Source organism: Rhizobium leguminosarum (genome assembly GCF_010668065.1).
GTDB lineage: Bacteria > Pseudomonadota > Alphaproteobacteria > Rhizobiales > Rhizobiaceae > Rhizobium > Rhizobium leguminosarum_S.
In genome coordinates, this window is the sequence record NZ_WUEN01000012.1 from 166,011 (window position 1) to 221,407 (window position 55,397).

General features: G+C 61.8%; 54 protein-coding genes and 1 tRNA gene (2 of these 55 cut by a window edge). 18 read left to right on the forward strand and 37 right to left on the reverse strand.

Features of this window, described 5'->3' with window-relative positions; genetic code table 11:
- The 3 genes from GR198_RS27320 to GR198_RS27330 form a co-directional block, all read right to left on the reverse strand.
- Nucleotides 1-157, reverse strand: partial view of an Hsp70 family protein gene (locus GR198_RS27320; RefSeq protein ID WP_164069823.1) — the 5' end (the start) only. 1,136 nt of this gene lie to the left of the window's left edge; the window shows 157 of its 1,293 coding nt (coding positions 1-157); it begins with the start codon at nt 155-157; its stop codon lies off the left edge, out of view.
- Nucleotides 158-376: 219 nt separating this feature from the next.
- Entirely contained in the window at nt 377-3,493 is a 3,117-nt protein-coding gene (locus GR198_RS27325) for an efflux RND transporter permease subunit (protein WP_164069824.1), read from the reverse strand.
- Entirely contained in the window at nt 3,490-4,812 is a 1,323-nt protein-coding gene (locus GR198_RS27330; protein WP_164069825.1) for an efflux RND transporter periplasmic adaptor subunit, read from the reverse strand. Before GR198_RS27330 ends, GR198_RS27325 begins: the two co-directional genes overlap by 4 nt.
- Nucleotides 4,813-5,101: 289 nt before the next feature.
- On the opposite strand from GR198_RS27330, the gene GR198_RS27335 reads away from it, so the two are divergent.
- Complete coding sequence (locus GR198_RS27335; RefSeq protein WP_164069826.1) at nt 5,102-5,980, forward strand: aminoglycoside phosphotransferase family protein; 879 nt, start codon at nt 5,102-5,104, stop codon at nt 5,978-5,980.
- A gap of 9 nt (nt 5,981-5,989) precedes the next feature.
- On the opposite strand, the gene GR198_RS27340 is transcribed toward GR198_RS27335, so the two are convergent.
- Nucleotides 5,990-6,778, reverse strand: a complete 789-nt coding sequence (locus GR198_RS27340) for an SDR family oxidoreductase (protein ID WP_164023085.1) — start codon at nt 6,776-6,778, stop codon at nt 5,990-5,992.
- Between the two features lie 251 nt (nt 6,779-7,029).
- On the opposite strand from GR198_RS27340, the gene GR198_RS27345 reads away from it, so the two are divergent.
- Both GR198_RS27345 and GR198_RS27350 read left to right on the forward strand, forming a co-directional pair.
- Entirely contained in the window at nt 7,030-8,694 is a 1,665-nt protein-coding gene (locus tag GR198_RS27345; RefSeq protein ID WP_164069827.1) for an electron transfer flavoprotein-ubiquinone oxidoreductase, read from the forward strand.
- Nucleotides 8,695-8,829: 135 nt separating this feature from the next.
- Complete coding sequence (locus GR198_RS27350; RefSeq protein ID WP_003546820.1) at nt 8,830-9,444, forward strand: L,D-transpeptidase; 615 nt, start codon at nt 8,830-8,832, stop codon at nt 9,442-9,444.
- A gap of 98 nt (nt 9,445-9,542) precedes the next feature.
- Here GR198_RS27350 and GR198_RS27355 read toward each other — a convergent pair whose 3' ends face one another.
- A complete protein-coding gene (locus tag GR198_RS27355; RefSeq protein ID WP_164054409.1) occupies nt 9,543-10,448 on the reverse strand; it encodes a DMT family transporter in 906 nt (301 codons plus the stop codon).
- A 145-nt stretch (nt 10,449-10,593) separates the two neighbouring features.
- Here GR198_RS27355 and GR198_RS27360 point away from each other — a divergent pair, with 145 nt between their 5' ends.
- A complete protein-coding gene (locus tag GR198_RS27360; protein ID WP_003546825.1) occupies nt 10,594-11,067 on the forward strand; it encodes an Lrp/AsnC family transcriptional regulator in 474 nt (157 codons plus the stop codon).
- 23 nt (nt 11,068-11,090) lie between these two features.
- On the opposite strand, the gene mgtE is transcribed toward GR198_RS27360, so the two are convergent.
- Nucleotides 11,091-12,464, reverse strand: a complete 1,374-nt coding sequence (gene mgtE / locus GR198_RS27365; protein WP_029871512.1) for a magnesium transporter — start codon at nt 12,462-12,464, stop codon at nt 11,091-11,093.
- A gap of 327 nt (nt 12,465-12,791) precedes the next feature.
- The gene (locus GR198_RS27370) at nt 12,792-13,805 is read right to left on the reverse strand and encodes a zinc-binding alcohol dehydrogenase family protein (protein ID WP_029871511.1); all 1,014 of its coding nucleotides are present in this window, start codon (nt 13,803-13,805) and stop codon (nt 12,792-12,794) included.
- A gap of 102 nt (nt 13,806-13,907) precedes the next feature.
- On the opposite strand from GR198_RS27370, the gene GR198_RS27375 reads away from it, so the two are divergent.
- Nucleotides 13,908-14,312, forward strand: a complete 405-nt coding sequence (locus tag GR198_RS27375; protein WP_003546832.1) for a winged helix-turn-helix transcriptional regulator — start codon at nt 13,908-13,910, stop codon at nt 14,310-14,312.
- Here the strand turns inward: GR198_RS27375 and GR198_RS27380 are convergent.
- Nucleotides 14,271-15,515: an MFS transporter gene (locus tag GR198_RS27380; protein ID WP_029871509.1), complete on the reverse strand. Its 1,245-nt coding sequence runs from the start codon at nt 15,513-15,515 to the stop codon at nt 14,271-14,273. The two genes, GR198_RS27375 and GR198_RS27380, sit on opposite strands and share 42 nt — an antisense overlap.
- 300 nt (nt 15,516-15,815) lie before the next feature.
- On the opposite strand from GR198_RS27380, the gene GR198_RS27385 reads away from it, so the two are divergent.
- Complete coding sequence (locus tag GR198_RS27385) at nt 15,816-16,760, forward strand: diacylglycerol/lipid kinase family protein (RefSeq protein WP_011651163.1); 945 nt, start codon at nt 15,816-15,818, stop codon at nt 16,758-16,760.
- Nucleotides 16,761-16,812: 52 nt separating this feature from the next.
- Here GR198_RS27385 and GR198_RS27390 read toward each other — a convergent pair whose 3' ends face one another.
- Complete coding sequence (locus tag GR198_RS27390) at nt 16,813-18,165, reverse strand: glutamine synthetase family protein (RefSeq protein WP_029871508.1); 1,353 nt, start codon at nt 18,163-18,165, stop codon at nt 16,813-16,815.
- Between the two features lie 82 nt (nt 18,166-18,247).
- Between GR198_RS27390 and GR198_RS27395 the strand changes: the two genes are divergently transcribed.
- The gene (locus tag GR198_RS27395) at nt 18,248-19,615 is read left to right on the forward strand and encodes an aspartate aminotransferase family protein (protein ID WP_029871507.1); all 1,368 of its coding nucleotides are present in this window, start codon (nt 18,248-18,250) and stop codon (nt 19,613-19,615) included.
- A gap of 6 nt (nt 19,616-19,621) precedes the next feature.
- Here the strand turns inward: GR198_RS27395 and GR198_RS27400 are convergent, their stop codons facing one another.
- The 4 genes from GR198_RS27400 to GR198_RS27415 form a co-directional block, all read right to left on the reverse strand.
- The gene (locus GR198_RS27400; RefSeq protein WP_029871506.1) at nt 19,622-21,106 is read right to left on the reverse strand and encodes an ArnT family glycosyltransferase; all 1,485 of its coding nucleotides are present in this window, start codon (nt 21,104-21,106) and stop codon (nt 19,622-19,624) included.
- Between the two features lies 1 nt (nt 21,107).
- Nucleotides 21,108-22,607, reverse strand: coding sequence for an ArnT family glycosyltransferase (locus GR198_RS27405; RefSeq protein ID WP_029871505.1), 1,500 nt, complete (start codon nt 22,605-22,607; stop codon nt 21,108-21,110).
- Between the two features lie 12 nt (nt 22,608-22,619).
- The gene (locus GR198_RS27410; protein ID WP_003546851.1) at nt 22,620-23,636 is read right to left on the reverse strand and encodes a glycosyltransferase family 2 protein; all 1,017 of its coding nucleotides are present in this window, start codon (nt 23,634-23,636) and stop codon (nt 22,620-22,622) included.
- Nucleotides 23,637-23,773: 137 nt separating this feature from the next.
- Entirely contained in the window at nt 23,774-25,267 is a 1,494-nt protein-coding gene (locus GR198_RS27415; protein ID WP_029871503.1) for an ArnT family glycosyltransferase, read from the reverse strand.
- A 170-nt stretch (nt 25,268-25,437) separates the two neighbouring features.
- Here GR198_RS27415 and GR198_RS27420 point away from each other — a divergent pair, with 170 nt between their 5' ends.
- Nucleotides 25,438-26,400 (forward strand): lysylphosphatidylglycerol synthase domain-containing protein, encoded by a 963-nt coding sequence (locus tag GR198_RS27420; RefSeq protein ID WP_003546855.1) that lies wholly within the window; start codon nt 25,438-25,440, stop codon nt 26,398-26,400.
- Here the strand turns inward: GR198_RS27420 and GR198_RS27425 are convergent.
- Genes GR198_RS27425 through GR198_RS27440 form a run of 4 tightly spaced genes read right to left on the reverse strand, consistent with a single transcriptional unit; the run spans nt 26,371 to nt 28,707 of the window.
- The gene (locus tag GR198_RS27425) at nt 26,371-27,609 is read right to left on the reverse strand and encodes an RNA polymerase sigma factor (protein WP_164069828.1); all 1,239 of its coding nucleotides are present in this window, start codon (nt 27,607-27,609) and stop codon (nt 26,371-26,373) included. The two genes, GR198_RS27420 and GR198_RS27425, sit on opposite strands and share 30 nt — an antisense overlap.
- A gap of 9 nt (nt 27,610-27,618) precedes the next feature.
- Nucleotides 27,619-27,978, reverse strand: coding sequence for a YciI family protein (locus GR198_RS27430; protein WP_029871501.1), 360 nt, complete (start codon nt 27,976-27,978; stop codon nt 27,619-27,621).
- Between the two features lie 2 nt (nt 27,979-27,980).
- Nucleotides 27,981-28,340 carry a YciI family protein gene (locus GR198_RS27435; protein ID WP_029871500.1) on the reverse strand — a complete coding sequence of 120 codons (360 nt, stop codon included), beginning with the start codon at nt 28,338-28,340 and terminating at the stop codon, nt 27,981-27,983.
- A 10-nt stretch (nt 28,341-28,350) separates the two neighbouring features.
- On the reverse strand, nt 28,351-28,707 hold the full coding sequence (locus GR198_RS27440; RefSeq protein ID WP_029871499.1) for a YciI family protein: 357 nt from the start codon (nt 28,705-28,707) through the stop codon (nt 28,351-28,353).
- 152 nt (nt 28,708-28,859) lie between these two features.
- On the opposite strand from GR198_RS27440, the gene GR198_RS27445 reads away from it, so the two are divergent.
- Nucleotides 28,860-29,078: a hypothetical protein gene (locus GR198_RS27445; RefSeq protein WP_029871498.1), complete on the forward strand. Its 219-nt coding sequence runs from the start codon at nt 28,860-28,862 to the stop codon at nt 29,076-29,078.
- A gap of 9 nt (nt 29,079-29,087) precedes the next feature.
- Here GR198_RS27445 and GR198_RS27450 read toward each other — a convergent pair whose 3' ends face one another.
- The 5 genes from GR198_RS27450 to GR198_RS27470 form a co-directional block, all read right to left on the reverse strand.
- Nucleotides 29,088-30,593, reverse strand: coding sequence for an AMP nucleosidase (locus tag GR198_RS27450; RefSeq protein ID WP_029871497.1), 1,506 nt, complete (start codon nt 30,591-30,593; stop codon nt 29,088-29,090).
- A 171-nt stretch (nt 30,594-30,764) separates the two neighbouring features.
- Entirely contained in the window at nt 30,765-30,944 is a 180-nt protein-coding gene (locus GR198_RS27455; RefSeq protein WP_029871496.1) for a hypothetical protein, read from the reverse strand.
- 212 nt (nt 30,945-31,156) lie between these two features.
- Nucleotides 31,157-31,453, reverse strand: coding sequence for a type II toxin-antitoxin system RelE/ParE family toxin (locus tag GR198_RS27460; RefSeq protein ID WP_029871495.1), 297 nt, complete (start codon nt 31,451-31,453; stop codon nt 31,157-31,159).
- Nucleotides 31,450-31,719, reverse strand: a complete 270-nt coding sequence (locus GR198_RS27465) for a CopG family ribbon-helix-helix protein (protein ID WP_029871494.1) — start codon at nt 31,717-31,719, stop codon at nt 31,450-31,452. Before GR198_RS27465 ends, GR198_RS27460 begins: the two co-directional genes overlap by 4 nt.
- A 75-nt stretch (nt 31,720-31,794) precedes the next feature.
- On the reverse strand, nt 31,795-32,133 hold the full coding sequence (locus GR198_RS27470; protein WP_029871493.1) for a DUF2147 domain-containing protein: 339 nt from the start codon (nt 32,131-32,133) through the stop codon (nt 31,795-31,797).
- A 442-nt stretch (nt 32,134-32,575) separates the two neighbouring features.
- Between GR198_RS27470 and GR198_RS27475 the strand changes: the two genes are divergently transcribed.
- Nucleotides 32,576-32,845 (forward strand): sel1 repeat family protein, encoded by a 270-nt coding sequence (locus GR198_RS27475; RefSeq protein WP_003546876.1) that lies wholly within the window; start codon nt 32,576-32,578, stop codon nt 32,843-32,845.
- 141 nt (nt 32,846-32,986) lie between these two features.
- On the opposite strand, the gene GR198_RS27480 is transcribed toward GR198_RS27475, so the two are convergent.
- From GR198_RS27480 to GR198_RS27490, 3 genes are all read right to left on the reverse strand, one after another.
- A complete protein-coding gene (locus GR198_RS27480) occupies nt 32,987-34,102 on the reverse strand; it encodes a pyridoxal phosphate-dependent aminotransferase (RefSeq protein WP_029871492.1) in 1,116 nt (371 codons plus the stop codon).
- Nucleotides 34,103-34,215: 113 nt separating this feature from the next.
- The gene (locus GR198_RS27485) at nt 34,216-34,617 is read right to left on the reverse strand and encodes a hypothetical protein (protein ID WP_003546879.1); all 402 of its coding nucleotides are present in this window, start codon (nt 34,615-34,617) and stop codon (nt 34,216-34,218) included.
- Between the two features lie 242 nt (nt 34,618-34,859).
- Nucleotides 34,860-35,261: a DUF2177 family protein gene (locus GR198_RS27490; protein WP_029871491.1), complete on the reverse strand. Its 402-nt coding sequence runs from the start codon at nt 35,259-35,261 to the stop codon at nt 34,860-34,862.
- A gap of 161 nt (nt 35,262-35,422) precedes the next feature.
- Here GR198_RS27490 and GR198_RS27495 point away from each other — a divergent pair, with 161 nt between their 5' ends.
- Nucleotides 35,423-35,869: a baeRF12 domain-containing protein gene (locus tag GR198_RS27495; protein WP_029871490.1), complete on the forward strand. Its 447-nt coding sequence runs from the start codon at nt 35,423-35,425 to the stop codon at nt 35,867-35,869.
- A gap of 65 nt (nt 35,870-35,934) precedes the next feature.
- On the opposite strand, the gene GR198_RS27500 is transcribed toward GR198_RS27495, so the two are convergent.
- The gene (locus GR198_RS27500; protein ID WP_029871489.1) at nt 35,935-36,801 is read right to left on the reverse strand and encodes a LysR family transcriptional regulator; all 867 of its coding nucleotides are present in this window, start codon (nt 36,799-36,801) and stop codon (nt 35,935-35,937) included.
- Nucleotides 36,802-36,893: 92 nt separating this feature from the next.
- On the opposite strand from GR198_RS27500, the gene GR198_RS35970 reads away from it, so the two are divergent.
- Nucleotides 36,894-37,145, forward strand: coding sequence for a hypothetical protein (locus GR198_RS35970; protein ID WP_029871488.1), 252 nt, complete (start codon nt 36,894-36,896; stop codon nt 37,143-37,145).
- Here GR198_RS35970 and GR198_RS27505 read toward each other — a convergent pair.
- Entirely contained in the window at nt 37,096-37,428 is a 333-nt protein-coding gene (locus GR198_RS27505) for a hypothetical protein (RefSeq protein ID WP_011651183.1), read from the reverse strand. The genes GR198_RS35970 and GR198_RS27505 overlap by 50 nt on opposite strands.
- Before the next feature lie 354 nt (nt 37,429-37,782).
- Here GR198_RS27505 and GR198_RS27510 point away from each other — a divergent pair, with 354 nt between their 5' ends.
- Both GR198_RS27510 and GR198_RS27515 read left to right on the forward strand, forming a co-directional pair.
- Nucleotides 37,783-38,223 carry a glyoxalase superfamily protein gene (locus tag GR198_RS27510; RefSeq protein ID WP_029871487.1) on the forward strand — a complete coding sequence of 147 codons (441 nt, stop codon included), beginning with the start codon at nt 37,783-37,785 and terminating at the stop codon, nt 38,221-38,223.
- An 85-nt stretch (nt 38,224-38,308) separates the two neighbouring features.
- Nucleotides 38,309-39,676 carry an MATE family efflux transporter gene (locus GR198_RS27515; RefSeq protein ID WP_029871486.1) on the forward strand — a complete coding sequence of 456 codons (1,368 nt, stop codon included), beginning with the start codon at nt 38,309-38,311 and terminating at the stop codon, nt 39,674-39,676.
- 45 nt (nt 39,677-39,721) lie between these two features.
- Here GR198_RS27515 and GR198_RS35560 read toward each other — a convergent pair whose 3' ends face one another.
- The 8 genes from GR198_RS35560 to GR198_RS27550 form a co-directional block, all read right to left on the reverse strand.
- Nucleotides 39,722-39,883 carry a hypothetical protein gene (locus GR198_RS35560; protein ID WP_165503766.1) on the reverse strand — a complete coding sequence of 54 codons (162 nt, stop codon included), beginning with the start codon at nt 39,881-39,883 and terminating at the stop codon, nt 39,722-39,724.
- A 101-nt stretch (nt 39,884-39,984) separates the two neighbouring features.
- Entirely contained in the window at nt 39,985-40,821 is an 837-nt protein-coding gene (locus tag GR198_RS27520) for a helix-turn-helix transcriptional regulator (RefSeq protein WP_029871485.1), read from the reverse strand.
- Between the two features lie 51 nt (nt 40,822-40,872).
- A complete protein-coding gene (locus tag GR198_RS27525; protein ID WP_029871484.1) occupies nt 40,873-41,094 on the reverse strand; it encodes a DUF1127 domain-containing protein in 222 nt (73 codons plus the stop codon).
- 90 nt (nt 41,095-41,184) lie between these two features.
- Entirely contained in the window at nt 41,185-41,982 is a 798-nt protein-coding gene (iolB, locus tag GR198_RS27530; RefSeq protein ID WP_003558056.1) for a 5-deoxy-glucuronate isomerase, read from the reverse strand.
- Between the two features lie 211 nt (nt 41,983-42,193).
- Nucleotides 42,194-43,114 (reverse strand): myo-inosose-2 dehydratase, encoded by a 921-nt coding sequence (iolE, locus tag GR198_RS27535; RefSeq protein WP_029871483.1) that lies wholly within the window; start codon nt 43,112-43,114, stop codon nt 42,194-42,196.
- A 168-nt stretch (nt 43,115-43,282) separates the two neighbouring features.
- A complete protein-coding gene (gene iolD / locus GR198_RS27540) occupies nt 43,283-45,133 on the reverse strand; it encodes a 3D-(3,5/4)-trihydroxycyclohexane-1,2-dione acylhydrolase (decyclizing) (protein ID WP_164069829.1) in 1,851 nt (616 codons plus the stop codon).
- A gap of 196 nt (nt 45,134-45,329) precedes the next feature.
- Complete coding sequence (locus tag GR198_RS27545; protein WP_029871481.1) at nt 45,330-47,264, reverse strand: bifunctional 5-dehydro-2-deoxygluconokinase/5-dehydro-2-deoxyphosphogluconate aldolase; 1,935 nt, start codon at nt 47,262-47,264, stop codon at nt 45,330-45,332.
- Between the two features lie 92 nt (nt 47,265-47,356).
- Nucleotides 47,357-48,232: a MurR/RpiR family transcriptional regulator gene (locus GR198_RS27550; RefSeq protein ID WP_164023052.1), complete on the reverse strand. Its 876-nt coding sequence runs from the start codon at nt 48,230-48,232 to the stop codon at nt 47,357-47,359.
- A gap of 207 nt (nt 48,233-48,439) precedes the next feature.
- On the opposite strand from GR198_RS27550, the gene GR198_RS27555 reads away from it, so the two are divergent.
- The 4 genes from GR198_RS27555 to GR198_RS27570 all read left to right on the forward strand — a co-directional run bounded on the left by GR198_RS27555 (nt 48,440) and on the right by GR198_RS27570 (nt 52,702).
- Entirely contained in the window at nt 48,440-49,555 is a 1,116-nt protein-coding gene (locus GR198_RS27555; RefSeq protein ID WP_029871479.1) for a Gfo/Idh/MocA family protein, read from the forward strand.
- A gap of 87 nt (nt 49,556-49,642) precedes the next feature.
- On the forward strand, nt 49,643-50,860 hold the full coding sequence (locus GR198_RS27560) for an NAD(P)/FAD-dependent oxidoreductase (RefSeq protein ID WP_164069830.1): 1,218 nt from the start codon (nt 49,643-49,645) through the stop codon (nt 50,858-50,860).
- Nucleotides 50,861-51,029: 169 nt separating this feature from the next.
- Nucleotides 51,030-51,120: transfer RNA gene (locus GR198_RS27565), tRNA-Ser, on the forward strand.
- A 559-nt stretch (nt 51,121-51,679) separates the two neighbouring features.
- Nucleotides 51,680-52,702, forward strand: coding sequence for a porin (locus GR198_RS27570; protein WP_164023049.1), 1,023 nt, complete (start codon nt 51,680-51,682; stop codon nt 52,700-52,702).
- A gap of 100 nt (nt 52,703-52,802) precedes the next feature.
- Here the strand turns inward: GR198_RS27570 and GR198_RS27575 are convergent, their stop codons facing one another.
- Both GR198_RS27575 and GR198_RS27580 read right to left on the reverse strand, forming a co-directional pair.
- A complete protein-coding gene (locus tag GR198_RS27575; protein ID WP_164069831.1) occupies nt 52,803-53,699 on the reverse strand; it encodes an alpha/beta fold hydrolase in 897 nt (298 codons plus the stop codon).
- A gap of 65 nt (nt 53,700-53,764) precedes the next feature.
- On the reverse strand, nt 53,765-55,397 hold the 3' portion of the coding sequence (locus tag GR198_RS27580; RefSeq protein WP_029871475.1) for a lytic transglycosylase domain-containing protein. It continues 443 nt past the right edge of the window; the window shows 1,633 of its 2,076 coding nt (coding positions 444-2,076); its start codon lies beyond the right edge, outside the window; its stop codon occupies nt 53,765-53,767.

Here is a 55,397-nt window from a genome sequence, read left to right on the forward strand (position 1 = left end):
CGCCGAGCTGGGCATCCTTCATGAAGGAAAGCGCCGTGCGCATGCTGTCGGCCGTACCCTCCGTGCTCGTGAACGCCATCGAGCGCGTCGCGCCGCCATCCGCCATGGCGAGAACCGTATTCGTCGTGCCGAAGTCGAAACCCAGCGCCTGAGCCATGCCCGCACCTCTTCATGCCGATTGTTATTGGAGACGGAGCATCGCTCCGCAAAGGACGTGAGGACGCCCCGAATTCAGGAGGGCGGGTGATGCCACAGGGGCGTGACACATTCAAGAGGAGCGGAAGTTGATGTGATCGCGGGCGCACTTCTTCTCCCGGTTAGAAGAAGAAGTGCGCCGCAAGGGTCAATCGGCAATGCCGAATTCAGAGGGCCGTCATCACTCGGCGGCCATTGCCCTTGCCTCTTCCAGCTCCGGCTCCACGACCTTCGTGTGGCCGATCAGACGGCCGAGGAGGTTTCCGAAGCGGTCCATCTCGACGAAAATGACCGGGGTGATGAACAGCGTCAGCATCTGCGAGACGATCAGGCCGCCGACGACGGCGATGCCGAGCGGCTGGCGCAGCTCCGAACTTGCGCCGGTGCCGAGCGCGATCGGCAGGGCGCCGAGCAGGGCGCAGAAGGTCGTCATCATGATTGGCCGGAAGCGCCGCACGCAGGCCTCGTGGATCGCCACCGTCGCCTTTTCGCCGGTCGTGCGCATGGTCTCCACCGCCACGTCGATCATCATGATCGCGTTCTTCTTGACGATGCCGATCAGCATCAGCAGGCCGATAAGGGCGATGATCGACAGGTCGAAACCCATGATCTTTAGCGCCAGCAGCGCACCGAATGCCGCCGCAGGCAAACCGGAGAGAATGGTGAGCGGGTGGATGAAGCTCTCGTAGAGCACGCCGAGCACGACATAGATGGTCAGCACCGCCGCCAGGATGAGGTATGGCGTATTGCCCTGAGATTGCTCGAAGATCTGCGCTGTACCGCCATAGGAGGTGAAGACGTCGGCCGGCATGCTCATTTCCGTCTTGATCTGGTCGATTGCTGCCGTCGCGTCGCTGAGCGAGACGCCTTCCGGCAGGTTGAAGGAAACGGTGGTCGAGACGAGCTGGCCCGTCTGGTTGATTGTCACAGGGCCGACCGTGCGCTCGACATGCGCGAAGTTTGAAAGCGGCACCAGGCTGCCATTGGCCGAGGCGACACGGATTTCCGAGAGCTTCTGGTCGTCCCAGGGCTTGCTGGTGTCATATTCGACGATGACGTCGTAGCTGTCGCCGGTCGACTGGATTTCCGCCGCTGCATATCCGCTGAAGGATTCCTGCAGCGTCGTGCGCAGCGTGTCATTGTCGATCCCGTAGGCGGAGGCCCGCTCGGTATCGATGACGATATTGGCCTGCAGGGCGTTGTTCTGCGCGTCCGACGTCACGTCCGTGAAGAGGCGATCCTTGCGCATCGCCGCCTGGATCTTGCCGGCCCAGAGGTTGGTCTGGTCGGCGTTCAGTGCCTGCACCACCAGCTGATATTGGCTGGCCGTCTGGCGACCGCCGAAGCGCAGGCTCTGGTTCGGCGTCACGAAGGCCTGCAATCCGGGGATCTTGTTGATCGCCGTGCGCAGTTCGCGCAGCGTCTGGTCAAGCGGCGGACGTTCCTTCTTGTCCTTGAGTTCGACGAACATCGAGCCGTTGTTCTGCGGTTTGTTGGGGTTGCCGCCGATCGTCGACATCACATGGTTGACCGCTGGGTTCGCCTTGACGACGGCTGCCGCCTGCTGCTGCAGCGCCGCCATGGCGGAATAGGAAATGTCCTGCCGGGCCTGCGTGCTGATCGTCAGGCGGCCGATATCCTCCTGTGGGAAGAAGCTTGTCGGCAGCGTCATGAAGAAATAGATCGTCAGTGCCACCGAGGCGAGGAAAACGCCGAGGATCGTGGGGCGGTGGCGAAGGCACCAGCCGACAGCCCTGTCATAGCCGCGCAGCGTCCGTTCGAAGCCGGCATCGAAGATGCGGATGATGAGCGGCGGGCGGCTCTGGTGGTTGGACAGACGCGAGGCGAGCATCGGCGTCACGGTCAGCGAGACGATCGCCGACGAGATGATGGCGATGGCAACCACCATGCCGAATTCGTTGAACACCCGGCCGACAACGCCGCCCATCAGCAGGATTGGGATGAAGACCGCGATGAGCGAAACCGACATGGAAATGATGGTGTAGCTGACTTCGCCCGCACCCTTGATCGCCGCTTCTCGCACCGGCATGCCTTCCTCGACATGGCGCAGGATGTTCTCGAGCATGACGATGGCATCATCCACCACGAGCCCCACCGCGAGCGTTAGCCCGAGCAGCGAGATGTTGTCGATACTGTAGCCCAGCACATACATCATGCCGAAGGTCGAGATCAGCGACAGCGGAACGGCAAGCCCGGGAATGATCGTTGCGGTCGCATGGCCGGTAAAGAGGTAGATGACGAGAACGACGAGGCCGATCGTGAGCAGCAGCGTGAACTTCACGTCGGAGATGGCATCGCGAATCGGCTTTGCGGCGTCATTCATGACGACCGTGTTGACGGAGGGCGGGATTTCGGCGTGAAGCTGCGGCAGCTTGGCGTTGATCGCATCGACGACATCGACCGTGTTGGCATCCGGCTGGCGCTGGATGGCGAGGATGATGCCGCGTTGGCCGTCGTACCAGCTGCCGGTGTACTGATTCTCGACACTGTCTTGCACATCGGCAATATCGCCGAGGTGGATCGGCGCGCCGTTCGGATTGGCAATGACGAGCGAACGGAATTGTTCGGCGCTGGTGCGCTGCGTGTTCGCCGTGATGGTCATGCTCTGCGAGTTGTTCTGCAGCGTTCCCACGGGCTGCTGGCTGTTGGCGGCAGCAAGCGCCTTGTTGACGGTGTCGATGCCGATGCCGCGGGTCAAAAGCTTGTTGGGATCGACCTCGACGCGCACGGCATAGGTCTGCGCACCGTAGACGCTGACCTGGGCAACGCCGGGAAGCGTCGAAAGCGACGGCGAGATGATGTTCTCGGCGATGTCGTCAAGCTTGCTGCGCGGCATGGTGTTGCTCTGCACCGAGAGCAGCATGACAGGCGCATCGGCCGGGTTCGTCTTGCGATAACTCGGCGGCGTCGTCAGATTGTCGGGCAGTTGCCGGGTGGCATGCGAAATCGCGGCCTGCACGTCGGCTGCGGCCGCATCGATATTACGACTGAGGTCGAACTGCAGCACGATGCTGGTGCTGCCGAGCGAACTGGAGGCGCTGATTTCGGTGATCCCGGGAATGGTCTCGAACTGCTTGATCAGCGGCGTTGAAACCGAGGTCGCCATCGTCTGCGGCGAGGCGCCGCTCAACTGCGCCGAAACGTTGATGGTGGGAAAGTCGACCTGCGGTAGCGCTGCGACGGGTACGAGCTGATAACCGGCAAGACCGGCCAGAATGACGCCGATCGCAAGCAGCGTCGTCGCGACCGGGCGCTGGATACAGAAATTCGGGATCATTGCTGAGCTCCCACCGCGATTGTCTCGGAGGGCTGCTGTTGCCGAGGCTCTTCGGCGGAGGCGACATCAAGCGCCTTTTCGTCGAACTGCTCGTTGATCGCCTGCTGGTCGTTGAGCTGGCCCTGGCCCTCGACGACGACGTGATCGCCTGCCTGAAGACCTGATTCTATGGCGGTGAAGCCGCCATTTGCGCGGGCAACGGTAACGGCCGTCAGATGCGATTTGCCATCCTTGGCGACGAAGGCGAAGAAGCCCTCCGGGCCGGGGCTGACGGCAACCGTCGGCACCACTACCTGCTGTTCGTCATTGTTGAAATGCACGACGATGTTGACCGACTGGCCGGGCCAGAGCGCGCCGGAGGCATTCTCGAATTTCGCCTTGGCAAGGATTGTGCCCGAGGCGGTGTCGACCGTATTGTCGTAGAAGCTGATCTCACCCTTTCGCACTTGCCCCTTGGTGGAATTGGGGGCGGTGCTGACCTCGACCGGACCGCCTGCCAGAGCGCTCTTCAGCTCCCGCAGGTAGCGTTCCTGCAGGTGGAATTTCACATAGATCGGATCGTATTTCGCAATAGTGACGATTGCCGCGCCGGCGCTGAGGAAAGCGCCCTTGCTGACAACAATATCGCCGAGCCGGCCGTCGAAGGGAGCGCGGATGTCGGTGTGCTCGAGCAAGATCTGATCGGAGGCCAGCGAAGCCTTGTCGACGTCAACAGTGGCTGCGGCGGTATCGCGGGCGGCGACCGCCTGGTCGAGGCTCTGCTGAGTACCGGCCTTCTGGTTGAAGAGATCCTGCGCGCGCGTCAATGCGGTCTCGGCTTCCGAAAGGGTTGCCGCGTCGCGCACGATCATCGCATTGTCCTTGTCGACGGTGGCCTTGGCCGTCCGGTCGTCCAGCTTGGCGATCAGGTCGCCGGCTTTCACAGTCGCCCCATCCTGCGCATCGATGCTGACGATCAGGCCCTGTTCCTGTGCGGCAATGGTCGTGTTGTCATCGGCATCGGCCCAGCCGGTCGCCGTCACATCCATCGGCAGCGTCGTTTTCACGGCTGCGACGGTCTTGACGACGGTTGGGCCGCCGCCGCCGCGTCTGCGCCCGCCGCCCTGATGTTGGCCACCATCCTGCCCCTGATTGGCTTGCGCCTGATTGGCCTGCTGATCGGCCTGTGCCTGCTGCCCGCCGCCATTGCCGTCGGCCGGCTGCTTGATGAACTGCGAGATGTAAGGAATTCGGGAGGCATAAGGGATCATATTCCCGAATTGCCAGACGCCGATGGCGGCAATTGCGATAACGCTGACGGTGATCCAAAATTTCTTCATGAGCGAGAACCGGTCTTGAGCAAGGTTGCAAATTTTATGCTCTGATTGAGCTGCTTATATTGCGGCGCAAAAAAGACATAATTCCCGGTGCGCGATCACTAAGTGGTTATAACGGCTTAAAATTTTGTAATGAATATTCCGTAATATTCAAACTATACTAATATAGAGCCAGTGTAATCCGATGCCGTCCGACGGCGGCGGCGAGGGTGGTTCGCCCGGCAACGATGCCGACCCGTATGCCGTCCATCGCGCGGGAAGAACGCGGAAAAACCAGAGAAGGCAGGTCGTCATGACCGAGTTGGACGCCAGCGAGTTTCGCTCTCTCATAACAAGCATATTTCCTGAACTCACGGCCTCCGTCTTCAAGCTGGCGGCGAAGGGCTGGGATTCGCTTGCCGTCGACGTCGATGACACGTTGATCTTCAAGTTTCCCCGCGATTCGAGTGCGGAAAGAGCGCTTGTGAAGGAAGCCGCCTTGCTCGATGTCGTTCGGCCGTCGCTGTCGATGGCGGTTCCCGACATGCGCATTCACGACGGGCCGCCGATCTTCTCCAGCCATGCCAAGCTCTACGGCGAACATCTCATTGCCGAAGATTACGATGCGCTTGGCGAAGGCGATCGTCAGCACCTCGCGGAAGATCTCGCGCGTTTTTACGCCGAGCTGCATGTGCTCGATGCCGATCGCATACGGTCCGCCGGTGCCGGGGCTATCCAGCCATGGCAATCGCCCGAGACGGTACGAACCAAGGCTTTGCCGCTGCTGCCGCCTGACATCAGGAGTTTTGCGCAGGCCATTATTTCGGATTTCGAAGCCTTGCCGCCCGACCCCTACGGCAACATCTACGGCTTCTTCGACGGTCATGGCTGGAACATGGCCTTCGACCATGCGCAAAGGAGGCTGAACGGCATCTATGATTTCGCCGATTCAGGCTTCGGCCCGCTGCACCAGGAATTCATCTACTCGAACTTCATCTCGCCCGATCTGACCGCGCGCATCATATCGGCCTATGAAATGCTGACCGGACGCAGGCTCGACCGGCGCCGCGTTGCGATCCTGACCGGCTTCCATCGTCTGTCCGAGCTCGCCGAACTTGCGGACGATCCGGCTAACGTCGAACAGATGATCCGAAGTGCGGCGACATGGGCGGCGGCAGCCCGCGTCGGCTGAGAGGGAATGTCAGACGGATCGTGCCGCGCCGCCATCGCAGCGGATGAGCGAGCCGGTGATATAGCTTGCCGGTTGGCTGCACAGGAAGGCCGCCGTTGCGGCGAATTCTTCCACCCTGCCGTAGCGGCCGACCGGAATGCGCGCTTCCTTGTCGGTGCGGATCTCCTCGAGGCTCTTGCCGGTCCGCTTTGCCGCAGCCCCGTCGAGATCGTCGAGCCGCGCCGTCAGGATGCTACCGGGCAAGAGCAGGTTGGTGGTGACGCCGAAGCCCGCCACTTCGGAGGCAAGCGTCTTGCTCCAGCCGGCAAGGGCAGGGCGCAGCGTATTCGACAGCGCCAGATTGGCGATTGGTTCAATCACGCCGGACGAGGCAACCGTCAGGATGCGGCCCCAGCCCTGCGCCTTCATGCCGGGCAGCAGCGCATTGGTGAGCGTGATCACGCGAGCGACCATGGAGAGGAAGTAGCTTTCGAGCTTTTCGCCCGTCATGTCCTCTGTCGTGCCGGGCGTCGGTCCGCCGGTATTGTTGACGAGGATATCGAGCCCGCCGAACTTCTCCTTCACCGCCGTCGTCACCATCTCGACGAAGCGTTCGTCCCCGAGATCGGCCCAGATCCAGTCGGCCCGGCCTTTGCCTTCGCCATTGATCGCCTGGCAATTGGCCTCCAGCTGTTCGCCGCTGCGCCCGCAGAGCAGCACGTTTGCGCCCTCACGCGCCAGCGCCACGGCGATGCCGAGACCGAGACCGCGCGAGGAGGCGAGGACGAGTGCCCGTTTGCCCTTGATGCCGAGATCCATGATTATCCTCCGATAGCTTTGAGCGATGTATAAGGCGCAAGCGGCGGAAAAGGAAAGGGCATCTGACCGGTCCGGAACCGTTTGATAATTGACGTTGACGTAAACGTTATGTAATTCTGTCTCACGAGGCGTCATCATTGTGCGAATTGGAAGATTGGCTGTCGTATCCCGGCTCGACAATGCTTTCTCGTTTTGACAAGAAAGTGCCATGACGGGATGACGGCCGCGTGCCGCCAAGCGGAGACGAGTGAATGACCGAGACGACTGAGCTGCCCGAACGCGAAAGCATGGAATTCGACGTTGTGATCGTCGGCGCCGGTCCTGCCGGTCTTGCGGCGGCGATCCGGCTGAAGCAGGTCAATCCGGAACTCTCCGTCGTCGTGCTGGAGAAGGGCGCGGAAGTCGGCGCGCATATCCTCTCTGGCGCCGTGGTCGACCCGATCGGTATCGACAGGCTGTTGCCCGGCTGGCGTGACGAGGTCGATCATCCGTTCAAGACCGAAGTGACCGCCGATCACTTCCTGCTGCTCGGTCCGGCCGGCTCCGTTCGCCTGCCGAATGTGCTGATGCCGCCGCTGATGAACAATCACGGCAACTATATCGTCTCGCTTGGGCTCGTCTGTCGCTGGCTGGCGACCAAGGCCGAAGAACTCGGCGTCGAGATCTATCCGGGTTTTGCCGCAACCGAAGTGCTCTACAATGACGAGGGTGCCGTGATCGGTGTTGCGACGGGCGATATGGGCATCGAGAAGAACGGCGAGCCCGGCCCGAACTATACCCGCGGCATGGAACTGCTCGGCAAATATGTGCTGATCGGCGAGGGTGTGCGCGGCTCGCTCGCCAAGCAGCTGATTGCCAAGTTCGATCTTTCGAAGGACCGCGAACCGCAAAAATTCGGCATCGGCATCAAGGAACTCTGGCAGGTCAAGCCGGAGAACCATCGGCCGGGCCTGGTGCAGCACTCCTTCGGCTGGCCGCTCGGCATGAAGACCGGCGGCGGCTCCTTCCTCTATCACCTGGAAGACAATCTGGTGGCCGTCGGCTTCGTCGTCCACCTCAACTACAAGAACCCCTATCTCTATCCCTTCGAGGAATTCCAGCGCTTCAAGACCCATCCGGCGATCCGCACCACCTTCGAAGGCGGCAAGCGGCTGTCCTATGGCGCGCGTGCCATCACCGAGGGCGGCTACCAGTCGGTGCCGAAGCTTTCCTTCCCCGGCGGGGCGCTGATCGGCTGTTCGGCCGGTCTCGTCAACGTGCCGCGCATCAAGGGCAGCCACAATGCGGTGCTGTCGGGCATGCTGGCCGCGGAGAAGATCGCCGCCGCGATTGTATCCGGCCGCAGCCATGACGACGTGATCGAGATCGAGAACGAATGGCGCAAGGGCGACATCGGCCGCGACCTCAAGCGGGTGCGCAACGTCAAGCCGCTGTGGTCGAAGTTCGGCACCGCGCTCGGCGTGGCGCTCGGCGGCTTCGACATGTGGACGAACCAGCTCCTCGGTTTTTCCTTCTTCGGCACGCTGAAGCACGGCAAGACCGATGCCCAATCGCTGGAGCCGGCCTCGCAGCACAAGCCGATCGCCTATCCGAAGCCCGATGGCGTCTTGACCTTCGATCGCCTGTCCTCGGTGTTCCTGTCGAATACCAATCACGAGGAAGACCAGCCAGTGCATCTGCAGGTCAAGGACATGAACCTGCAGAAGTCGTCCGAGCATGACATCTATGCCGGCCCGTCGACGCGTTACTGTCCGGCCGGCGTCTATGAATGGGTGGAGAAAGACGGCAAGGACGTCTTCGTCATCAACGCCCAGAACTGCGTGCACTGCAAGACCTGCGACATCAAGGACCCCAACCAGAACATCAACTGGGTGCCGCCGCAGGGCGGCGAGGGGCCGGTCTATCCGAATATGTGAGGCGGATTATCCCCACCGCGACAATTCTTGCGTGCTGACGCCTTCGTGATCGCCTTCTGCCGGAGGCTGTTAGCCGTTCGTTAACCATAATTTCCTTAGCTTGCGACATCAAGTTGACGCACTAAGGACACATTCATGACGATCTCCCGCCGGGGCTTTCTGATCGCTCTGCCGCTTTTCGTGGCCGGCTGCTCTTCGACCGGTCTGAACAGCCAGACCAATTATGCCGCACTTCCGGATGAAAAATTCCCGTTGAAGCAGGTGCCGATCGACAAGATCAAGCCGGAGCTCCGCCGCCAGGAAGTTGCCTACGAAACCACGCATGCTGCCGGCACGGTGATCGTCGACACACCCGCGCGGCGCGCCTATTACGTCCTCGGCGGCGGCAGGGCGGTGCGTTATGGCGTCGGTGTCGGCCGCGAGGGGCTGGCCTTTGCCGGTAACGCCTATATCGGCCGCAAGGCCGAGTGGCCGAGCTGGACACCCACCGAAAACATGCAGCGCCGCGAAGAGCGCTATCGCAAGCTCGCCGGCGGCATGCCGGGCGGCCCGAACAACCCGCTCGGTGCGCGGGCCATGTATCTCTTTCGCGGCGGCAACGACACGCATTTTCGCATTCATGGCACCAACCAGCCGCAATCGATTGGTCTCGCCATGTCGAGCGGCTGTGTCCGCATGATGAACCACGACGTGATCGACCTCTATAGCCGCGTCGAAGTCGGCGCCAGGGTCGTCGTCATCCAGGCCTGACGTGTCCGTTCCAAGCTCGATAACGACGCCCTCTCCATTGAAAAAGCCGCCGCAGCGATGGCTGCAGGCGGCTTTCGATCTGCTGTTGGTGTTGGATTTCAGCGGCGTGGCGTGGCGATGCCTGTCGAAAGCGCCACGCCGATGCCGGTGATCACGGCGGCGCTGATTTCCGTCATGCCGATCGCTTCGCCAAGCAGCAAGCCGCCGCCAAGCGTCGCCAGCACCGGCGTCAGCGCCGTGAAGGCGGCAGCCTGTGTTCCGCCGAGTGTTCTGACGGCGGTGCCGTAGGCGACCATGGCGACGAGGCCGGAAAGAACGCCCTGGCTCAACACCTGCAGGCCGATCTCCGGGAGCGTAGCCTGTGGCAGCGAGATGCCGAAGATGAGGGCAAGCGCGCCCATGATCAGGAAGGACCAGACGGCGATCAGGGCGCTTGCCTGCACGGCTGTCAGACCGGAGCGGCGGAAGGCATGCGTATAGCTTGCCCAGAGAATGGCGCCGGCCGGCAGCAGCACGAAGCTCGTCCATGGCAGCGAGGCGTCCGCAAGGCTGCGCGTGAGCAGGATCAGCACGCCGGCTACGATCGCAACGAGCCCAGCGATGCGGGTGCCGTCAGGTCTTTCGCGAAACAGCGCAATGCCGATCAGCGCCGCGGCGAGCGGCATCGAGCCGCCGAGCAGAATCCCCGAAGAGGCGGCCGGCGTCGAATGGATTGCCAGCGTCGTCAGCAGGAAGAAGACGGCGCCGGAACCGGACACCATGATCGCCAGCAGGTGAAGCGGCAGGGCCTTCGGCAGCAGCCCCGTCTTCAGCCAGACGGGCGAAAGCACCAGCGCCGGAATTCCGAAGCGGATCAGCCCGATATCGATCGAGCCGAGCGGCGTTGCGGCGCTGTGGCGGGTGACGAGAAACCATGTCGCCCAGATCAGCACGGTAATGGTGCCGCCGGCATAACCCAGTACCTGCGACGGCGACTTGTCGTTTGTAAATGCAATGGTGGTCATCGTCTTGATCCTTTCTTCCGTCCGGAGCTTGTCCGGTTGAAGAAAAGATTAGCGCCAGAGGCCAAGGCATGTCCTTGCTATCTATGGCTCTAAAATCTTGCTATACGCAATCTTCTGCCAATAGACGCCGACAGGTATCGCGAAAATGCCAAATCTCGATAAATTCGATATCGCCATCCTGAAGTGCCTGCAGGAGGATGCGCGCGCCACCAATGTCGAGATCGCCGAGAAGGTGAACCTTTCGCCGTCGCCCTGCCTGCGCCGCATCCGCAATCTCGAACGGTCCGGCATCATCCGCGGCTACAGGGCGGATATCGATCGCAAGGAGGTTGGTCTCGGCCTCACCGTCTTCGTCGAATTCAAGGTCGTCCATCACAGCCGCGAGAATTCCGAGGCGCAGCAGAAGGCGCTACTCGCCATCCCCGAGATCGTCTCCTGCTTCCTGATTTCGGGTACTGCCGATTTTCTCGCCGAAGTGGTGGTGGAGGATCTCGCCGCCTATGAACGGCTTCTGACCGAAACGCTGTTGACCCTGCCGAATGTCAGCGACATCCGCTCGAACTTCGCCATCCGCAGCATCAAGACGCATGGGCCTTTGAAGCTGCCCGAGGGAAAATAATTCCCCTCGGGCCTGCTTGCGGGTTAGAGAAGCGTCCCGCTGAGGATGAGCAGCGCCACCGAGAAGTAGATGACGAGCCCGGTGACGTCGACCAGCGTGGCTACGAAGGGAGCCGAGGCGCTGGCCGGATCGAGCCGGAGCTTCTGCAGCACGAAAGGCAGCATCGAGCCGCAGATCGAGCCGAAGGTGACGATCCCGATCAGGGCGGCAAACACCGTGACGGCGACCATCTGCCAGTGCGGGCCGTAATCGTAGAGCCCGGCCGACTGCCAGAAGACGATGCGGATGAAGCCGACCAGGCCGAGGATCGCGCCGAGCACGATGCCGGTCGGCAGTTCGCGCAAAAGCACCTTCCACCAGTCCGACAGCTTCAGCTCGCCGAGCGCCAGCGCCCGGATGATCAGTGACGTCGCCTGCGAACCAGAATTGCCGCCCGAGCTCATGATCAGCGGGATGAACAGCGTCAGCACCACGGCCTTTTCCAGCTCGCCTTCGAAATGCTGCATGGCGCTGGCCGTCAGCATCTCGCCGAGGAAGAGCGCAGCGAGCCAGCCGGCGCGCTTGCGGATCATGCCGGCGAAGCTGATCTTCATGTAGGGCTGGCCGAGCGCCTCCATGCCGCCGAACCTCTGGGCCGCTTCCGTCGTGTCTGAGATCATCGTGTCGATTACGTCGTCGACGGTGACGATGCCGAGTATCTGCCCATGTTCGTCGATGACGGGCAGGGCGAGCAGGTCGTGCTTGCGGATCAGCCGCGCGACATCCTCCTGCTTCATCAGCGGATCGGCCGAAACCGGCGCGCCCTTCTGTGCCACCGAGAGGATCGAAGCCTCCGGCTCGCCGGTAATGAGACGACGCAACGTCACCACATGCAGCAGCGCATGGCTGACCTCGTCCAGCACATAGATGGCGTAGACGGTCTCGCGCGAGCGTTCGACCTGGCGCACATGGTCGAGCGTGCGGGCGACGGTCCAGCTATCAGGCACGCTGACGAACTCCGTCGTCATGATGCCGCCGGCCGTGCGCGGCGGATAGCCCATCAGGTGCTGGATCGCGATGCGCACCGGTTCGTCGAGGCTGGAGAACAGCCGGGCGCGAGTCTCGCCGTCGAGTTCCAGCAGCACGTCGGCGACGCGGTCGTTCGACATGCCGTGCAGCAGCCGTGCGGCGTCCTCGGCGCTGATTAGCGCAAGGATCTGTGCGGCGTTGCGAAGCTCCGGCCGGTCGAGAATGTTGACCGCATAGTCCAGCGGCATGCCGGTCAGCACCCGCCCGGCGTCCTGGATGCTCAGCGCGTTCAATGATTCGACGCGTTCGGCAATCGTTGCGCCGCGGCTGTTGTTGATGAAGGCACGGGCGGCATGGCCTGCCCGAAGAGGGAAGCGATTGATATTCATTTGAGGCTCGCCTTTCCGTCGATCCGCCGTAGCGTCCGATCGGGCGAGCCGACAGGAGTCGGTCAGCGCACGAGGGCCGCGTACGGCAAAGGCAATCGACTGCTACTGTCGCTTGGCATCGTTATGATGGCTCCGTTGAAATCCGTGGCTGACGAGTGTCATCCACGTGAATGCTAGGTGGTCCCGGACGCGGAAAAAGTCAAGCGGGATAAATGCTTAACGCCAGAATGCCGCACCCCCGCGATGCGGCATTCCTGGCGGGTATGGCCAGGCGGGTGGCTTGTAGACCTTGCGGGTCCGAAAACACCGGCCCCGCCGGCTGCGATCTCAGAACCCTGCAAGCACCGCCTTGCCCTTCATCCTGCCGCTTTCGACCATGGCATGCGCCGTCTTGAGGTTCGCCGCATTGATCGGCCCGACGATCTCTGAAAGCGTGGTGCGGATCTTTCCGACGTCGACGAGTTCGGAAATCTTGTTCAGCAGCTTGTGCTGCTCGATCATGTCAGGCGTGCCGTAGAGCGGGCGGGTGAACATCAGCTCCCAATGAACGGAGACGGCCTTGCGCTTGAAGGGCACGATGTCGAGCGTCTTCGGATCGTCGATCAAAGCGAAGCGGCCCTGCGGCGCGATCGCTTCGACGATGTCGCCGATATGGCTGTCGGTATTGGTGGTCGAGAATATGAATCCCGGCGCGCCGATGCCGAGCGCTGCAACCTGCGGCGCGATCGGCCTGGAATGGTCGACGACATGATGTGCGCCGAGTTCCTTCACCCAGTCCTGCGTTTCCGGCCGCGAGGCCGTGGCGATCACCGTCAGGTCGGTCAATGCCCGGGCGATCTGAATGGCGATCGAGCCGACGCCGCCGGCTCCGCCGATGATCAGGATGGAGCGTCCCGCTCCCGAAACCGCGTCCTGCACCTTCAGCCGGTCGAACAGCGCTTCGTAGGCCGTAATCGAGGTCAGCGGCAGGGCGGCCGCGGCTGCGAAATCGAGGCTCTTCGGTTTGGCGCCGACGATGCGCTCGTCGACGAGATGGAATTCGGCATTGCTGCCCGGGCGGCTGATGACCCCGGAGTAGAACACCTCGTCGCCGGGCTTGAACAGGGTGACATCGGCCCCGACGGCCTTGACGATGCCGGCGGCATCCCAGCCGAGCACCTTGAGCTCGTTCGCGGGCGGTGCGGAATGGACGCGCACCTTCACGTCGACGGGATTGACCGAAACTGCTTTGATTTCGACGAGCAGATCGTGGCCCCCAGCCTCCGGCATCGGCAGCTCGACATCGATCAGCGAGGTTTCGGCGGAGATCGGTTGGGGCGTTTTATAGGCGACGGCGCGCATGGGAAACTCCTGTGTTCGTTGCACGGAAGCTAGATGCGCATTATGTTCTGACAACGCAAGAATGCACAAATTCTGTACGTAGTACCCAAAAGGATACTGTAAATGTCATTGCCGCGCGCCAAGCTCGTCAAGAATTTCCCCGGCTGCCCGGTCGAAGCGACGCTGACTTACCTGGACGGGAAGTGGAAGGGCGTGATCCTGTTTCATCTGATGCAAGGAACCCTGCGCTTCAACGAATTGCGGCGTAAGCTGCCGGCCGTGACCCAGCGCATGCTGACCAAGCAGCTGCGTGAACTGGAAGAGTCTGGCCTGGTATCACGCACCGTCTATCCGGTTGTGCCGCCGAGGGTCGAATATGCAATGACGCCGCTCGGCATGACGCTGAAGCCCGTCATCCAGGCATTGGCCGCCTGGGGCGACGATTATGTTTTCTGCAGCCCGGAAGGCCGCGAGCTGCGCCTGGCCTCAGACGGCCTGCGCGCTCCGGTCGCGGCGCTCGAGGCGTAGCGAGGCTGCAAAGACGAACAGGCCGAGGAAGGACAGCGCCGCGCCGACATAACCGGTCGCCGCAAAACCGTAACCCCCGGCGATGACGAGGCCGCCGAGCCAGGCACCGATCGCATTGGCGATGTTGAAGGCGGAATGGTTGGACGCGGCCGCAAGCGTCTGCGCGTCGGCGGCGACATCCATCAGCCGCGTCTGCAGCGCCGGGCCGGCGGCAAAGCCGCAGCCGACGAGGAAGACGGAGAGACCGAGCAAATAGGGATTGGCGGCGGTCAGCGAGAAGGTGGTCAGGACGACGATATTATAGATCAGCGACCCGCCGATCGTGCCGAGCAGCGATTTGTCGGCGAGCCAAGAGCCGATGAAATTGCCCGCATTCATGCCGACGCCGAAGAGGACCAGCATGATCGGAACGGCTGTTTCCGGCAGCATCGCCACCTCAGTCGTCGTCGAGGCGATATAGCTGAACATCGCGAACATGCCGCCGTAACCGACGGCGGCGATGCCGAGCGTCAGCCACACCTGCGGCCGGCGGAAGGCGCCGAGTTCGCGCAGGAAGCCCGCTTCCGCGGAAACCCTGTCCTTCGGAACGTAGAACCAGATCAGCACCACGGTCAGCAGGCCGAGCACGCCGACCGAGAAAAACGCCACCTGCCAGTCGAGCGACTGGCCGAAGAAGGTCGTCAACGGCGTGCCGAGAAGTGTCGCAACGGTCAGGCCGAGCATGACGCGGCCAACGGCGCGGGCGCGGCGATGCGCCGGCACCATCGAGGCGGCGACAAGGGCCGCGACGCCGAAATAGGCCCCATGCGGCAGGCCGCTGACGAAGCGCAGCAGCGTGAAACTTTCGAAGGTCGGCGCCATGGCGCTCGATATATTGCCGGCGGCAAAGATCAGCATCAGGGCCAAAAGCAGCGTGCGGCGCGCCATCTTCGCAGCGAGCACGGCAATGACCGGTGCGCCTATGACGACGCCGAGCGCGTAGGCGCTGATGACGTAGCCGGCTTGCGGCGTCGTGACCGAGAAGGTCTCGGCGACATTGGGCAGCAATCCCATGATTGCGAATTCCCCGGTGCCGATGCCGAAGCCGCCGCAGGCGAGCGCCAGCTGGACCAGCGCCACGGTCATTGCCGATGGCAGCGCTTCATCCTGGCGATCAATGGAGTTCCGGCTATCGACTGAAATATTGGCGGCAATCTCACTCACGAGAGCTCCTCGAGGCGGTTTCTGCTTGGCAATGGCCTCTGGCGCAGGCGCGGCCGCAAGCCGATCGGTGGAAATGGCGGGAGGTGGAGACGATGTCTCCGATAGAGCATCTATCCGTGAGGTCCGGGCTGCCGTCGAGTGCATTTTTTGCAGTGCAGCGTCCTGCTATGTGCATACGTCTATTGCAATTTTTGCATTTCTGCCCTTTGTCAGGAAAGAAGGTTGCGCTTGAAATCGGCGATACCGCAACCATCTCAGGGGCAAGGCAGGAGCATTTCCGCGCCAGGGACGGGAGCTCTTATGAAGCTTGTAGGCTTTTTCAATCGCGACGGCGGGACCTTCAAGACCACCGACATGCTGGCCTATGAAAAAAGGGCGGAGACGGCTTTCCGCGAAGCGGGGCACGATTTCGACGCCATCGTCTTCTCAGGAAAGGAAATCGTTCCTGCGATGGAGCGGGCGGCCAAGCGCGACGATATCGACGGTATCGTTGCCGGCGGCGGCGACGGCACGATTTCGGCGGCGGCATCGATCGCCTGGAAGAACGGAATTGCGCTCGGCGTCGTGCCGGCCGGCACGATGAACCTCTTTGCCCGCTCGCTGCGTGTGCCGCTCGATATCTGGCAGGCGCTCGATGTGCTTGCCTCCGGCGAGGTCGACAATGTCGATATCGCCAGCGCCAACGGCCGGCCCTTCATCCACCAGTTTTCCGCCGGCCTGCATGCCCGCATGGTGCGCTACCGCAACGCCTACAGCTATCGGTCCCGGCTGGGCAAGATACGGGCGAGCACGAAGGCGGCTTTGGGCGTCATCTTCAACCCGCCGGAATTCGAGGTCGAGTTCGAGGCGATCGGCATGCGCGAGCGCCGCAGGGTGTCGGCGATCTCAGTCTCCAACAATCCGTTCGGTGAGAACGCACTGCTCTACGCCGACAATTTGCGAAGCGGCGAACTCGGCTTCTACACGGCAAATCCGCTGAAACCCCTCGGTGTCGCCCGTCTCGCCATCGACATGCTGCGCGGCAAGGTCCGCGAGAATGCCGATGTCATGGTGATGCACCCGGCCGAAGTGCACCTGCATTTCCCGAAACTGCGCTCCAAGGCCAATTGCGTCATGGACGGCGAGCTGCTGCCGCTCGAACGCGACGTCTCGATCCGGCTGCATCCAGGCGAATTGAAGGTTCTCGTCAAGCAGGGTCTCGCCGCTCAAGTGAATGCGGACGAACGCCGCGAGCCCGCTGCGTAAGTCGGCCAGCTGCGTAAGTCGGCTCGCTGCGTAAGTCGGCCGCCGCGTAATTTCAGAGCCGCGGCAGATAGGTGCGGTAGTCGAAATCCGAGACGGTGCGCAGATGCGCAAGCGCTTCCTTGCGCTTGGTATCGCCATAGAGCGCCTGATAACGCGCGTCGAAGATATCGGCGATGAAGGGCGAGGTGCGGAAGGTATCGACGGCGCTGAGGAAATCATGCGTCAGTCGCGTCGTATTCGCAGGTATGTGCGAGGGCGTCGTCTCTTCGCCGGGGTCGAGTTCGCCATCGAGACCGGCGAGCATGCCGCCGAGGATCGCTGCCAGCAGCAGATAGGGATTGGCGTCGGCGCCGGCGACGCGGTGTTCGATGCGTGCGGCCGGGCCATCCTTGTCGGGGATGCGGATCGCCGTGCCGCGATGGCCGCTGCCCCAGGTCAGATCCACAGGCGCAAACGAGCCCGGCTGGAAGCGGCGGTAGGAATTGGCGAAGGGAGCGAAGATCAGTTGCGCCGCGCGCATGGAGTCGAGCAGGCCTGATATCACCGATTTGAGCATCTTCGGTTCGCCGCCCTTGGCATCGAGAATGTTGCGGCCTTGCCCGTCGATGATGCTCGCATGCACATGCAGGCCGGAGCCGGCATGTTCGGAATAGGGCTTGGCCATGCAGGTCGATTTCAGCCCGTGCCGGCGCGCTGCCTGTTCGGCGATGCGCTTGAGATAGAGGCAATCATCTGCGGCTGCCAGCGCATCCGCGCGGTGCAGCAGGTTGACCTCGAACTGGCCCGGACCGAATTCCGCCGTCGTCGCATCCGCCGGCAGGTCCTGCGCCTTCGCATAGGCCCTCAGCGTCTGCAAATAGCCATCGAGCGCGTCGACGGCGCTCATGTCGTAGAGTTGGAAACCGTTCGGTTCGCCGCGATAGGTGAGGCTTTCGGGCGGGCAGGGGCGACCGGTCTCACGCCAGTCTCCGGACATCACGTAAAATTCCAGCTCGGTGGCGACGACGGGCGTCAGCCCGCGCGCCGTATAGCGCTCCAACACCGAAGCGAGGATGGCGCGTGGATCCATGAAGCTCGGGCTGCCGTCGAATTCATGCATGGTGGCGAGCACCTGCATCGAGCCCTCGGGCGCCCAGGGCATCGGCGCCAGGCTGCGCCGGTCGGGGATGACCTTGCCGTCGGGATCGCCGATCGTCAGCGACAGGCCGGTGATGTCGTCATTATCGTCGCCCCAGATGTCGAGCGACTGCGTCGAGGTCGGCAGGCGGATGTCGCCGGCCCAGACCTTGTCTTCGGCGCCGGGCGGAAGCTGCTTGCCACGCAGGTCGCCGTTCATGCCGACGATCAGGATCTCGAAACGCGGGTCGTCGCCTTTCGTCTTGCCGTCCATCCTGTCGCTCGCCATGACCTTGAAAATCCTCCGGGACAAGGCCAAGCTCCTATCCCATCGACATCAGCCTTTCAATCCGCGAGGGTCTTTACCAATCATGCCCGATACTTACCCACCCTCGAACCTTGCCGCGATCGACGCCGCGCACCACCTGCATCCCTTCGCCGACATGAAGAAGCTGAATGCCGAGGGCGCGCGTATCATCCAGCGCGGCGAGGGCGTCTACATCTTCGACAATCACGGCAGGAAATATCTCGATGGTTTCGCCGGCCTCTGGTGCGTCAATATCGGCTATGGTCGCCGCGAGATCGCCGATGCCGCCACCAGGCAGATGAACGAGCTGCCCTATTACAACACCTTCTTCGGCACGACCTCGACGCCGGCGACGCTGCTTGCGCAGAAGGTCACCTCCCATGCCGGGGAGCGGTTCAACCATATCTTCTTCACCGGCTCCGGCTCGGAGGCGAACGACACCTGGTTCCGCATGGCCCGAGTCTACTGGAGCGCTGTCGGCAAGCCGTCGAAGAAGATCGTCATATCGAGAAAGAACGGCTATCACGGTTCGACCGTCGCCGGCGCCAGCCTCGGCGGCATGAAATACATGCATGAGCAGGGCGACCTGCCGATCCCTGGAATCGTCCATATCGGCCAGCCCTATTGGTACGGCGAGGGCGGCGATCTCGCGCCCGCCGAATTCGGTCTCAAGGTTGCCCGCGAACTCGAAGCGAAGATCAACGAACTCGGCGAGGAGAATGTCGCCGCCTTCGTCGCCGAGCCGGTGCAGGGCGCCGCCGGCGTCATCATCCCGCCCGAGACCTACTGGCCGGAGATCGACCGCATCTGCAAGGCGCGCAATATCCTGCTGGTGACCGACGAGGTAATCTGCGGTTTCGGCCGTCTGGGCGCCTGGTTCGGCCACCAGTATTTCGGCGTCGAGCCCGATCTGGCGCCGATCGCCAAAGGGCTTTCCTCCGGCTACCTGCCGATCGGCGGCGTGCTCGTCAGCGACCGCATCGCCGATGTGCTGATCAACGAGGTGGGCGACTTCAATCACGGCTTCACCTATTCCGGCCACCCGGTCTGCGCTGCCGCCGCCCTCGAAAACCTGCGCATTATCGAAGAGGAAAGACTGGTCGAACGTGTGCGCGACGATATCGGCCCCTATTTCGGCAGGGCCTGGGCAGAGCTCGCAGACCATGATCTGGTCGGCGAAGCCGTCAGCATCGGCCTGATGGGCGGACTGCAGCTTGCCGCCGAGAAGAGCACGCGCACTCGTTATGCCAAGCCCGATCAGGTCGGTGCGTTGGTGCGCAACCACGCGCTGGCGAACGGTCTGGTGCTGCGCGCCACCGGCGACCGCATGCTCGCCTCGCCGCCTCTCGTCATCAGCCACGCCGAGGTGGACGAGATGGCGAGGATTACCAGGCTGGCGCTAGATTTGGCCTGGAAGGAGCTGAAATCCTGATTGCGCTCAGCCAGGCTGATTGACCCAGGCATAGCCGAAACGGTAGCGGTCGTCGCCGCGCCCATAGAAATAGGGCACGTCGATCACCGACGCCTCAGGTGCGGACGTGCGGAGATTGGCCTGCAGCCATTCAGCCATGGCCGGCGGCAGCGCTTCGCTTCCGCCCTTGGGGAGGAGCCACACCAGGAGAAGCGGTCGTCGGCTGGAGAGATCCGGGTTGAAGCCTGGATAATCCACCGAGAGGATCGGCACACCGGGAATATCCTGCCTGAGGTTTCCGGCGAGCAGGCTGTCGCCGGCAAGGATCGCCGCCGGTTCGGCCTGTTTGCGCAATGTTTCCAGCATGCCGGCATAGGGCCTGTTCAGCCGCTCGTAATGACCGCTAAAGCGCGCAGTCGCAACGCTCCCGTAAAGGGCCGCCGGCACGCCGATCATGATGACGGCGACGACTGGCATGAAACGCCGAAACGCCTTGCCGGTCTCCACGCCTGCGGCCTCGATCTTCAGGCAGAAATAGAGCGGGAGAATGAAGAGCATCGGCACCAGCCAACGATCCTTGATGCCGGCTGCGCCGCCGAAGACGATCAGAAGCAGAATGCCGGCCAAGAAGACGAGCATCATCCGCTCGAGAAGCCGCGTCCATTCCGAGCCGGAGCCGAGCGCCGGACGAAGGCTCTTGCCGAAGACGATCGCGAACACCGCCACGGTCAATGCGGCAAAGCTGATGGTGGCGAGGGCGAGTGAGCTGACGCCCATGGCGACCTGCGTGAGATAGCTCGCGTCGCCGCTCGCGGTCATCTTCTCCAGCGTGCGTGCGGTGGCGAAATCGAGATTGTCCTTCAGCCAGAAGAGATGCGGCAGGGTGATGACGAGCGCCACCGCCGCCGTCAGCACCAGCCGCCAGTCGAAGATCCGCGGCCGCAGGCGCGCATCCGAAAGCGCGGCAATCAGGGCTGCCGCCGGCAGGATCACGAAATTATATTTGGCAAGCAGGCCGAAACCGATGCCGATGCCTGATATCAGATAGGAAGCAAGGCTCGGCTGCTTCAGGCTGCGGATGAAGCCGTAGAAGAAGATGCTGGCCGAGAAGAACACCGCGACCGTGTGCGTCAGGTCGCGCTGCATCTCGAAAGCCATCTGCGGGATCGTCAGCAGCCCGAGCGTGGCGATCGCCACCAGCGCCTTGTCCCGCAGCACGAGCCGCGCCGTCAGGCCGTACAGCAGATAGGAGATGAACAGCAGCAGGTTCTTGATCACAGAAAGGGCGGTCAGCGAGACGCCGGCAAACTGGAAGACGGTGTATTGCAGCCAGTTGTAGAAGGGCGGCTGTGGGCCGTAGCCGGCGGCAAGCCATTGCGAGCGAAAGGCCTGTTCGGCCTCGTCGAGATCGAGCGAATGCGAGGTTGCGAGCCGCACGCCGACCTGAAGCGCGAAATAGGCTGCCAGCAGGGCGAAGATCCAACTGATGTCGCGACGGCTGCTCTCGGTCATTCTATCTGGTCTCCGGCCGAACCCAGGCGTAGCCGAGCGCGAAATTGTCGCCCTGGCGGCCGAAATAATAAGGAAGCGACAGCGAGCCGATCTCCTGCAGCGCGATATCAGCCGCCGTCAGCGCCGAGGAAAAACGCTCCGGCATGACCGCATCGGCAGCCGTCGCCGTCTTCTTGCCGCGCCAGACGATCAGCACCGGCCCCTTGGCCTCGGCATAGGCCGGAATGCCGGGTGTCGGAAAATCCGGGATCACCACCGGCACATCGGGAAATTGCAGCCGCATGTTTCCGCCGATATAGGTGTCGGAAGCGATCACCAGCGCCGGCTGCGCCTCTCGCGTCATCTCGCGCGAAAAACCCGCCATCGGCACATTCGGCCGGCTGTAAGTGCCGATCAGCCCGGCGCCGACGACGCGGAAGCCGAGTGCGATCAGCACGCAAGCCATCAGCACCGGCAACACCGGCCGGAAGCGGCGCAGTCCGACGGAAAGGTCGAGCCCGGCAGCCTGCATCTTCGCAAGCAAATAGATCGGCAGCACCAGCAGGAACGGGTCGAGCCAGCGCTCGCGAACAGTCGTCGAGCCGGTGAACAGCACGATCAGAACGATGCCGGCAAGACTTGCGAGCATCATCCGCTCCATCATCGCAGTCCAGCGGTTGCCGGCCGAAAGCGCCCGGACAAAATCCCGGCGGAAGGTGGCGGCGAAGATCACCACCGGCAGCGCCGCAAAGGCGATGATGGCGACGAGAAAGGCGAGAAGGCCTTTGCCGATCCGCACGGCGCCGGCGGGTTCGCTGCCGGCGGCCATCTTGACCAGAGTGTCGGAGGAGGCGAATGCGAGATTGCCCTGCAGCCAGATCGCGTGCGGCAGGATGATGACGAGCGCAACAGTGATCGCGGCCAGCATGCGCCAGTCGAGCGCCCGGCGCCGCCATTCGGCATCGGGCAGGATGGCGATCAAGGCGACGACAGGCATCAGCGCGAAATTATATTTCGAGATCAGCCCGATGCCGGTCGCAAGCCCGAGCAGCAGGTAGCTCGCCATATCGGGCCGGTCGAGCGTACGGAAGAAGCCGTAGAGAAACAGCGAGCTGGCAAAGAGCAGCGCCGTCGTGTGGGTCAGATCCTGCTGGGCCATGTAGGAGACCTGGGGCAGCGTGATCAGCGCCAGCATGCCGATAGCGGCAAGCGCCTCGTCCTTCAGCGCGCGCCGCCCGGCAAGGCCATAGAAGAGATAGGACAGGAACAGCAGGATGTTCTTCGGAACGATCACCGCGCCGATCGACATGCCCGTCACCGAAACGACGGCATATTGCATCCAGTTGTAGAAGGGCGGCTGCGGACCGTAGCCGGCCAGCAGATATTGCGAGAAGAAGGATTGCTCGGCCTCGTCGAGCTCCAGCGAATGCGGAAGCGCGATGCGCAGCGCGATGTTGAGCACGAAATAGGCTGCAAGCAGCAGGCCCGCGGTTCTGATCGTCCTCGTCGCGCGCTCCAGCATCGTGCTGCCGGCTTAGGCTTGGCTTTGATCGTCGAAGATCTGCCGCACGATATAATTCGGAGAGGCATCGTCGCGGTAATAGGTGCGCGCAATCATTTCCGCCAGGATGCCGGTGGTGATCATCTGTACCGACGACAGCAGCAGCACGACGCCGACCATCAGCATCGGTCGCGTGCCGATGTCGTTGCCCAGGATGAATTTGTCGAAGCCGAGATAGAGCAGGATCAGCATGGCGAGCGCGCCGAGGCCGAGACCCAGCGAACCGAAGAAATGCCCCGGCCGCGCCTTGTAGCGCATGAAGAACATCACCGACAGCAGATCGAGGATGACGCGGAAGGTGCGCGAAATGCCGTATTTCGAAACGCCGTGCTCGCGGGCATGGTGGGTGACGGCCATCTCGCCGATGCGCGAGCTCGGGACGACACCGGCGACCCAGGCGGGGATGAAGCGGTGCATCTCGCCCATCAGCTTCACCTGCTTGATGATCGAGGCACGGTAGATCTTCAGGCTGCAGCCGTAATCATGCAGCTTGACGCCGGTGATGCGGCCGATCAGGTAGTTGGCGCACCAGGAGGGGATCTTGCGCAGGAACAGGCCGTCCTTGCGGTTCTTGCGCCAGCCGACCAAGAGGTCGAGTTCACGCCGTTCCAGCTCGGAGACCATCGAAGGAATGTCCTTCGGGTCGTTCTGCAGGTCGCCGTCCATCGTCGCGATCAGACGGCCACGGGCGGTATCGATGCCGGCCTGCATGGCGGCTGTCTGGCCAAAGTTGCGCTGCAGCTCGACGATCCTGAGCGCCAGCCCCTCGCGTCCGACATACTTGCGGGCGTTGACGAGCGTCGCATCCGTGCTGCCGTCGTCGACAAGGATCAGCTCCCAGCGATGGGGGTAGCTGACCATCGCAGCCGCGACACGCTCGACGAGCGGGCCGACGCTTTGCTCTTCGTTGAAAATGGGCACGACCAGCGACAGTTCGAGCGATTGTACCGGATCATTCGTACCGCGAATGGGCTCTACGGTTGTCTGCAACTTTCATCTCCAAAAGGCCGGACGGCCGAGCAATCTTTAATGCTGCCGCCGCACTTGCGGAAGGCTACTACATGAAGTGTCCGCCGGTTGCCAGCGGGCAATGCCGGTTTCCCGCAATCGGCTGATCTGCCGGGGCGCTATTTCGCGCCGCCGTCCACCCAGGAGTAACCAATGGAGAAGCTGCGTTTGCCGTCACCGAAGAGATAGGGCAGCGTCAGCGTCTTCAACTCTGGCAGATGAATGCCCGATTTGACGAGGTCATTGGCGAAGCCGGGGGAAATTGTTGGATCATCTGCGGTCTCGCCGCGCCAGATAACCAGCACCGGCCCCTTCGCGTCAGCATATTCGGGAACTCCGGGACCGGGGAAGAACGGGATCACGACGGGAACGTCGGGAAACTTTAGCCGCATGTTGCCGGCAACGAACTTGGTTCCCGCCACGATCAGAACCGGCTTGCGGGTCGCGGTCAATTCAGCAACGTAGCCGGAAAAGGGTACGTTCGTTCTCGTATAAGTGCCGATATATTGAATGCCGACGATCCGGAAAAGAAGGATCGACAGGATGACGACCATGAAGACCGGCACCACCGGCCGGAAGCGCGCAAGACCGGCGGAAAGATCGAGGTCTGCGGTTTCCAGTTTCAGGAACAGATAGATCAGCAGGACGAGCAGGCATGGGTCGAGCCAGCGCTCGTGGATATCGCTCGCGCCGGCGAAGAGGACCACGCCGACGAAGGCGATCAGGCTGATGACCATCATCCGCTCGATCACCCGGATCATCGGGCTGGAAGAGGAGAGCGCGCGAAAGAAGTCGCGCCGGAAGGCGGCCGCGATCAGAACGATCGGCAATGCGACGAAGCCGAGGACGGCGATGAGGAGAGACAGCAGTCCTTGCCCGATGCGGGGGAGGCCGGCCGGGGCCAGGTGTTCGGCGGTCATCCGCTCCAGCGTCGGCGCAGAGGCGCTGGCGAGATTGTCAGGCAGCCAGAGCGCATGCGGCAGCACGATCAGAATGGCAAGGACGGCGGCCGGCAGCAAACGCCAGTCGATGAGACGGCTGCGCCATTCCCGCTCCGGCAGCACGGCGACGACGGCAGCAAATGGCAGGATGGCGAAATTATACTTCGAGATGAGCCCGATGCCCGTGGCGATGCCGATGAGGAGATAGCTCCCGATCGTCGGCTGGCGCAGCGTGCGGAAAAAACCGAAGAGGAAGAGCGAGGTCGCAAACAGCAGGGCAACCGTATGGGTCAGTTCGCGCTGCGCCATCAGGCCGACCTGCGGCAGGGTAATCAGGCTCAGCATGGCGACGGCTGCGAGCGAACGGCTCTTCAGCACCTCACGGGCAGCAAGCCCGTAGAAGAGATAGCAGCCGAAGAGAATGATGTTCTTCGGCACCGAGAGCACCCACATCGATATGCCGGTCACCGAAACGATGGCATATTGGATCCAGTTGTAGAAGGGCGGCTGCGGGCCATATCCGGCAAGCAGGTATTGCGAGTAGAAGGACTGCTCCGCCTCGTCGAGATCGAGCGTATGCGGCAAGGCGATGCGAAGCGCGATGTTCAGCAGGAAATAGGCCGCCAGAAAAATGCTTGCGCTCGTAATGCTTCTGGTAATCCGCTCCAACATCGATCTCCACGTCAAACCGGCGAGGCGCCGTCATCTACCAGTCGGTCGCTCGGATCGTCGGCGTAGAGGGGCACCGCCATCAACTCCGCCGTTGTGCGCAACCTTCATTTCTCCTAAAAGGCCTGGCGAACCGCTGCCTATGCCGAAGCCAAGCGAGGAATGCCTACTACATGAAGAGTTCGATCGTTGAAAGCCGGCAATCCTGGTTTATGCGCAATCGCATGACCGTTCTGACGGTCGTCATCGTCGCAGCCTATGGCCTCTTCATCCAATGGTTCTGGGGTTGGCCCGTTATCATCAGGCAGTGGGCCGATGTCGGCGCGGGTCCGGTGATCGGTGCGCTGGTGCTGCTGACGAGCACCTATTTCCTGCGCACCTGGCGCATCTATGATTATTTCCCGAACGAGACAGCCGGCCGGTTCGCGGTCCTCTTCCGCGTCACGCAAATCCACAATCTGCTGAACATCATGCTGCCCTTCCGCGCCGGCGAGACCAGCTTTCCGCTGCTGATGCGCACCGAATTCGGCATTCCGCTGACGCGCGGAACCTCGGCGCTGTTCGTCATGCGGCTGCTCGACCTGCACGCGCTTCTGGCCGCCGCCGGCATCGGCTTTGCGATCGCTTCAGCCGATGCCGCTATTGCCTGGTCGCTCTGGACTGTCTTCCTGCTGCTGCCGGTCGCGGCCTTCGCCGCCCGCAAGCCGCTGCTGCGCCTGGCCGCCAGACTGCTGCCGAACAAGGCGCAGAAATTCGTCGCCGAGATCGAAAACGGCTTGCCGCTCGATGCCATCGCCTTTGCGCGTGCCTGGGCGATGACCATCGTCAACTGGCTGGTGAAGGTGATGGTGCTCGCATGGGCGCTCGGCCTGATGGGCGTGCTGCCGATGGCGGCAAGCTTCGGCGGCGCGCTCGGCGGCGAGCTCTCCTCCGTGCTGCCGATGCATGCGCCAGGCGGCGTCGGCACCTATCCGGCCGGCATCACCGCCGGCGCCATCGCCTTGGGAGCCTCCAGCGAGCGGCTGGCCCTTGCCGCACTGGCACAGGCGAGCGTCAATGCCCACCTGCTCATCATTGTCTCGGCGCTGACGGGAACGGCGATTTCACTACCGCTCGGACGCCGCGGCAAGCTCTGAAATCCGTTTTCTCAAAAACGCCTGCTCCGGCTCCTGCCGGCAGAGCGACAGCGCCGTTTGATAGGCGGCGATCGCCTCTTGCCTCCGGCCGAGACGGCGCAGGAAATCGGCGCGCGCCGAATGGGCGAGGTGATAGGCCTGCAGCTCCCCGCGTCCCAGAATGGCATCGACCAGTTCCAGCCCCTTCGCCGGCCCTTCCGCCATGGCAATCGCCACGGCGCGGTTGAGCACGACGATCGGGGAGGGCTGTGCCGCCAGAAGCAGATCGTAATAAAAGGCGATCCGCCGCCAGTCTGTCTCTTCGGCAGCCGGTGCCCGGGCATGTTCGGCGGCGATCGCCGCCTGCAGCGTATAGGTGCCGATCTCTCCGGCTTCCATCGCCGCGGCGAGCAGCGCCAGGCCTTCCGCAATCTTCGCATGATCCCAGAGCGAGCGATCCTGATCGGCAAGCAGCACCAGCGATCCCTCCTCACTGCTACGGGCAGTGCGGCGGGAATCCTGCAGCAGCATCAAGGCCAGCAGGCCGGAGACGTCGGGATGCGGCAGCAGCGCCAGAAGCAGTCGCGCCAGACGGATCGCTTCTGCGGTCAGGTCGGCGCGGACCACGTCCTCGCCCGAAGAGGCCGAATAGCCCTCGTTGAAGACGAGGTAAATGACGTGCAGCACCCGGTCGAGCCGCGGCGGCAGCGCCTCGCGGCCCGGCACCTCGTAGGGGATCTTCGCCGCCCGGATCCTGCCTTTGGCGCGCACGATCCGCTGGGCCACCGTCGGCGCCGGAATGAGGAAGGCATGGGCGATCTCTTCGGTGGTCAGTCCGCAGATTTCCCTCAGCGCCATCGCCATCTGCGCATCGGCCGGGATGAGCGGATGGCAGCAGGTGAAGATCAGCCGCAGCATGTCGTCCTCGATCGGTTCCATGTCGCCGATCTCCGTTGCATCGGGCGTGTAGAGGCTGTCCTCGATATGATGCTGCGAAGCGCCGAAACGCGTCCGCCGCCTGATCGTGTCGATCGCCTTGAAGCGCCCAGTGGAAACGAGCCAGGCGAAGGGATTGCCGGGAATGCCGTCCGCCGGCCATGTCCGGGCGGCCGCGGTAAAGGCGTCGTGCAGCGCCTCCTCCGCCCGGTCGAAATCGCCGAGCAGGCGGATCAGCGTCGCCAGCACCCGGCGCGACTGCGTTCGGTAGATCTCCTCGATCACACTTTCCAAAGGGGCACCTCAATCCGGCAGGGTCAGTATCCGCACGGGCCTCAGTTCGACCGCGCCGAAACGCGCCGACGGGATCCGTCCGGCAATCTCCCTGGCTTTCATCACATCCGGCGCCTCGATGACGTAGAAGCCGGCCAGATGCTCCTTCGTCTCGACATAGGGGCCGTCCGTGGCGGAGAGCGTGTTGTTGCGAACGCGCAGCACGGTCGCCTTGTCAGGCATCTCCAAGGCATCGGAGTGGATCATGATGCCTTCGCGGCACAGCTCCTCATCAAAAGCGAAATGCGCTTTGATAAGTTCGTTGGTTTCATCAGGCGTCAGCGTTCCGTCGGTGTCGGTGCTGTTATAAATCAGGCAGATGTAGCGCATGACTATTTCCCATCCTGGATAGCGTAAGTTGGGCGCACTTCGATCGAGCAATATTTGAGGATCGGAAAACTCGACACGATCGTCTTCGCCTCGTCGATATTCTCGGCTTCGATCAGCACAAAACCGCCCAGGTGCTCTTTGATTTCGGCAAATGGGCCATCGGTCGCAGAGACGTCGCCATTGCGGAGGCGGACCGTGATCGCTGCTGACGGGTCATGCAAGGCGAGCGCCACCAGCAGATGACCGCTCTCGCGCCAGCGATTGTCGCTGATGATGCACTCCTGTGTCAGCGCATCCCATTCGGTCTGAGGGACCAGCTTGCTTTTTTCCGTGTCGAACCAGATCTGGCATAGAAATTTCATTGGTCTCTCCTCACTTAGCTCCGAATTCGTGGATTGGCCGCACTTCGATCGCGCCGAGCCTGGCGAGCGGGATGCCCGCGGCAATGCGGATCGCTTCGTTGAGATCCTTGGCCTCGATCAGGATAAAGCCGCCGAGTGCCTCCTTCGTCTCGGCGAAGGGACCGTCCGTCACCGACGTCTCGCCATTGCGCACCCGTACGGTCACCGCCGTTTTTGGCGGCTGCAACGCCTGGGCGACGATCATATGCCCGCTTTCGACGAGGTCCTTGTCATAGTTCAAGGAATTGGTGTCGAGTTCGGTCTTCTCCTCTTGCGTCATGGCGTCGAGCACCCCGTCATCGAACCAGACCTGACAGAGATATTTCATCGCGGCAGCCTCCTTGCCCGGTTCCCATAAACATGGACGAACGACCTGCATGCATTTCGACAGCGTCGCGAAAAAATTTGTGCGGACGAGGTGTCGAAATCGCAAGGCAGCACTCGACAAGGCTTCATCGAAACCCGTCGAGGAGAATGGAAATGAGCATTCTTGAAATCGCTCTGGCAAGCCAGATCTGGGCACGCCGCCACGAGAAGCGTCAGCTGGTGGTACTCGACGATGCCGATGCGCTGAAGGCTCTTCTGCGCATCGCTTTCGTCGTGGTGGCCTTCACCCTGCTGATATCAGGGCTGAACCTTGCCGCCGGCAGGCCGCAGATGCTGGCCGAGGGCTCGGCGCCTGTCGTGACGGGTAGATGAGGAAACGGCCTATTGGAAGGCCGTTTCGAAGAAGCTGCGCAGCTTGCGTGAATGCAGCGCTTCCTTCGGCATGGCGGCAAGCTTCTGGACGGCGCGGATGCCGATCTGCAGGTGCTGGTTGACCTGCGTGCGGTAGAAGGCCGTTGCCATGCCCGGCAGCTTCAATTCGCCGTGCAGCGGCTTGTCGGAGACGCAGAGCAGCGTGCCATAGGGCACGCGGAAGCGGAAGCCGTTGGCGGCGATCGTTGCCGATTCCATGTCGAGCGCGATCGCGCGCGCCTGGGAGAGCCGCTTCACCGGCCCGCGCTGGTCGCGCAGTTCCCAGTTGCGGTTGTCGATCGTACCGACGGTACCAGTGCGCATGATGCGCTTCAGTTCGAAACCTTCATAGCCGGTGATTTCGGCAACGGCGGCTTCGAGCGCCACCTGCACTTCGGCCAGCGCCGGGATCGGCACCCAGACCGGCAGGTCGTCGTCGAGGACATGGTCCTCACGCATATAGGCATGGGCGAGAACATAGTCGCCGAGCCGCTGGCTGTTGCGTAGCCCGGCGCAATGGCCAAGCATCAGCCAGGCATGCGGGCGCAGCACGGCGACGTGGTCGGTGATCGTCTTGGCGTTGGAGGGGCCGACGCCGATATTGATCATGGTGATCCCGGCATGGCCCTTCTTCTTCAGATGGTAGGCCGGCATCTGCGGCAGGCGGGTGAGGGCGGCATCCGTTTCCGGCGCGTTCGAGCCGGGCAGGGTGACGACATTGCCGGGCTCGACGAAGGCGGTATAGCCGTCGCCGCCGCCCTCCGCCATCAGCTTGCGCGCCCAGCCGCAGAATTCGTCAATATAGAACTGGTAGTTGGTGAACAGCACGAAATTCTGGAAATGCTCGGCATGCGTCGCCGTATAATGCGACAGCCGGGCGAGCGAATAGTCGATGCGTTGCGCGGTGAACGGTGCAAGCGGCGAGGGCTCTCCCGGCGGCGGGATATATTCGCCGTTGGCGATCTCGTCGTCGGTGGTGTTGAGGTCGGGCGTGTCGAAGATATCGCGCATCGGAACGTCGATGAAGGCGTTGGTCGATGCTTCCACATGTGCACCTTCGCCGAAGGCGAAGTGGAGCGGGATCGGCGTCGACGATTCTGAGACGACGATCGGAACATTATGGCTCTTCATCAGCAGCGACAGCTGCTCTTTGAGGTAATGCTTGAAGAGCTTCGGCCGGGTGACGGTCGTCGTGTAGATGCCGGGTGCCGTGACATGACCGTAAGAAAGTCGCGAATCGACATGGCCGTAGCTTGTCGTTTCGATGCTGACCTGTGGATAAAAAGCGCGGTAGCGCGAGGAGATCGGCGCGCCCTGTGCGAGTTCGGCGAAGCTCTGGATGAGAAACGCCGTATTGCGCTCATAAAGCGCTGTCAGTGTCTCGACCGCCTTGGCGGGATCATCGAAGCTCTGAGGCTGGAAAGGCGGTGGAGAGGATATGTCGAGGGGCGACAAAAGGGAGATTCGTTTGTTCATGACGCATTATAGAGAGTTGTTCTTGACAAGCAAACGACGCGCGCCGGCGGATTCTGATTTTTTATCTTCTTGCGCGTCTGGTGCGAATGCCCCTTGTCCAACGTGCGCAGCGGTTTTGAGACGGCGACATGCATAAACCAAAGACTCAAAGCGCATCGCGATGCGCTTTACTCACCGCACCGCGGGCGCGCAGAAGCTGCCGTTTCTCTCCAGGCAGGTATAGCTTGCCCCAAAATGCGACTGCGCGCCGCCGCCGCCTTCGTGCACAACGACTGCCGAAAACGTGACCGCGAAGATCGCCGCAAACAGTGTGATGATGCTAAGGCGTCTTGCCAGAATATAGTGGTTCATTGCCTTGCCCCCGATACGCAACTCTATCGTGACATGAGTTTTGCCATGCGGTGGCTGAATGAGTGCTGAGATGCCGGTTCATCCGCCGTTCAGCTTGCCGGGCCGGCTCGGGCCGGTCGCCAAGGGTTTCGAGGCATGCCGGCGTCGACATGCTTGGCGTTCTGGAGGATGGCTGCGCAGGTGCGTTGCGGTACGCTTATAAGTTGGTTCGGTTATTCTTCGGCCGGCCAATCCCGCGCGGTATGGATCACCCGCAAGATGACGACGCTTTCGCGTCCCGCGATAGGCCGCAGCTCATAGGAAATTATGTAGGGGAGCCGGGTCAGGGATTTTTCATAAGTGCCAGTTATTCGTCCTGGCCGACCGGTTGCAAATTCGCCAAGTTTCTTGCCGGCATCCTCGATGGCGTCCACGACCCTTTCGGCCGCATCGGGATTGTCCTTCGCGATGTAGCGCAGAGTTTCCAGATTATCCTGATGTGCTTGCTTCGACCAAAGAACCGGCCTCATCCGCGCGGGGTCTTCCTACGCTTGGCATCCTCGATGACCTTCCGCATTTCGGCGACAGCCTGATCGTGCGGGATAACACGCCCGGCTTCCGCATCGGCCATGCCGCGCTTGATACCCTCGATGATTTCAAGCTCGCGCTCCACATAGGCCGCAATGGCCTCGCCGGCGAGGAATGATTTGCTGCGTTGCGTGTCGGCCGCAATCCTGTCGAGCTTTTCTTTTACGTCGGGGCGGATCCGAATCGTCATGGTCGTGCTGCCGGCCATTTCGAAAACTCCTGTGTTGAGCTGTGTACACTCTAACACATCCCGGCCGTTACCCGCTATCCGCCCCGCGTTCTCTCAGAGCCGCGTCCAGGTCTGAGACTTGCAGAGGATCTTCATCACGCAGCCCTGCATCCTCAGCGAATTGCCGGAAATCTTGCCCGAGCCGCTATAGGTCTTCTCGGCGGCCGGGTCGGTGATCTCGCCGGCATAGCTGCCGCCGGTTCCCGCAAGCGTGCCGATCTTCCGGCCGGCATATTTACCGGTCTTCAGTGTCACGCAGTAACTGCCGCCGCAGGATGCGATCACCGCCGTATCGCCGGCGGCCGTCTTCCAGTTGCCGACGATCGGCTCCTCGGCATGCGCGATACCCGCGATGACTGTTATGACGCCGGCGAGAACGAAGCTGCGGATCATCTTTTCCTCCATGATGTCCCTGATCGCCGCGAAAATAACTGACGCGAACGTAAAGGTAAACAGGTCAATCGCTATCAAGCTGACCGGCTGAAAAACGCGAGAAAAAGCCGTTCGTCCAGCTTAGAAAGAGATCGCCTGCTGATTTCATGATGAACGATCCGTTTATTTTCAAATCTGAATCTTTCGTAAAATCCGCTCGAAAATCCTTAATTCGCAGGGAGTCCGATGTTTAACGAAAATCCAATTTTACCAAGTGTTTGCACTTTGTTTGTCTCAAATTAATCATGCATTTTAGGCGTTTTTTGAAAGCCGTTTGGCATAGTGAACCCATCAAACGAGCGGGGCAAACCCGCCGGACCGAAAGGGCCGCAAGCCGCGATAGACGGCAAGGCCTAGAGGTAAAACAGGGTCAGTCATAAACAGGCTAACAGGGATAAAACCGATGGCACGCTTTGAAATGCACAATGCTGAAACGGCCACCATGGGTGGCGACAACAACAGCGCCGATGTCTTCTGCGAAATGGGTCTGATGTATGCGACCGGCCGCGGCTGCGAAGTCGATCTCGTTGCAGCCCACAAATGGCTGAACATCGCCGCAATCAAGGGCAACGACCGCGCCGCCGAGCTTCGTGCCGACGTGGCCGCCGCCATGGACAAGATGCAGCTCGCAGCAGCGCTGCGCGCCGCCCGCGAGTGGATGACGGTTCACTAAGACCGTCTCCGATCAGGAATTCGACAAGAGCAGCAATAACAACCTCAAAAAGAGGGGGCTGGCGGGGCGCTTTGGACGGGGCCGACGCCGGGAGAAGAGAACCGCGACCGGATTTCCTCCACCGGCCGCGGTTCTTCTGTTTTATCGGCCGATCTTTTTCAGCACCTGCGGCAGCGTCTCTTCGAGCAGCGCCATATCCGCCTCCGGCCCGACGCTGACGCGAATGCAGCGGTTGAGGGGCGCCACGCCAGGCATGCGGATGAAGACGCCATGCTCTATCAGGCTGTCGACGATTGACCGCGCATAAGCGCCGTCGCGCCCTGTGTCGATCGCCACGAAATTTGTTGCCGAAGGCAGGGGGACGAAGCCGTTCGCCCGGGCGATGCCGCCGATCCGCTCCCGCGCCGCATGGATTTTCCCGACCACCTCGACGAGATAGACTTGGTCCTTCAGCGCCGCGAGCGCTGCAGCCGTTGCCAGCCGGTTCATGCCGAAATGATTGCGGATCTTGTCGAAGGCCTGCGCCGTGCCTGCCGTTGAGATCGCGTAGCCGGTGCGTGAGCCGGCAAGTCCGTAGGCCTTGGAGAAGGTGCGGGTGCGAACGACGTTCGGCAGCTCGATGAGCGCGGAGATCGACGGCAGCGAACCGGCCGGCCCCGTCTCGCTATAGGCCTCGTCGAGCACCATCAGCGTCGTCTCGGGCAGCGCACGGGCGAAAGCGACGATGCTGTCGGCATCCCACCAGCTTCCCATCGGATTGTCGGGATTGGCGAAATAGACGAGCGGCGCATTCTCGCGTTTCACCGCATCGAGCAGCCCGTCGAGATCCTCGCGGTCGTTTGCGTAGGGAACGGTCACCAGCCGGCCGCCGAAACCGGCGACATGGAAATTGAAGGTCGGATAGGCGCCGAGCGAGGTAACAACGGGCGCCCCCGGCTCGATCACCAGCCGGACGATCTGGCCGAGCAATTCGTCGATGCCGCTGCCGATGGCGATATTGGCGGCCGAGACGCCGAGATGGGCGGCAAGCGCTTCCCGGAGCGCGAAATTCTCCGGATCATTGTATTTCCAGATATTGCCGGCCTCCTCGCGCATCGCTGCAAACACGGAAGCGGCTGGGCCGAAGCCGTTCTCATTGGCGCCGATGCGCGCCGAAACGGCAAGCCCGCGCTGGCGCTCGATCGCCTCGGGGCCGACGAAGGGAACTGTGGAGGGCAGGGCGCTGGCAAGAGGTGTGAAGCGCGAAAAGGCGGACATGCGAAGGCAGTTTCCCGGACATATTGACAATCGGCGCAACAATAGGCCCGGGCACGGCCAACGCAAGCAAGATTATTTCCGCAACGGCAGTGCCGCGCGTGTCGTCGGCCTGTTTACGCGCGGAAGATCGGCGCGCGTCGAGCGTCGATTGCTTCCATGTTACCGATCATGAAATCGGTGCGGACGACGCGGCGCAGAACCTCGGGGTCCATGATGTTGATGAACCGCACGCCGATGCGTTCTTTATGGCGATAGACCTCGGCGCAGCCGATCCGGTAGGCGAGGCCGAGAATGTTGAGATAATAGTGTTTCGGCAGACCGGCGGTGGTCGATACGATGAAGGTGGCGCCGCCCTGCGAGATATCGATGATCTCGGCGCTTCGCATCGACACGCCGGTCAGGCACGGCCGGACAGCGACGATGCGGGCGGGTCGCTTGACGTTGAACTCTTCCCAGCGCAGGTCGTAGACAGCGGATTTGACCGTGGCAAGGTGTGTAGCGCGGAGCATAGTCATTCACATTCTCCGTCAGACAGGGCACATTTGGGGTCTTGATCACGAGCAAGCTGGTCTTGATCGCGAGCAAGTCTGGTCTTGATCTCATTCAAGCTGGGGTCTTGCTCCAACCAAGGTCACATGAATGTTTTGCTCATTCGTCAAATATAAAATTACAATTTTAACGAGTTTAAACTTTGTTCCCAAGCGGGACGCCTGATGTCCATTATCGGGACGTGGGCTTTCATCTCCAGACTCCCGTTTCAGCCAAAAAATCTGACGGCGAAATATCCGCCGGCGGCAGTCAGCGCCGTCAGAGCCGTGCCCCAGGCCATGTCGACCAGGCTCATGGCGAGCGGCCAGTTGCGAAGCGTGGCGAGATTGGTGATGTCATAAGTGCCATAGGCCGCCAGTCCCAGAATGGCACCGTGGAGAAACGCAGTGGCGATCGAGCCAGCCGACAGTGCGGGCAGCACGGCAAGTACAACCACCGCGGCGGCGAAGAACAGGTAGAACAGTGCGCCGACCGCCAGATTGGGTGAGGGCAGCATCAGCGCTCCCAGCTGGTCGCGGTAGAAGTTGCGGGCGATGAGGCCGAGCCATATCCCGTCGCAGACGAGAAGAGTGAGAAAGGTGCCGGCATAGGCGAGCAGTGATGTCTTCATCGTCAATCTCCCGAGCTTGGCCTTTCTACGCAGCAAGGGCCGACCGGATCGCCGCCCGTGCGATTTCGGTGCAATTTTCCCGAACTCTTTCAATGGCCGAGCGTTGTGCCTTGATCGATGAAGCACGGCGCGCTTCGAATGACGACAGCGAGGAGTTGAAGATGACTGATGTCAAAATCCCTTGGGAATCATGGGTTGTGGTCTGCGATGGAGCCAAGGCTCTGATCATGCAGAATGCCGGCGATGCCCAACTGGTGAACCTGAAGGTGCTGGAAACCCTGACGCAGCCGAGCGCGCCGGATCGCGAGATTGGCGCCGATAAGCCTGGCCGAACCCATGCTGCGAACGGACTGAGCGGCAGCGCTGTCGAGGAGACCAGTTGGCAGGATCAGGCCGAAGCCGAATTTCTGAAACAGGTAGCGGAAAAGCTCGACGAGTTGGTACAGGAAAAGAAGGCCCGTCGCATCGTCCTCGTTGCACCGCCGAAGGCGCTTGGCGCGCTGCGGCCCGCGCTCCGCGCCGATACGCAGGCGATGATCACCGCGGAAGTGGCGAAAGACTATACCAATATGCCGGTCGACGAGATCGAGCGGCATCTCGCCGCATGAGCCGGCAAAAACCTAACTATTAGGGAACGCGGGTCGAATGGCCCGCGTTTTCTCATGCCGTTGCGTCAAGCCGATGATCTCTGCCCGGAAAACAGCTCTTCATGATCGGCAAAGAGCGCCGCCAGACGGTCGATGACGATCCTGACCTCTGGCCGTTGCCGTTCGTCGTCATGCGCGACGATCCACATCTCGTAGGTCAGCTCGTCGATCACAGGCCCGGCGCGGACGAGCTTGCGCTCCTGATCGCCGATGAAACAGGGAAGCACCCCGCGGCCGGCACCGCCGCGGATCAGGTAAAAGAGCATATGCGGCGTGTTCGTCCAGCTGGTGATCCAGGAATCCGGCTGTTCGAACGTCCATTTGTCCGCTGGCGTGATGGCGGTATCTGTGCCGAGCGAGATCCAGTTGCAGTTTTTCTCGTCATAGCCGGCCGCCTGATAAGCCGCATGCGCCACCTTGACCGAACGGCGGATCGCGACGTTGCCGCTCTCCGGCCGGCTGTGGCGAATGGCGATATGCGCCTCGCGATAGGTGAAATCGACGCTCGCATCGCAGGTCTTGTAGCACATGCGGAAGCTGTCCTTCGGCGTCCAGACGCTGGCCAGATGGTCGGCGACGAAGCGCGAGGTCCAGCTGTCGGCGGCCGTCGAAACGATCGGCAGCGTCAGCACCTCGCCGCGCCAGTCGGAGATCGCACGCGCCGCATCCTGCATCAGCCGGACGCGATCGAGCAGCTCCTGCCCGTCCTTGGCGAGCAGATAACCGGTGGGGCCGCGGCTGAAGAGCGAGCGGCCCGTCACCCGTTCGAGCGCCAGCATGCGCCGGCCGATCGTCGGCGCGCTGAGCCCGGTGCTCGCCGCCGCCGCCGAAAGCCCGCCGCCGGTCGCAACATGGAAGAAAAGCTGCAGGTCGTCCCAGCTTGCATCTTTCATGGATGAAAACCCCCTTTCCCCAGCGCCTCTACATCGGAAGGGCGCGAAGGCTTAGCTCAAGTGCCTGAGCCAAATAGATGGAGAATGCAGCAATGGATCTCAACTGGGTTGTTCTCTTTAGGGAAATCGAAATCGGCAATCGCCGGATCCGCCATGATCCCTTGGCCGATCCGCTCGATCGTCCGGAATGGCGCGGATTTCTCTGGGCCGTACCGATCATCGCGGGTCTCGCCGCAAGACGGAGCGGCGAAACAAAGGCGACGCGCCGCGATGATTCGCGGATCGGAAAAAGCCTCAGGTTTCGAAGTTCAATCGCAACACGTGGTGCAGGAATTCCGGATTGATCAGCATGTTGAAGCTGATCGTCACCAGTTCGGCTTCGCGCTTGACCACGGTCGCACCGATCTCGTCATGGATGCCGAGGATTTCGAGGAAGAAATGGCTCGGCATTTCCAGGTTCGGGCTGACTTCGAGCAATGCGCCGGCAAGCGTGATCGTGCGGATCAGGCAGCGCACCTGCGTTCCGGTGCTGAGGTGATGGCCGACGAAGATGATGTTGCCGGGCCTGTCGAGATTGAATTCCCTGTAAGCACGTTCCGGCTTGGGGTGTTCTGTGTCGAGGTGCATCTGAAAGGCCCTTTTAGCCTCCGCTTGTAATACGACAGGATATTAGCCGAAGAATGCTGACATTTGCTGAAGAACACCGTTAAGATTGAATGCATATGTGAAAGCCGCGGGAAAATCGCACCGATTTCGTGCAGATTTGCCCCAAAGCTGCGCATTCCTCGGGCAGATGCGCCATTCTTGACATCTCGGCGGCGTTCGCGCATACAAAGGCCGGTTCGAGGCACCGGCCGCTCGCGGATGAAAATCCATGGTGAAGTCCTCGCGATCATGGTCACGGCCCTTTGTGCATGCTGACTGACGGCAATGCGAGCTCCCATCCGCAGTCGAAGAGCATGCCTTGCGAAGGCTCACGCCATGACGACGACCTATCCTGCCATTGATGAATTGAAGGCCCAGGCCAAGCGCCTGCGCCAGGCGATGAACGATCGCGGCACCCCGCTGACCCACAGTGCGGCGTTAGAAATGATTGCCCGCCAGCACGGCGTGCGCGATTGGAACACGCTCGCGGCCCTTGCGGCAAAGCCCAATGATGCTCCAAAGACGCCGCTCTTCGTCGGCGCGCATATTCTCGGCCGTTATCTCAATCAGCCGTTCACCGGCGAAGTCCTGGCGCTTTCGGCCCTGCCGGGCGGCGACCTCCACAGGATCACCATCCATTTCGACGAGCCGGTGGATGTCGTCACCTTCGAGAGCTTTTCCGCCTTTCGCCAGCGTGTGAACGCGCAGATCGACGCCGACGGCGTCTCGCCGCGGAAGACATCGAACGGCGTGCCGCATCTGGTGCTCGATCTCTAATTTGCTTTCATCCTTTTGAGGCTGTCCGGATACGCAGGATTTTTAAGCCGGATCGGGCCTCGCCCGCTATTGCACGGATTTCTCCATGACCGATCTTTCCGAAGGCAATGCCTTTCTCACCGGCTGGCTGCCGGGCGTCTTCATCAAGACGGCGGCACCGATCGTCGCGATCACCACAGTCAACGGTCTGTTCACCGTCGTCGACGCCTATTTCCTCGGCGCCTATGTCGGCCCGGACGCGCTCTCTGCCGTCAGCCTGATTTTCCCGGGGCTGATGCTGCTGGTCGCCCTGCAATCGCTGGTCTCGAACGGCATGGCAAGCATTCTCGCCCGCCGGCTCGGTGCCGGCAATCGCGATGGCGCGCGTCGGGTGTTCGCCGGTGCGCATGCGCTGGCGTTCGCCGTTACCCTTATTCTCAATCTGGTCTACTGGACGGTGGGCAGGCAGATCATCGATGCCGGTGCCGCCGGCAATGCTGCCGTGGCCGATGGCGCCAGGCTGTTCATGGGTGCGATGATCGCCTGCGCGCCGGTCGGCTTCTTCTTGTCGCTGCATCTCGAAGGGTTGCGCTGCGAAGGCAAGATCGGTTTCATGACGCTGGTGACGCTGTCGGCCTCGTTGCTCAACATCCTCGCCAACTGGCTGTTCATGGCGGTGATGCATTGGGGTGTGCTCGGTTCGGCAGTCGGCTCCATCGCATCGCAATTCGTCTGTCTCTCAGCCGTGCTCGCCTATCGCTGGCGCCGGCCTGCGGCACTGAGGCCTTCCCCGGGGTTGGCTCTTGCCGAATGGCGCGGCATCGTCGCCTTCGGCGCGCCGATGAGCCTCGGCTTCATCGGCATATCGCTGGCCTCGGCCGCCATTCTGCTCAATGTCTCGCTCTGGAGCACGCATGACTACGTCGCGACTGTTGCCGCCTACGGCATCATCACCCGGATCATGACTTTCACCTATCTGCCGCTGCTTGGCCTCAGCATCGCGCTGCAGACGATCGCCGGCAACAATCACGGTGCTGGCCTCGGGCTCCGCGTCGGCCGCAGCCTGCAGATCGCCATGCTCGCAGCACTCGTTTATTGCACCCTGGTGGAGATCATCGTCGAATTGCTGGCCGGCCGCCTCGGCGCCGTCTTCGTCGCCGATCCGGCGATCATTGCCGAGGTCAGGCGAATTCTGCCCTGGACGATCGGCGCCTATTTTCTCTTCGGGCAGATGCTGATCCTGTCATCCTATTTCCAGTCGATCGGCGATGCCCCGCGCGCGGCGATCTTCGGCCTGTCGCGGCCCTATCTGCTCACCCTGCCGCTCACCTTCCTGCTGCCCTTCGTCTTCGGCGAGCAGGGGATCTGGATGGTGCCGGTCTTTGCCGAGGCAGGCATGTTCATCCTTGCTTTCCTGGTGCTGTCGCAGAACGCCAAACGCCGCGGCTGGCGTTACGGGCTTCTGCCCGCCTGAAAAGCAAAAGCCGCGCACCCCGGCGCGGCTTTTGTCTCATGTTGTTTATTCTTTGCCTGCCGAAGCGGCCGTTGTCGCGGCTTCGGCCTCATTCAAGGCCTCGGCGCATTCCTGGCAGCAGACTTCGACAGCCTTGCCGCCGAGCTTGACGGTGATGGTCTCCGCACCGAGTTCGCAGTCGCAGGCGGCGCATGTGGTCTTCTTCATCTGAGGATCCTCCGTTAATCGTCCCGCGATCGGGACAAGCTCATAAGATCATCGAAGACCGCATCGTCGCTGTCGAAATCTTTAGCGATTGATGGAAGCTTTTACCTGCGTCGCAGCTGCGCGGCGCGCTGGAATTCGGCCGGAGTCTGCCCGAAAGACTGCTTGAAGGAAGCGCTGAAATGGCTATGGCTGGAGAAGCCGAGATCGAGACCGAGCGCGGTCAGATCCTCATACTGGCCAAGCAGATCGAGCGCGCGGGCAAGCCGCAGCCGCAGCTGGTAGCGGTAAAGTGGCGTCGCCTCGACCTGCTGGAAGACCTGGGTGAGATAAACGGGCGAGACGCCCACTTCGGTGGCGATTTCCGAAAGCGTCCAGCGCCGCGCGAGATCGGAGGAAAGCACCAGCTTTGCCCGGTCGACGAGTTTCTGCCGGCCGGCGCTGGCGCCCGCCGCATGCGATGTGCGCTCGCCGAGTGAGCGGCGCACCAGCGTCAGCGCCAATATTTCCGCTTCCAGCGTTTCGGCGACGTTGCGGCTGAGACCATGACGCAGGAGAGCGACCAGCGCCTGCGCGCGCGGATCGATCCGCCGGCGCTGGCGGCGGAAGGAAAAGGGCGGGCCGGGCTGCGCCTGCTCCTTCGGCGTAAGCTCTTCAAGCATGGATTCGTCGATCGCCAGATCGATGCAGGCGTCGCCACCCTCGATAGGGTGGCTGATCCGATATCCCTGGCCGGCATTGAAGAACAAGACCTGATTGGCTTCGGCCACCGTATCATTGCGGCCGACATGCCGCATGAAGACGCCGCGATAGGGATAGACGAGGCTCGTCCTGTGGGCGCATTCCTCGTCGCTCTTATGACGGCACTCGCCATTGCAGACGATGTCACGAATAGTGACCATCTTCGTTTTCAGAAGCGGTGCCGTTGAGAACTGCGACATTGCATATTCCGTATCAGACAGGCCAGAACCGACCGTACTTATAACAGCACTTTAGTAACGGCTGTAGACGTGAACATCGCTTTCCGTCTGCCCCCTGGAAAGGCCGACATCCTTCAGCTGTTCGTCGGAAAGCTCCATCAACGCATTCAGGTTGCGTCGTTCGTTTATTTTGCGCGCCAGCCAGCGCGCCGCCCTGATTGCGGCAAGGACCAGGCCTGGTCGCGTAAGAGAGCGAATATTTCGCGCCGGTATCGTGAAATTCGGGCTGTGCATGGTGATCCTCCATCCGTGTTTTGGATGGAGGCAGTGAACCATCAGCGGCGGTTTCGCGCTGTCAGATTATTTAGCGATCGGAGGCGACGGTTATGCTTTCAGCAGCCACTCGTGCTCGGCGGCATTGTGGAATTTCCAGATCCGCTGCGGTCCGGCCATGACGTTGAGATAGTAGAGGTCGTAGCCATGGCAAGCGGCGCAGGGGTGATAGCCCTTCGGCACCAGCGTCACATCGCCGTCCTCGAGCGCCATTGCCTCGTCAAGCGAGCGATCGTCGGTGTAGACGCGCTGAAAAGCGAAGCCCTGCGGTGGGTTGAGGCGATGGTAATAGGTCTCTTCCAGGAAGCTCTCGTTCGGCAGATCGTCCTGGTCGTGCTTGTGCGGCGGATAGGAGGAGGTGTGTCCACCAGGCGTGATCACCTCGACGACCAGCAGCGAATGCGCCGAGCTGTCATCTTCCGGCATGATATTGTTGACATAGCGCACATTCGTGCCCTTGCCGCGCGTCACCTGCGGATGCGTGCCGGGCGGGATTTCCTTTGCCTGATAGGTGCCGCCGCCGGGTGCCGAGCAGACCGCGAGCTCCAGATCGGTCTCCGCCGTCACCGACCATGTCGATTCCATCGGGATGTAGAGCGCATGCGGGGCGCCTTCGAACGGGTTCATCCGGCCGCCGAGCGTGCCGAAATCCTTGGTGCCTGCAGACGCCTTGCCCTTGCCGGTCACCCAGACGAGGCAGACTTCGCGATCGCCCGTCTCTCCCGAGACGGTTTCGCCCGGCTTCATCCGATGGAGATCGAAGCCGACATAGGTCCAGCCGGCGTTTTCCGGGGTGACATGGGTGACGCGGCCATGCGTGCCTGATGGTTTCACCTTGAGGTTTGGCATTGGTGTTTCTCCTCGTAAATTGGCGGGTGCGGCCCCCTCATCCGGCTGCCGCCACCTTCTCCCCGAGGGGAGAAGGGACATGCCGCGCCGTTTCCATTCCCCCTTCTCCCCAGCGGGGAGAAGGTGCCCGAAGGGCGGATGAGGGGGCTTCTTGCTCCAGCAGTCCGGAAGACGAACTCCTTGTGGGAGGAATCTCCGGGCAAACAGTTTTCTACGATCCCTCAGGAAAGCCTTCCGTTTCCACGGTATAGCCCGCGGCCGTCATGACGCGCATCAATTCGGCGTGGCCGATCTCGGCCATTTTCTGCGGCGGTGCTTTGCGAGGATCCTGTTCGGCCTCGACGACGAACCAGCCTTCATAGCCATGATCGGCCAGCCGCTGGACGATGGCGGCGAAATCGAGCGAGCCGTCGCCAGGCACCGTGAAGGCGCCAAGTGCCACCGCATCGAGGAAGGACTGCCGGCTGCGGTCCAGCCCATCCACGACAGGCTTGCGGATGTCCTTGACGTGAACATGGTTGATGCGGGCGTGGTGGTTCCCGATGGCGCGCAGCACGTCGCCGCCGGCAAAGGCCAAATGCCCTGCATCGAGCAGCAGCGGGATGCCTTCGCCGGAATGGCGCATGAAGGCGTCGAGTTCCGGCTCGGTTTCGACCACGGCCGCCATGTGGTGGTGATAGGAAAGCGGCATGCCCTGCTCGGCGCACCATTCCCCGAATTCCGTGACGCGACGCGCATAGGCCTTCATCTCGTCATCGGAGAGGCGCGGCTTGGTCGCCAGCGGCTTGGAGCGGTCGCCCTGGATGGAGCGACCGACTTCGCCATAAACGATGCAAGGCGCATTGACCGCCTTGAACAGCGCGATCATCGGCGCGATGCGGTCCTTGTTGGCGGCAAGCTCCTCATTGACCAGCGTGCCGGAGAACCAGCCGCCGCACAGCGTCACGTCGGCGGCGCGCAGGATCGGGAGCATTTCTTCCGGATTGCTAGGGAAACGGCGGCCTTGCTCCATGCCGGTGAAACCGGCGCTGCGCGATTGCCGCAGGCATTCCTCGAGGGACACATCGTCGCTGAGCTCAGGAAGATCGTCGTTCCACCACGCGATTGGCGACATGCCGAGTTTGGCCTTCATCAACATTCTCCTTAAAGGCATTGCGGAAGAGCCGGGACGCTCTTCCGAGAAATCATAGCACTACAGCGCCGCGCGTCTTTTCAGACGCGCAAAGGACGCTGTAGCACTTCGAATTGCTGCATAATTTTGTCCTTAAATCGATCCCGATTTAAGGAATTATGCAGTAGATTAACCGATGCGCTGGGCGGTGCGTGCTTCGACATAGCCCTTGCGCGCTTCGTTGACCTCTTCGCGCGGGCTGACCTCAGGCACCGCGACATCCCACCAGTGGCCGCCGGCCTCGGTGGTAATGAGCGGATCGGTGTCGATGACGAAGACCGAGGTGCGGTCGTTCTTCTTCGAGTCGGCGATTGCCTGTTCCAACTCGGCGATCGAGGCGACCTTGACGGCGATGGCGCCCATGCTTTCGGCATGCGCGCGGAAATCGATCTCCGGCATCACCTCGTGATAGGAGTCCTTCAGCAGATTGTTGAAGTTGGCGCCGCCGGTTCCCATCTGCAATCGGTTGATGCAGCCGTAACCGCGATTATCGAGCACGACGATGTTGAGCTTGAGGCCGAGCATGACAGAGGTGGCGAGCTCGGAATTCATCATCATGTAAGAACCGTCGCCGACCATGACGACGACGTCCCGTTCGGGACGCGCCATCTTGGCGCCGAGCCCGCCGGCGATCTCGTAGCCCATGCAGGAAAAACCGTATTCCATGTGATAGCTGCCCGGCGCCGTCGCCGGCCAGAGCTTGTGCAATTCACCGGGAAGGCCGCCCGCAGCGCAAAGCACCGTCGTATTCTCACCGCCGATCGTGCGCGCCACCGCGCCGATCACCTGCGCATCGGAGGGCAGGGCGGCATTGGTCGTCGCCATCGCCCTGGCCGCAGCCTCCATCCAGATCTTTTTCTCCACCGCTGCCTTCTCGGCGAGTGCTGCCGGCGCCTTCCAGCCGGAAAGCCCTGCCGAAAGCGCCTTCAGCCCTTCGCGGGCGTCAGTCACCAGCGGATGGCTGTCGTGCTTCACCGCGTCATAGGCGGCGATATTGAGGCCGATCATCTTCAGGCTGTCGTTCTTGAACAGCGCCCAGGAGCCGGTGGTGAAATCCTGGCAGCGCGTGCCGACGGCGATGACGAGGTCCGTCTCTTCGGCGATCGCATTCGCCGCCGAGGTGCCGGTGACGCCGACTGAACCAAGCGCCAGCGGATGGGTTTCGTTGATCGACGATTTGCCCGCCTGGCTGACGACGACCGGAATGCCGTGGGCCTCGGCAAAGGCGGCAAGCTCCTTCGTCGCCTGCGAATAAAGCACACCGCCGCCGGCAACGATCACCGGCTTCTGCGAAGCCTTGATCAGCGCGATGGCATTCGCCAACTCGTCCGCATCCGGCTGCGGCCGGCGGGTCGTCCAGACTTTTTCCGCAAACAGGCTTTCCGGATAATCATAGGCTTCCGCCTGAACGTCCTGGCAGAGCGACAATGTCACCGGGCCGCAATCGAGCGGATCGGTCAGGACCTGCATGGCGCGCTTCAGCGCCGTGATGATCTGCTCGGGCCGGGTGATGCGGTCGAAATAGCGCGAAACCGAACGGAAGGCATCATTGGCGGAAACCGTGCCGTCACCGAAATCCTCGATCTGCTGCAGCACCGGATCCGGCGCGCGGTTGGCGAAGACGTCGCCCGGCAGGAAGAGAACGGGGATACGATTGACATGTGCCACGCCGGCGGCCGTCACCATGTTCAGCGCGCCCGGACCGATCGAACTCGTGCAGGCCATGAAGCGCGTGCGGAAATTCGCCTTGGCATAGGCGATCGCGGCATGCGCCATGCCCTGTTCGTTGTGGGCGCGATAGGTCGTCAATTCCTCGCGCACCTGATAGAGCGCCTCGCCGATGCCGGCGACGTTGCCGTGACCGAAGATCGCCCAGACGCCGCCGAAGATCGGCACTTTCTTGCCGTCGACGATCGTCATCTGTACTTTCAGGAAATGCGCGACGGCCTGCGCCATCGTCAACCGTATCGTCTTGCCCATCGGGTCCTCCCGCAATCTTTCTTTTCGCGTTTTCCCCTCCCCAACCCCTCCCCACAAGGGGAGGGCTAACCTGCCGGGCTCTCTAATCGCCGCAACGTCTCCTCCAAAGGGAAGCTTGCTGATGGCGTGAGGCGGTGCTCCGGGTTAAGTCCCTCCCCTTGTGGGGAGGGGTTGGGGAGGGGTCTTAATTCTAAGTCTACTGATGTCCGCGCGTCTTCAGCCACGCTTCTGTCAGTTGCCGGAAGCGGCCGGCCATATCGGCGATCGCTTCCTCGTCGTTCATTTCGCCTGAAAGCCATGCGCGCGCCGGATCGGCAAAGATCGTCCGGCCGACTGCGAAACCCTTCACGGAGGGAGCTGCCAGCGTCGCCTCGAAGCAGGAGATCAGCTCGTCGGCGGGCGCCTCGAGCCCCAGGAGCACGATACCGCGGCACCATGGATCATTTTTGGCGATCACCGCATCGATCTTCTTCCAGGCTTCACGGGATGCCTGCGGCTCCAGCTTCCACCAGTCCGGCTTGATGCCGAGCGCATAGAGCTCCTCCAGCGCGGTCGCGATCGTGTCGTCGGTGAGCGGCCCGTTCTTGCCGGCGATGATCTCCACCAGCAGCTCGCGGCCGACCTTGCGGGCGGCCTCGAACAGTGTCCGCAGCTTCTCCTGCTGCTCCGTCTTCAATTCAGCCGGATCATCAGGATGATAGAAGCACAGGCACTTGATGCAATGGCCAAGCGGCCATTCCACAAGCTGCGAGCCGATATCCTGGCTGAATTCGAAGCGCAGCGGCTTCGAGCCCGGCAATTCCACCGGCCGGCCGATCCAGGAGAAATTCTTCGTCGCCGCATCGAAGAAAGCGTCGCGGCCGAAGCGTTCGTCGATCAGCATGCCGTAGCCGTCGCGGCCGTTCGAAACCCGCGCCGCTGCCGCCACCGCCAGCCGCTTGAAGGCGACGATCTTCTCATGGCCGACGCCGAGTTCATCGGCGACGCTGACGAGTTGCGAACGGTGGTCGATCGCCAGCGCCATCAAAAGCGGGATTTCGCCGCGCCGGGTCGATGCCCAGTGGATATGGTTGAGCGCCTCGTCCTTGCGCAGCGCCCGGTGTTTGCTGCCGGTCGTCAGGAAGAAGTCGAGTTCCGCCCAGGTCGGATATTCCGGCGAGCAGAGCAGGCGGGAGACGGCGAAGGCGCCGCAGGCGTTGGCCCAGGTGGCGCAGGTCTTCAGCGGCTCGTTGCGCAGGAAACCGCGAAGGAAGCCGGACATGAAGGCATCGCCGGCGCCGAGCACGTTGAAGACTTCGATCGGGAAACCTTGGCCGATGATGCCGGCTTCGAGATCGTCGGCGATCGGCCCGTCATAGACGATGCAGCCCATGGCGCCGCGCTTCAAGACGATCGTCGCCGGTGACAGGCGGCGGATCTCCTTCAGCGCGCCGAGCACGTCGTCGGCGCCGGAAGCGATCAGGATTTCTTCTTCGGTGCCGACGATGAGGTCGCAGTCCGGCAGCGTCTCCTTCATCTTCGAGGAGACCCGGTCGGATTTCACGTAGCGTTCGAAGCCTTCCGCATGGCCGGCAAGGCCCCAGAGGTTCGGCCGGTAATCGATGTCGAAGATCACCTTGCGGCCGTTCGCCTTGGCGATGCGGATGGCCTTGCGCTGCGCGGCCTCGGTATTCGGCCGTGAGAAATGCGTGCCGGAAACGAGAACGGCGCGCGACGATCTGATGAAATCCTCGTCGATATCGCCTTCGTCGAGCGCCATGTCGGCACAATCCGATCGATAGAAGATCATCGGTGACACGCCCTCGGCCTCGACCGCCAGCAACACCAGCGCCGTCAGCCGCTCCTTGTCGGTGACGATGCCGTCTGTCGCCACACCTTCGCGCGCCGACTGCTCGCGGATGAAACGTCCCATCTGTTCGTCGCCGACGCGGGTGATGAGGCCGGATTTGAGGCCGAGCCGCGCCGTGCCGATGGCGATATTGGCCGGGCAGCCGCCGACGGACTTGGCGAACGAGCCGATATCCTCCAGCCGCGAGCCGATCTGCTGGCCGTAAAGATCGACCGACGAACGGCCGATGGTGATCACATCAAGCGCCGGCTCCGGCTGTGAACCCGGATTCGATTGTACCATGATGTCCTCCCGCTAGATTTTGCGCGGCTTCCAGTGCCTGCGAATTTTCAATAATGAAACATCGGTTCCGATATTTTGTCAATTCGGAATGTTTATTCCATTTTGCCTTTTGCAGGTTTTGACTGCTGACCCTTGCGCCGCCGTTCGGCGATTGCAACCGGTAGTGCCATGGTGAGCGCCATCGAGGCCGAAAGCGAGCGGAAGCCGGCGAAATCGGCTTCCGCCACCTCGAACCAGTGCGTGGCGCAGGCGGCAAGCGGCGAAAAGGCCGAATCGGTGATCGCGATGACCGGGACGCCGCGGTCGGCAAGCTCCTGGCTCTGGCTAAGGCTGTCGGCCGCATAGGGCGAGAAGCTCGCCGCGATCGCTGCATCCTTCGGTGATGCGAACTGCACCATTTCAGGGTCGACGCCGTTCGGCGAGGCGACGATCTGGTGGCGGATATTGAGCTTGGAAAAAGCGTAAGTCATGTGCGCCGTTAGTGGATAGGAGCGCCGTTTGGCGATCAGATAGATCGTTTCGGCGCTGGCAAGGATATTCACGGCTTTCGTGAAAGTATCGCTCTGCACCGTCGCCGCCAGCCGGTTGACCGACTGGCTTGCCGCGGCAATGAAGCCGGAGAGCAGATTGGCGTCCTCATCGTCGCCGCTCGATTGCTCGAGCGTGACGAGGCGCTCTTCGTAGCTTAGCGTCCGGTCCCGCAATCTTTCGCGAAAGATGCTCTGCAGGTCGGAAAATCCTCCGTAACCCAGATGATGCGCCAGGCGCACCAGCGTCGACGGCTGAACATCGGAGGCGGCCGCGATGCTCGCCGTCGTTCCGAAGGCGATTTCGTCGGGATTGCCGAGCGCGAAGGCGGCGACCTGCGCCAGCCGCTTCGGCATGCTCGCCTTGCGCTCGATGATGGTGCTGCGCAGGCTTTCGAAATCGCGCGGCACACGCGCGTGCCTCTGGGGATCGTTATCCATGCTTGTGGCTCACGAGATGAAACAAATATTCCATATTGTCGAACATAAACGATTTCAAACGACACCGCTAATTGTTTTTAATCCCCTGTAATTGAAGGCTTTTGGACAGTTTGTTCGCGAAACGTGGAGAAATGCCTGCGACCAGGTCCCTTGTCAAAATGATCCAAATATTCCAAAAATCCGCGCGCAGCTCTGGAGGAGACGGAAATGAAGCCACTCGGCATCGGTTTGATCGGCACCGGTTATATGGGCAAGTGCCATGCATTGGCGTGGAATGCGGTGAAGACGGTGTTCGGCGATGTCGAGCGTCCGCGTCTCGTGCATCTGGCCGAAGCCAATGCCGGGCTTGCCGAGGCTCGTGCCGGTGAATTCGGTTTCGAGAAGGCGACGGCCGACTGGCGGGCGCTGATTGCCGACCCCGAGGTCGACGTCGTCTCCGTCACCACGCCCAATCAGTTCCATGCCGAGATGGCGATTGCAGCCCTTGCGGCCGGCAAGCATGTCTGGTGCGAAAAGCCGATGGCGCCGGCCTATGCCGATGCCGAGCGCATGCTGGAAACGGCGAAGAAATCAGGCAGGGTTGCCGCCCTTGGCTATAATTACATCCAGAACCCCGTCATGCGGCATATCAGGACGCTGATCGGCGAGGGCGCTATCGGCACGGTCAACCACATCCGCGTCGAGATGGACGAGGATTTCATGGCCGATCCCGATGTCTTCTTTTATTGGAAGAGCGAGCTTTCCGCCGGCTACGGCGCGCTCGACGATTTCGCCGTGCACCCGCTGTCGCTGCTCTGGTATCTCTTCGGCCATGTCGAGGCCGTCATAACGGATATGGTCAAACCCTATGCCGACCGCCCGTTGAGCGAGGGCGGTCGCCGTGCCGTCGAAAACCACGATGCCGCCAACGTGCTGATGCGGCTTGGCGGCGGCATCTCCGCCGTGTTGATGGCGAATCGCGCCGCCTGGGGTCGCAAGGGCCGCATTGCGCTGCAGATTTATGGCTCGAAAGGCTCGATCGTCTACGACCAGGAGCGGATGAACGAATTCGAGCTCTATCAGGCCGACGGTCGTGGCTCCGAGCAGGGTTTCCGCAAGATACTGGCGGCACCCGCCCATCAGCCTTATGATCGGTTTATCCCGGCACCAGGCCACGGCCTCGGCTTCAACGATCTGAAGATCATCGAATGCCGTGAGTTGATCCGGGCAATATCGGGCGAGCCGTCGTCGATCGTGACATTCGAAGACGGTCTCAGGATAGAGAAGTCGGTGCATGCCATGGCACAGTCCTTCCACGAGCGCCGCTGGATCGAGATCGGCTGAATGTAAGAGGCCGCTTTCCGTTGACGGGGCGTGGGGTAGGGAATAGGCCTTGGCGTGGTTGTCGGGCGCAGCTTCAGGAGTGAGATCGTGACGGATAGACTGGTGATCATCGGCGCGGGACAGGCCGGTTTCGCATTGGCGGCCAAGCTGCGTGCGTTGAAGGATACGCGCCCGATCACCCTCATCGGCGCGGAAGACGTCGCTCCCTATCAGCGCCCGCCGCTTTCAAAGAAATACCTGCTCGGCGAAATGGCTTTCGACCGCCTGCTGTTCCGCGCCGAGCACTGGTATGCGGACAATGACGTCGATCTTCGCCTTTCGACCTGGGCCGAGCAGATCAAGCCGGACAGCAAGCAGGTTCTGCTGCAGGACGGCTCCGTTCTTGAATACGGCACGCTGGCGCTCGCCACCGGCTCGACGCCGCGCCGGCTGCCGGCCGCAATCGGCGGCGATCTCGAAGGCGTCTATGTCGCCCGCGACAAGCGCGATGCCGATCTGCTCGCTGACGAGATGCGCCCCGGTCGCCGCGTCCTCATCATCGGTGGCGGTTATATCGGTCTCGAGGCGGCGGCGGTTGCCCGCCATCGCGGCCTGGAGGTCACCGTCATTGAGATGGCCGACCGCATCCTGCAGCGCGTCGCGGCGAAGGAGACCGCCGACATCATGCGCGTGATCCACGAGGCCCATGACGTGGTGATCCGCGAGAAGACAGGGCTCAAGCATCTGATCGGCAAGGATGGCCGCGTCACCGGCGCCGCACTTTCCGACGGATCGGTCATCGACATCGATTTCGCTGTCGTCGGCATCGGTGTCGCCCCGAACGATCAGCTTGCCAAGGAAGCCGGCCTCGAAGTCGCCAACGGCATTGTTGTTGACGAATTCGCCCGCACCTCCGATCCGGCGATTTTTGCGGCTGGCGATTGCGCCGCACTTCCCTGGCAGGGCGGCCGCATCAGGCTCGAATCGGTGCAGAACGCTGTCGACCAGGCCGAAGCGGCGGCAGCCGTCATCGCCGGTGGCAGCGAGCCCTATGATCCGAAGCCGTGGTTCTGGTCCGACCAGTATGACGTCAAGCTGCAGATCGCCGGCTTCAATCTTGGTTATGACGAGACGCTGTTGCGTGCCGGCGCCCGCGAAGGCGCCCATTCGGTCTGGTACTTCAGGGAGGGCCGGCTGATTGCCGTCGATGCGATCAACGACGCGAAGGCCTATGTGACCGGCAAAAAACTGCTGGAATCCGGGACCAATCCCGATAAATCGATTCTCGCCGACCCTTCTGCCGACCTCAAGAGCCTGCTCAGCTGAGTTCGGCTTCTTCATCGAAGAGAACGAAGCGCGATCAAATTCCGCGGATTTTGCCAGGAAATGCGGTTTGTTTGCGCAACCGGCTGAATTGCAGCTCGCTGCATTTCTTCTGGTGAAAACTCAAAAAACCCTTGCATTCACAGACCGGTCACCATAGTTAGGCCGCACCGGAGAGGTGGCCGAGTGGTCGAAGGCGCTCCCCTGCTAAGGGAGTATACGTCAAAAGCGTATCGTGGGTTCGAATCCCATCTTCTCCGCCATTCCGATTTCCTGAGCGCGTGTCGATTGTTAGTTTCTGGCTGGGAATCGTGTTCGCTTAGTCGGCTAGGCCGGGCGGCGAAAAAATCTCTCTGCCTCAAGCGAGAGAATCGCCTGCGGGAATCACCTCCCGCGCTCAAGCCACTGACAGGTGGCAAAAGCGGATCGGTGCACGTCCGGTTACGCTTCCGGCAATCATGAATCCTTCGCAAGAGCCGCATTTTGTCAAAAAAGTGTCACGAATGTGTCGCAAAGCGCATGTCCAATTCTTTGCTGGCCTGACCTAAGCCTCCGCAAAATCAGGGTTTTCTTAACAAAACATAAAGGAAATCGAGGCCGGTTGCCCGACTTGTGTCCTTTCAGCAACAGAATGTCGGGAAGGCTCCCCCAAACCCCCCATCTACACAAGTTGGTGATTGCGTGACGGCTTCCGTCTTGTATTTTCAGCGTCGGAAGCAAGGGCGACTGATCGTCCACTTCTTGAAACACGGGGATGGGGCAGGGAACGCTGCTCAGCGAAAGATCCCAAACCCGATCGAAACTTTGAATTGGAGGTCATTTATGAACATCAAGAGCCTTCTTCTCGGCTCCGCTGCTGCTCTCGCAGTAGTTTCCGGTGCTCAGGCTGCTGACGCTATCGTTGCTGCCGAGCCGGAACCGGTTGAATATGTTCGCGTCTGCGACGCTTACGGCACCGGCTACTTCTACATCCCAGGCACCGAAACCTGCCTCAAGATCAACGGTTACATCCGTTTCCAGGTTGATGTTGGCGATCAGCCGCTCAACGGTTCGGACAGCAACGACTCCGATTGGGATGCTCGTACTCGCGGCCAGGTTCAGTTTACCGCCAAGAGCGACACCGAATATGGTCCGCTGACCGGCGTCATCGTCATGCAGTTCAATGCTGACAATGCCACCGATCAGAGTGCCAAGCTCGACTCCGCTTACCTCGACATCGCCGGCTTCCGCGCTGGTCTGTTCTACAGCTGGTGGGACGACGGCCTCTCCGGCGAAACCGACGACATTGGCTCGCCGGTCACCCTGCATAACTCCATCCGTTATCAGTACGAAACCGACGCCTTCTACGCTGGCATCAGCGTCGACGAACTCGAAGACGGCTTCTACAAGACGGACGAAGAAGCCAACAACGTTGGTGTTGCAGTCGGTCTCGGCGGCAAGGCTGGTGCGTTCAGCTACCAGATCACTGCCGGCTACGACGTCGACAACGAAGACGGCGCTGTCCGCGCAATGGGTACGGTTGACATCGGTCCTGGTACGCTCGGCCTCGCTGCCGTATACGCTACCGGCCCGAGCTCCTACTACACCAAGGCCGAATGGGCTGTTGCTGCCGAATACGCTATCAAGGCAACCGACAAGCTCAAGATCACTCCTGGTGTTCAGTACTACAGCAACTACTACGTTGCCGGCGACGACTTCAGCGACAATGAAGCCTGGAAGGTCGGTCTGACGGTTGATTACCAGATCGTCGACAACTTCTACGCCAAGGCTTCGGTTCAGTACCTCGATCCGGAAGATGATGACGACTCCACTTCGGGCTACTTCCGCCTGCAGCGTTCGTTCTAATCTGATCTGACTTCGGTCAATCAGGAAAGCCCGGCTCTTGAGCCGGGCTTTTTGTATTTGGCAAATGGCCCATTGTGCCAGCCGACCAGTGTCCATCAGGTTATCGGCAGGTGGCGAGAAAAGCTTGAATCGTTGTGGGGATATTGCCGAGATGCAGGAGCGGGGCATGTCCTTGTCCTTCGGCAGCATGAAGGATCAGCCGCGAATGCCGCCGTGCCATTTCGCCGGCGGTTTCCTGTGAAAGCAGCGACGTATTTTCACCGCGGATCAGCATGAGCGGCAACTGGCTCAGGCTTTCGAATTGCCCCCAGAGATCAGGCAACGGCTGGCTGAAATCGATCGATTTCAGTGCCTCTGCGATCGCCGGGTCGAAGTCGGCGACCGGCCGTCCACCGATATCGCGATAAAGGGCAAGCGCCATCTCGCGCCAGTCTTCCTCTGCAAGCGCGGCAAACGACGCGCCATGATTTTCCTTCAATATATCGGCCGCCTCGTTCCAGTCCGCCGGCTTCCTGCCGCTGTTGAGGTAATCGCGGATCCGCGCCAGCCCCTCAGCCTCGAGCACAGGCCCGATGTCGTTGAGGATGACGGCTTCGAGAAGATCCGGCCGTGTCGCGGCGATCAGATGTAGGATCAGCCCGCCCCGCGACGTGCCGACGAAGATCGCCCGCTCGATGCCGAACGTCGCGCAGGCGGCAAGGACGTCGCCGGCCTCGATGGCGAGATTGTAATTCGCCTTGTTTTCGTCCCATGCCGAGTTTCCCCGTCCGCGCGAATCGAGCGCAATCACCCTGCGAGGCATTGTTGTGTCCCGGGAGAGAAGCAGTGCAAGTGGATGAAAATCCCGCGTATTGCGGGTCAGGCCGGGCAAGCAGATCACCGGCAGCCGTCCGGTGGTTGCCGCCTGGTCGGGTCGATAGTCGCGGGCATAAAGCCTCAACCCATCAGAAGACGTGTAAAATCGTTCCTGGAAACCGCCTGCATCCGTATCCGGCATCGCATCCCTCGAGATCTGTTTGATCCCGAAGATGTAGCTTGCTTTTCAAGCCGCGCCAAATGGCTTCAGGAGGCGCTGCGTCCGCCGATCAGGTCGCGCTCGATATCGGTGGGCTGGCCGAGACGGGCTTTATAAACTTCGTAATTCTCCATCACCCGCTGCACATAGTTGCGCGTTTCGGGGAAGGGGATGCGCTCGATCCAGTCGACGATCTCGTCGATCGGCCTGCCGCGCGGATCGCCGTAGCGGCCGATCCATTCCGGCACCCGCTTCGGCCCGGCATTATAGGCAATGAAGGTGAGGATATAGGAGCCGCCGAAGGCGTCGATCTGCTCGCCGAGATAATGAGCACCGAGTGTCGCGTTATAGCCGGCATCGGCCGTCAGCTTGTCCTTGGAAAAGGCGATGTTGTGGCGCTTGGCCACCGCCTGGGCTGTTCCCGGCAGAAGCTGCAGCAGGCCGCGCGCGTTTGCCGCCGAAACGGCGGCCGGGTTGAAGGCGCTTTCCTGCCGGGCGATGGCATAGGCGAGCGCCTTGCCGGAGCCTGTTATGTTGGCGTTCGCCGGGATCACGCCGACCGGAAAGGCAAGCGCTGCGACATCGATGCCGCGTCCATAGGCGATCTTGCCGATCTGCAGCGAGAGATGATGATCGCCGGATTGCTCGGCCCGTGCCGCAAGGACAGCCAATTCACCGGGGCTTTGCAGTTGATCGGCGAGCGCGAGATAGAGAATGGCGGCCCGCCATCCATGGCCGGCGGCCTCCAGCCGGGCGATCGCCTGCACGGCTTCGCGTGCCTGGAAGCGCTGCCGGTCGGCCGTGCTCGGTGCGGGATAGGTGACATTAAGCGTCTTTCGCCCCAGCCTTTCGGCCGCGAGCTGTCCATAGAAGGTGCCGGGAAAATTCGCGGCCTTCGCATAGAATTCGTTGGATTTGCCGGGGCCTCCGGCCTCCGCTGCTCGTCCCAGCCAATACCAGGCGCGTGAAACCGAGATCGGTCCGTTTGATGTCTGGAGGATCTTGCGGAAATGTCTTTCCGCCGTTGCCGGGTCCTGGAGGCCGCGAAGCGCGTACCATCCGGCATGGAATTCAGCCTCGACGATATCCGTCGGGCTCGTTGCGGCGTAGTTTGCGACGATGCGATAGGCAGGCTTGAACTGTCCCTGGTCGACGAGACCACGGCTGATGATGCGCTGCTCGTTCCACCATTCGCCAGAATTGACGAGTTCGCTACGCTCTGGCGGCATCTGCTCCAGAAGCACAGCCGCTTCGGCATATTTGTCTTGTTTGCGCAGATATTCGATCCGCGCAAACAGCAGGCCGGCATCGCCGCGCCATTTCGCATCGACGGCGTTGAGCAGCGCGCCGGCATTGCCGGCTTTGGCGTCGACTGCAGCCCAGGCCGTGTAGAGCGACTGCGCCTGGCCCATATCTCCGAAGCGCTTGGCCTGCGCCACCCGGCCGCGATACATCAGATAGTCCATCCGCGCCTTATGGTCGGCAGGCGTCAACAGCGCGGAAAACTCGATGAGGATCTTGTCCTCAGTCGCCTTGTCGAGCGCCTCTCCGCGCCAGACCTTGCGGATATATTTTGCCGCCTGCGCCTGCTTGCCTGACGCAACCAGCGCCCGGCCGAGGATGACGGCGCCCTGCATCGTCTCGGGCGCGGTATCGCCGAAGGCGGCGAGTACGGCGGAA

Excerpts from the sequence above, each read along its gene's own strand:
- GR198_RS27325 (WP_164069824.1), bottom strand. The coding sequence starts at position 3,493 with ATGATCCCGAATTTCTGTATCCAGCGCCCGGTCGCGACGACGCTGCTT.
- GR198_RS27330 (WP_164069825.1), bottom strand. The coding sequence starts at position 4,812 with ATGAAGAAATTTTGGATCACCGTCAGCGTTATCGCAATTGCCGCCATC.
- GR198_RS27335 (WP_164069826.1), top strand. The coding sequence starts at position 5,102 with ATGACCGAGTTGGACGCCAGCGAGTTTCGCTCTCTCATAACAAGCATA.
- GR198_RS27340 (WP_164023085.1), bottom strand. The coding sequence starts at position 6,778 with ATGGATCTCGGCATCAAGGGCAAACGGGCACTCGTCCTCGCCTCCTCG.
- GR198_RS27345 (WP_164069827.1), top strand. The coding sequence starts at position 7,030 with ATGACCGAGACGACTGAGCTGCCCGAACGCGAAAGCATGGAATTCGAC.
- GR198_RS27350 (WP_003546820.1), top strand. The coding sequence starts at position 8,830 with ATGACGATCTCCCGCCGGGGCTTTCTGATCGCTCTGCCGCTTTTCGTG.
- GR198_RS27355 (WP_164054409.1), bottom strand. The coding sequence starts at position 10,448 with ATGACCACCATTGCATTTACAAACGACAAGTCGCCGTCGCAGGTACTG.
- GR198_RS27360 (WP_003546825.1), top strand. The coding sequence starts at position 10,594 with ATGCCAAATCTCGATAAATTCGATATCGCCATCCTGAAGTGCCTGCAG.
- mgtE (WP_029871512.1), bottom strand. The coding sequence starts at position 12,464 with ATGAATATCAATCGCTTCCCTCTTCGGGCAGGCCATGCCGCCCGTGCC.
- GR198_RS27370 (WP_029871511.1), bottom strand. The coding sequence starts at position 13,805 with ATGCGCGCCGTCGCCTATAAAACGCCCCAACCGATCTCCGCCGAAACC.
- GR198_RS27375 (WP_003546832.1), top strand. The coding sequence starts at position 13,908 with ATGTCATTGCCGCGCGCCAAGCTCGTCAAGAATTTCCCCGGCTGCCCG.
- GR198_RS27385 (WP_011651163.1), top strand. The coding sequence starts at position 15,816 with ATGAAGCTTGTAGGCTTTTTCAATCGCGACGGCGGGACCTTCAAGACC.
- GR198_RS27390 (WP_029871508.1), bottom strand. The coding sequence starts at position 18,165 with ATGGCGAGCGACAGGATGGACGGCAAGACGAAAGGCGACGACCCGCGT.
- GR198_RS27395 (WP_029871507.1), top strand. The coding sequence starts at position 18,248 with ATGCCCGATACTTACCCACCCTCGAACCTTGCCGCGATCGACGCCGCG.
- GR198_RS27400 (WP_029871506.1), bottom strand. The coding sequence starts at position 21,106 with ATGACCGAGAGCAGCCGTCGCGACATCAGTTGGATCTTCGCCCTGCTG.
- GR198_RS27405 (WP_029871505.1), bottom strand. The coding sequence starts at position 22,607 with ATGCTGGAGCGCGCGACGAGGACGATCAGAACCGCGGGCCTGCTGCTT.
- GR198_RS27415 (WP_029871503.1), bottom strand. The coding sequence starts at position 25,267 with ATGTTGGAGCGGATTACCAGAAGCATTACGAGCGCAAGCATTTTTCTG.
- GR198_RS27420 (WP_003546855.1), top strand. The coding sequence starts at position 25,438 with ATGAAGAGTTCGATCGTTGAAAGCCGGCAATCCTGGTTTATGCGCAAT.
- GR198_RS27430 (WP_029871501.1), bottom strand. The coding sequence starts at position 27,978 with ATGCGCTACATCTGCCTGATTTATAACAGCACCGACACCGACGGAACG.
- GR198_RS27435 (WP_029871500.1), bottom strand. The coding sequence starts at position 28,340 with ATGAAATTTCTATGCCAGATCTGGTTCGACACGGAAAAAAGCAAGCTG.
- GR198_RS27440 (WP_029871499.1), bottom strand. The coding sequence starts at position 28,707 with ATGAAATATCTCTGTCAGGTCTGGTTCGATGACGGGGTGCTCGACGCC.
- GR198_RS27445 (WP_029871498.1), top strand. The coding sequence starts at position 28,860 with ATGAGCATTCTTGAAATCGCTCTGGCAAGCCAGATCTGGGCACGCCGC.
- GR198_RS27450 (WP_029871497.1), bottom strand. The coding sequence starts at position 30,593 with ATGAACAAACGAATCTCCCTTTTGTCGCCCCTCGACATATCCTCTCCA.
- GR198_RS27455 (WP_029871496.1), bottom strand. The coding sequence starts at position 30,944 with ATGAACCACTATATTCTGGCAAGACGCCTTAGCATCATCACACTGTTT.
- GR198_RS27460 (WP_029871495.1), bottom strand. The coding sequence starts at position 31,453 with ATGAGGCCGGTTCTTTGGTCGAAGCAAGCACATCAGGATAATCTGGAA.
- GR198_RS27465 (WP_029871494.1), bottom strand. The coding sequence starts at position 31,719 with ATGGCCGGCAGCACGACCATGACGATTCGGATCCGCCCCGACGTAAAA.
- GR198_RS27470 (WP_029871493.1), bottom strand. The coding sequence starts at position 32,133 with ATGATCCGCAGCTTCGTTCTCGCCGGCGTCATAACAGTCATCGCGGGT.
- GR198_RS27475 (WP_003546876.1), top strand. The coding sequence starts at position 32,576 with ATGGCACGCTTTGAAATGCACAATGCTGAAACGGCCACCATGGGTGGC.
- GR198_RS27480 (WP_029871492.1), bottom strand. The coding sequence starts at position 34,102 with ATGTCCGCCTTTTCGCGCTTCACACCTCTTGCCAGCGCCCTGCCCTCC.
- GR198_RS27485 (WP_003546879.1), bottom strand. The coding sequence starts at position 34,617 with ATGACTATGCTCCGCGCTACACACCTTGCCACGGTCAAATCCGCTGTC.
- GR198_RS27490 (WP_029871491.1), bottom strand. The coding sequence starts at position 35,261 with ATGAAGACATCACTGCTCGCCTATGCCGGCACCTTTCTCACTCTTCTC.
- GR198_RS27495 (WP_029871490.1), top strand. The coding sequence starts at position 35,423 with ATGACTGATGTCAAAATCCCTTGGGAATCATGGGTTGTGGTCTGCGAT.
- GR198_RS27500 (WP_029871489.1), bottom strand. The coding sequence starts at position 36,801 with ATGAAAGATGCAAGCTGGGACGACCTGCAGCTTTTCTTCCATGTTGCG.
- GR198_RS35970 (WP_029871488.1), top strand. The coding sequence starts at position 36,894 with ATGGATCTCAACTGGGTTGTTCTCTTTAGGGAAATCGAAATCGGCAAT.
- GR198_RS27505 (WP_011651183.1), bottom strand. The coding sequence starts at position 37,428 with ATGCACCTCGACACAGAACACCCCAAGCCGGAACGTGCTTACAGGGAA.
- GR198_RS27510 (WP_029871487.1), top strand. The coding sequence starts at position 37,783 with ATGACGACGACCTATCCTGCCATTGATGAATTGAAGGCCCAGGCCAAG.
- GR198_RS27515 (WP_029871486.1), top strand. The coding sequence starts at position 38,309 with ATGACCGATCTTTCCGAAGGCAATGCCTTTCTCACCGGCTGGCTGCCG.
- GR198_RS35560 (WP_165503766.1), bottom strand. The coding sequence starts at position 39,883 with ATGAAGAAGACCACATGCGCCGCCTGCGACTGCGAACTCGGTGCGGAG.
- GR198_RS27520 (WP_029871485.1), bottom strand. The coding sequence starts at position 40,821 with ATGTCGCAGTTCTCAACGGCACCGCTTCTGAAAACGAAGATGGTCACT.
- GR198_RS27525 (WP_029871484.1), bottom strand. The coding sequence starts at position 41,094 with ATGCACAGCCCGAATTTCACGATACCGGCGCGAAATATTCGCTCTCTT.
- iolB (WP_003558056.1), bottom strand. The coding sequence starts at position 41,982 with ATGCCAAACCTCAAGGTGAAACCATCAGGCACGCATGGCCGCGTCACC.
- iolE (WP_029871483.1), bottom strand. The coding sequence starts at position 43,114 with ATGAAGGCCAAACTCGGCATGTCGCCAATCGCGTGGTGGAACGACGAT.
- iolD (WP_164069829.1), bottom strand. The coding sequence starts at position 45,133 with ATGGGCAAGACGATACGGTTGACGATGGCGCAGGCCGTCGCGCATTTC.
- GR198_RS27545 (WP_029871481.1), bottom strand. The coding sequence starts at position 47,264 with ATGGTACAATCGAATCCGGGTTCACAGCCGGAGCCGGCGCTTGATGTG.
- GR198_RS27550 (WP_164023052.1), bottom strand. The coding sequence starts at position 48,232 with ATGGATAACGATCCCCAGAGGCACGCGCGTGTGCCGCGCGATTTCGAA.
- GR198_RS27555 (WP_029871479.1), top strand. The coding sequence starts at position 48,440 with ATGAAGCCACTCGGCATCGGTTTGATCGGCACCGGTTATATGGGCAAG.
- GR198_RS27570 (WP_164023049.1), top strand. The coding sequence starts at position 51,680 with ATGAACATCAAGAGCCTTCTTCTCGGCTCCGCTGCTGCTCTCGCAGTA.
- GR198_RS27575 (WP_164069831.1), bottom strand. The coding sequence starts at position 53,699 with ATGCCGGATACGGATGCAGGCGGTTTCCAGGAACGATTTTACACGTCT.